The organism is Streptomyces sp. NPDC001056 (genome assembly GCF_053598955.1).
Map to the genome: position 1 here is coordinate 229,296 of NZ_JBSFLI010000005.1, position 54,796 is coordinate 284,091.

General features: G+C 73.7%; 55 protein-coding genes and 1 pseudogene (2 of these 56 only partly in view). 22 read left to right on the forward strand and 34 right to left on the reverse strand.

The genetic code is table 11. The annotated features are described in order from the left end of the window. Window positions 1-475, forward strand: the 3' portion of a protein-coding gene (locus ACWDD7_RS08790; protein ID WP_450456860.1) for a hypothetical protein. 446 nt of this gene lie to the left of the window's left edge; 475 of the gene's 921 nt are visible here — the last part of the coding sequence; its start codon lies off the left edge, out of view; it ends in the stop codon at window positions 473-475. Window positions 476-612: 137 nt separating this feature from the next. On the opposite strand, the gene ACWDD7_RS08795 is transcribed toward ACWDD7_RS08790, so the two are convergent. Both ACWDD7_RS08795 and ACWDD7_RS08800 read right to left on the reverse strand, forming a co-directional pair. Beyond that, complete coding sequence (locus ACWDD7_RS08795; protein ID WP_450456861.1) at window positions 613-1,377, reverse strand: bestrophin-like domain; 765 nt, start codon at window positions 1,375-1,377, stop codon at window positions 613-615. A gap of 31 nt (window positions 1,378-1,408) precedes the next feature. Further along, complete coding sequence (locus tag ACWDD7_RS08800) at window positions 1,409-2,152, reverse strand: hypothetical protein (protein ID WP_450456862.1); 744 nt, start codon at window positions 2,150-2,152, stop codon at window positions 1,409-1,411. Window positions 2,153-2,564: 412 nt separating this feature from the next. On the opposite strand from ACWDD7_RS08800, the gene ACWDD7_RS08805 reads away from it, so the two are divergent. Together ACWDD7_RS08805 and ACWDD7_RS08810 are read left to right on the forward strand one after the other, a co-directional pair. Beyond that, window positions 2,565-3,377 (forward strand): SAM-dependent methyltransferase, encoded by an 813-nt coding sequence (locus ACWDD7_RS08805; protein WP_450456863.1) that lies wholly within the window; start codon window positions 2,565-2,567, stop codon window positions 3,375-3,377. Continuing rightward, window positions 3,374-5,515: a putative bifunctional diguanylate cyclase/phosphodiesterase gene (locus ACWDD7_RS08810; RefSeq protein WP_351866344.1), complete on the forward strand. Its 2,142-nt coding sequence runs from the start codon at window positions 3,374-3,376 to the stop codon at window positions 5,513-5,515. Before ACWDD7_RS08805 ends, ACWDD7_RS08810 begins: the two co-directional genes overlap by 4 nt. Window positions 5,516-5,929: 414 nt before the next feature. Here the strand turns inward: ACWDD7_RS08810 and ACWDD7_RS08815 are convergent, their stop codons facing one another. Continuing rightward, on the reverse strand, window positions 5,930-6,814 hold the full coding sequence (locus tag ACWDD7_RS08815) for a LysR family transcriptional regulator (protein ID WP_351866341.1): 885 nt from the start codon (window positions 6,812-6,814) through the stop codon (window positions 5,930-5,932). Between the two features lie 120 nt (window positions 6,815-6,934). On the opposite strand from ACWDD7_RS08815, the gene ACWDD7_RS08820 reads away from it, so the two are divergent. The 6 genes from ACWDD7_RS08820 to ACWDD7_RS08845 all read left to right on the forward strand — a co-directional run bounded on the left by ACWDD7_RS08820 (window position 6,935) and on the right by ACWDD7_RS08845 (window position 13,280). Further along, the gene (locus ACWDD7_RS08820; protein ID WP_450456864.1) at window positions 6,935-7,606 is read left to right on the forward strand and encodes a succinate dehydrogenase; all 672 of its coding nucleotides are present in this window, start codon (window positions 6,935-6,937) and stop codon (window positions 7,604-7,606) included. Window position 7,607: 1 nt separating this feature from the next. Beyond that, on the forward strand, window positions 7,608-9,557 hold the full coding sequence (locus tag ACWDD7_RS08825; RefSeq protein WP_351866339.1) for a fumarate reductase/succinate dehydrogenase flavoprotein subunit: 1,950 nt from the start codon (window positions 7,608-7,610) through the stop codon (window positions 9,555-9,557). Beyond that, on the forward strand, window positions 9,554-10,303 hold the full coding sequence (locus ACWDD7_RS08830; RefSeq protein WP_351866337.1) for a succinate dehydrogenase/fumarate reductase iron-sulfur subunit: 750 nt from the start codon (window positions 9,554-9,556) through the stop codon (window positions 10,301-10,303). Before ACWDD7_RS08825 ends, ACWDD7_RS08830 begins: the two co-directional genes overlap by 4 nt. 108 nt (window positions 10,304-10,411) lie before the next feature. Continuing rightward, entirely contained in the window at window positions 10,412-11,446 is a 1,035-nt protein-coding gene (locus ACWDD7_RS08835) for a hypothetical protein (RefSeq protein ID WP_450456865.1), read from the forward strand. Window positions 11,447-11,598: 152 nt separating this feature from the next. Further along, entirely contained in the window at window positions 11,599-12,369 is a 771-nt protein-coding gene (locus ACWDD7_RS08840; RefSeq protein WP_351866331.1) for a GNAT family N-acetyltransferase, read from the forward strand. Beyond that, window positions 12,369-13,280, forward strand: a complete 912-nt coding sequence (locus tag ACWDD7_RS08845) for a lysophospholipid acyltransferase family protein (protein WP_450456866.1) — start codon at window positions 12,369-12,371, stop codon at window positions 13,278-13,280. Before ACWDD7_RS08840 ends, ACWDD7_RS08845 begins: the two co-directional genes overlap by 1 nt. A 42-nt stretch (window positions 13,281-13,322) precedes the next feature. Here the strand turns inward: ACWDD7_RS08845 and ACWDD7_RS08850 are convergent, their stop codons facing one another. The 3 genes from ACWDD7_RS08850 to ACWDD7_RS08860 form a co-directional block, all read right to left on the reverse strand. Then, window positions 13,323-15,656, reverse strand: coding sequence for an ATP-binding cassette domain-containing protein (locus tag ACWDD7_RS08850; RefSeq protein WP_450456867.1), 2,334 nt, complete (start codon window positions 15,654-15,656; stop codon window positions 13,323-13,325). A 29-nt stretch (window positions 15,657-15,685) separates the two neighbouring features. Further along, on the reverse strand, window positions 15,686-15,880 hold the full coding sequence (locus tag ACWDD7_RS08855) for an antitoxin (protein ID WP_351866324.1): 195 nt from the start codon (window positions 15,878-15,880) through the stop codon (window positions 15,686-15,688). Window positions 15,881-15,965: 85 nt separating this feature from the next. Beyond that, complete coding sequence (locus ACWDD7_RS08860; protein ID WP_450456868.1) at window positions 15,966-16,973, reverse strand: LLM class flavin-dependent oxidoreductase; 1,008 nt, start codon at window positions 16,971-16,973, stop codon at window positions 15,966-15,968. A gap of 56 nt (window positions 16,974-17,029) precedes the next feature. On the opposite strand from ACWDD7_RS08860, the gene ACWDD7_RS08865 reads away from it, so the two are divergent. Beyond that, entirely contained in the window at window positions 17,030-17,521 is a 492-nt protein-coding gene (locus ACWDD7_RS08865) for a phosphatase domain-containing protein (protein ID WP_450456869.1), read from the forward strand. A 75-nt stretch (window positions 17,522-17,596) separates the two neighbouring features. On the opposite strand, the gene ACWDD7_RS08870 is transcribed toward ACWDD7_RS08865, so the two are convergent. Next, a complete protein-coding gene (locus tag ACWDD7_RS08870) occupies window positions 17,597-17,812 on the reverse strand; it encodes a dodecin (RefSeq protein ID WP_351866318.1) in 216 nt (71 codons plus the stop codon). Window positions 17,813-18,028: 216 nt separating this feature from the next. On the opposite strand from ACWDD7_RS08870, the gene ACWDD7_RS08875 reads away from it, so the two are divergent. Then, a complete protein-coding gene (locus ACWDD7_RS08875; protein ID WP_450456870.1) occupies window positions 18,029-19,285 on the forward strand; it encodes an extracellular solute-binding protein in 1,257 nt (418 codons plus the stop codon). A 28-nt stretch (window positions 19,286-19,313) separates the two neighbouring features. On the opposite strand, the gene egtD is transcribed toward ACWDD7_RS08875, so the two are convergent. Genes egtD through egtA form a run of 4 tightly spaced genes read right to left on the reverse strand, consistent with a single transcriptional unit; the run spans window position 19,314 to window position 23,720 of the window. Next, window positions 19,314-20,276: an L-histidine N(alpha)-methyltransferase gene (gene egtD, locus ACWDD7_RS08880; protein WP_450456871.1), complete on the reverse strand. Its 963-nt coding sequence runs from the start codon at window positions 20,274-20,276 to the stop codon at window positions 19,314-19,316. Then, window positions 20,273-21,052, reverse strand: a complete 780-nt coding sequence (gene egtC / locus ACWDD7_RS08885; RefSeq protein ID WP_450456872.1) for an ergothioneine biosynthesis protein EgtC — start codon at window positions 21,050-21,052, stop codon at window positions 20,273-20,275. The genes egtD and egtC overlap by 4 nt, the downstream gene beginning before the upstream one ends. After that, window positions 21,052-22,389 carry an ergothioneine biosynthesis protein EgtB gene (gene egtB, locus ACWDD7_RS08890; protein ID WP_450456873.1) on the reverse strand — a complete coding sequence of 446 codons (1,338 nt, stop codon included), beginning with the start codon at window positions 22,387-22,389 and terminating at the stop codon, window positions 21,052-21,054. Before egtB ends, egtC begins: the two co-directional genes overlap by 1 nt. Then, the gene (egtA, locus tag ACWDD7_RS08895; protein ID WP_450456874.1) at window positions 22,386-23,720 is read right to left on the reverse strand and encodes an ergothioneine biosynthesis glutamate--cysteine ligase EgtA; all 1,335 of its coding nucleotides are present in this window, start codon (window positions 23,718-23,720) and stop codon (window positions 22,386-22,388) included. Before egtA ends, egtB begins: the two co-directional genes overlap by 4 nt. 275 nt (window positions 23,721-23,995) lie before the next feature. Between egtA and ACWDD7_RS08900 the strand changes: the two genes are divergently transcribed. After that, window positions 23,996-24,817, forward strand: coding sequence for a TIGR02452 family protein (locus ACWDD7_RS08900; protein WP_450456875.1), 822 nt, complete (start codon window positions 23,996-23,998; stop codon window positions 24,815-24,817). A 187-nt stretch (window positions 24,818-25,004) separates the two neighbouring features. On the opposite strand, the gene ACWDD7_RS08905 is transcribed toward ACWDD7_RS08900, so the two are convergent. The 3 genes from ACWDD7_RS08905 to ACWDD7_RS08915 form a co-directional block, all read right to left on the reverse strand. After that, complete coding sequence (locus ACWDD7_RS08905; protein ID WP_450456876.1) at window positions 25,005-26,255, reverse strand: SpoIIE family protein phosphatase; 1,251 nt, start codon at window positions 26,253-26,255, stop codon at window positions 25,005-25,007. 182 nt (window positions 26,256-26,437) lie between these two features. Continuing rightward, the gene (locus ACWDD7_RS08910) at window positions 26,438-26,890 is read right to left on the reverse strand and encodes a type II toxin-antitoxin system PemK/MazF family toxin (RefSeq protein ID WP_285557352.1); all 453 of its coding nucleotides are present in this window, start codon (window positions 26,888-26,890) and stop codon (window positions 26,438-26,440) included. A gap of 157 nt (window positions 26,891-27,047) precedes the next feature. Beyond that, window positions 27,048-27,476: a cupin domain-containing protein gene (locus tag ACWDD7_RS08915; protein ID WP_351866296.1), complete on the reverse strand. Its 429-nt coding sequence runs from the start codon at window positions 27,474-27,476 to the stop codon at window positions 27,048-27,050. A 94-nt stretch (window positions 27,477-27,570) separates the two neighbouring features. On the opposite strand from ACWDD7_RS08915, the gene ACWDD7_RS08920 reads away from it, so the two are divergent. Both ACWDD7_RS08920 and ACWDD7_RS08925 read left to right on the forward strand, forming a co-directional pair. After that, window positions 27,571-28,308 carry a helix-turn-helix transcriptional regulator gene (locus ACWDD7_RS08920; RefSeq protein WP_450456877.1) on the forward strand — a complete coding sequence of 246 codons (738 nt, stop codon included), beginning with the start codon at window positions 27,571-27,573 and terminating at the stop codon, window positions 28,306-28,308. Then, window positions 28,305-28,733 (forward strand): hypothetical protein, encoded by a 429-nt coding sequence (locus ACWDD7_RS08925; RefSeq protein ID WP_450456878.1) that lies wholly within the window; start codon window positions 28,305-28,307, stop codon window positions 28,731-28,733. The genes ACWDD7_RS08920 and ACWDD7_RS08925 overlap by 4 nt, the downstream gene beginning before the upstream one ends. Here ACWDD7_RS08925 and ACWDD7_RS08930 read toward each other — a convergent pair. The 3 genes from ACWDD7_RS08930 to ACWDD7_RS08940 form a co-directional block, all read right to left on the reverse strand. Next, the gene (locus ACWDD7_RS08930) at window positions 28,723-30,144 is read right to left on the reverse strand and encodes an amidase (protein WP_450456879.1); all 1,422 of its coding nucleotides are present in this window, start codon (window positions 30,142-30,144) and stop codon (window positions 28,723-28,725) included. The genes ACWDD7_RS08925 and ACWDD7_RS08930 overlap by 11 nt on opposite strands. A 94-nt stretch (window positions 30,145-30,238) precedes the next feature. Further along, on the reverse strand, window positions 30,239-31,198 hold the full coding sequence (locus ACWDD7_RS08935; RefSeq protein ID WP_450456880.1) for an alpha/beta hydrolase: 960 nt from the start codon (window positions 31,196-31,198) through the stop codon (window positions 30,239-30,241). Between the two features lie 163 nt (window positions 31,199-31,361). Beyond that, window positions 31,362-31,925, reverse strand: coding sequence for an NAD(P)H-dependent oxidoreductase (locus ACWDD7_RS08940; protein WP_351866282.1), 564 nt, complete (start codon window positions 31,923-31,925; stop codon window positions 31,362-31,364). A gap of 100 nt (window positions 31,926-32,025) precedes the next feature. Here ACWDD7_RS08940 and ACWDD7_RS08945 point away from each other — a divergent pair, with 100 nt between their 5' ends. Beyond that, window positions 32,026-32,706 (forward strand): TetR/AcrR family transcriptional regulator, encoded by a 681-nt coding sequence (locus ACWDD7_RS08945; RefSeq protein WP_351866280.1) that lies wholly within the window; start codon window positions 32,026-32,028, stop codon window positions 32,704-32,706. Between the two features lie 113 nt (window positions 32,707-32,819). After that, a complete protein-coding gene (locus tag ACWDD7_RS08950) occupies window positions 32,820-33,827 on the forward strand; it encodes a LacI family DNA-binding transcriptional regulator (RefSeq protein WP_450456881.1) in 1,008 nt (335 codons plus the stop codon). A gap of 25 nt (window positions 33,828-33,852) precedes the next feature. On the opposite strand, the gene trxA is transcribed toward ACWDD7_RS08950, so the two are convergent. After that, window positions 33,853-34,227 carry a thioredoxin gene (gene trxA, locus ACWDD7_RS08955; RefSeq protein ID WP_351866275.1) on the reverse strand — a complete coding sequence of 125 codons (375 nt, stop codon included), beginning with the start codon at window positions 34,225-34,227 and terminating at the stop codon, window positions 33,853-33,855. Between the two features lie 172 nt (window positions 34,228-34,399). On the opposite strand from trxA, the gene ACWDD7_RS08960 reads away from it, so the two are divergent. Beyond that, on the forward strand, window positions 34,400-35,839 hold the full coding sequence (locus ACWDD7_RS08960) for a dihydrolipoyl dehydrogenase family protein (RefSeq protein WP_450456882.1): 1,440 nt from the start codon (window positions 34,400-34,402) through the stop codon (window positions 35,837-35,839). Window positions 35,840-35,974: 135 nt separating this feature from the next. Further along, window positions 35,975-36,337, forward strand: coding sequence for a hypothetical protein (locus ACWDD7_RS08965; RefSeq protein WP_351866271.1), 363 nt, complete (start codon window positions 35,975-35,977; stop codon window positions 36,335-36,337). A 33-nt stretch (window positions 36,338-36,370) separates the two neighbouring features. On the opposite strand, the gene ACWDD7_RS08970 is transcribed toward ACWDD7_RS08965, so the two are convergent. Both ACWDD7_RS08970 and ACWDD7_RS08975 read right to left on the reverse strand, forming a co-directional pair. Continuing rightward, window positions 36,371-37,015 (reverse strand): peptide deformylase, encoded by a 645-nt coding sequence (locus ACWDD7_RS08970; RefSeq protein WP_351866269.1) that lies wholly within the window; start codon window positions 37,013-37,015, stop codon window positions 36,371-36,373. A 45-nt stretch (window positions 37,016-37,060) separates the two neighbouring features. Then, on the reverse strand, window positions 37,061-37,408 hold the full coding sequence (locus ACWDD7_RS08975; protein ID WP_351866267.1) for a tetratricopeptide repeat protein: 348 nt from the start codon (window positions 37,406-37,408) through the stop codon (window positions 37,061-37,063). A 171-nt stretch (window positions 37,409-37,579) separates the two neighbouring features. Here ACWDD7_RS08975 and dxs point away from each other — a divergent pair, with 171 nt between their 5' ends. Further along, entirely contained in the window at window positions 37,580-39,487 is a 1,908-nt protein-coding gene (gene dxs / locus ACWDD7_RS08980) for a 1-deoxy-D-xylulose-5-phosphate synthase (RefSeq protein WP_351866265.1), read from the forward strand. A gap of 77 nt (window positions 39,488-39,564) precedes the next feature. Here the strand turns inward: dxs and ACWDD7_RS08985 are convergent, their stop codons facing one another. After that, window positions 39,565-40,689 (reverse strand): XdhC family protein, encoded by a 1,125-nt coding sequence (locus tag ACWDD7_RS08985; protein ID WP_450456883.1) that lies wholly within the window; start codon window positions 40,687-40,689, stop codon window positions 39,565-39,567. 378 nt (window positions 40,690-41,067) lie between these two features. Here ACWDD7_RS08985 and ACWDD7_RS08990 point away from each other — a divergent pair, with 378 nt between their 5' ends. Then, window positions 41,068-41,826, forward strand: coding sequence for an FAD binding domain-containing protein (locus ACWDD7_RS08990; protein ID WP_450456884.1), 759 nt, complete (start codon window positions 41,068-41,070; stop codon window positions 41,824-41,826). A gap of 36 nt (window positions 41,827-41,862) precedes the next feature. Next, window positions 41,863-42,405, forward strand: coding sequence for a hypothetical protein (locus ACWDD7_RS08995; protein ID WP_450456885.1), 543 nt, complete (start codon window positions 41,863-41,865; stop codon window positions 42,403-42,405). Here the strand turns inward: ACWDD7_RS08995 and ACWDD7_RS09000 are convergent. The 13 genes and pseudogenes from ACWDD7_RS09000 to ACWDD7_RS09060 all read right to left on the reverse strand — a co-directional run. Then, window positions 42,374-43,852, reverse strand: coding sequence for a hydrogenase large subunit (locus ACWDD7_RS09000; RefSeq protein WP_450456886.1), 1,479 nt, complete (start codon window positions 43,850-43,852; stop codon window positions 42,374-42,376). The genes ACWDD7_RS08995 and ACWDD7_RS09000 overlap by 32 nt on opposite strands. 4 nt (window positions 43,853-43,856) lie before the next feature. Further along, window positions 43,857-45,506, reverse strand: a complete 1,650-nt coding sequence (locus ACWDD7_RS09005; protein ID WP_450456887.1) for a proton-conducting transporter transmembrane domain-containing protein — start codon at window positions 45,504-45,506, stop codon at window positions 43,857-43,859. Beyond that, window positions 45,506-46,183 (reverse strand): hypothetical protein, encoded by a 678-nt coding sequence (locus tag ACWDD7_RS09010; protein WP_450456888.1) that lies wholly within the window; start codon window positions 46,181-46,183, stop codon window positions 45,506-45,508. The genes ACWDD7_RS09005 and ACWDD7_RS09010 overlap by 1 nt, the downstream gene beginning before the upstream one ends. Then, entirely contained in the window at window positions 46,180-47,139 is a 960-nt protein-coding gene (locus ACWDD7_RS09015) for a respiratory chain complex I subunit 1 family protein (RefSeq protein WP_450456889.1), read from the reverse strand. The genes ACWDD7_RS09010 and ACWDD7_RS09015 overlap by 4 nt, the downstream gene beginning before the upstream one ends. After that, the gene (locus ACWDD7_RS09020) at window positions 47,136-49,166 is read right to left on the reverse strand and encodes a proton-conducting transporter transmembrane domain-containing protein (protein ID WP_450456890.1); all 2,031 of its coding nucleotides are present in this window, start codon (window positions 49,164-49,166) and stop codon (window positions 47,136-47,138) included. Before ACWDD7_RS09020 ends, ACWDD7_RS09015 begins: the two co-directional genes overlap by 4 nt. Beyond that, a complete protein-coding gene (locus tag ACWDD7_RS09025) occupies window positions 49,163-49,645 on the reverse strand; it encodes an NADH-quinone oxidoreductase subunit B family protein (RefSeq protein WP_351866244.1) in 483 nt (160 codons plus the stop codon). Before ACWDD7_RS09025 ends, ACWDD7_RS09020 begins: the two co-directional genes overlap by 4 nt. A gap of 155 nt (window positions 49,646-49,800) precedes the next feature. Then, window positions 49,801-50,151, reverse strand: a complete 351-nt coding sequence (locus tag ACWDD7_RS09030; protein ID WP_351866241.1) for an ArsR/SmtB family transcription factor — start codon at window positions 50,149-50,151, stop codon at window positions 49,801-49,803. Window positions 50,152-50,217: 66 nt separating this feature from the next. Then, on the reverse strand, window positions 50,218-50,565 hold the full coding sequence (locus tag ACWDD7_RS09035) for a zinc ribbon domain-containing protein YjdM (protein ID WP_351866239.1): 348 nt from the start codon (window positions 50,563-50,565) through the stop codon (window positions 50,218-50,220). Window positions 50,566-50,632: 67 nt separating this feature from the next. Beyond that, window positions 50,633-51,037, reverse strand: coding sequence for an STAS domain-containing protein (locus tag ACWDD7_RS09040; protein ID WP_392216498.1), 405 nt, complete (start codon window positions 51,035-51,037; stop codon window positions 50,633-50,635). Between the two features lie 64 nt (window positions 51,038-51,101). Next, window positions 51,102-51,521, reverse strand: a complete 420-nt coding sequence (locus ACWDD7_RS09045) for an ATP-binding protein (protein ID WP_285557333.1) — start codon at window positions 51,519-51,521, stop codon at window positions 51,102-51,104. A gap of 46 nt (window positions 51,522-51,567) precedes the next feature. Next, complete coding sequence (locus ACWDD7_RS09050) at window positions 51,568-53,310, reverse strand: SulP family inorganic anion transporter (protein ID WP_351866234.1); 1,743 nt, start codon at window positions 53,308-53,310, stop codon at window positions 51,568-51,570. After that, window positions 53,307-53,648 (reverse strand): ArsR/SmtB family transcription factor, encoded by a 342-nt coding sequence (locus ACWDD7_RS09055; protein WP_285557331.1) that lies wholly within the window; start codon window positions 53,646-53,648, stop codon window positions 53,307-53,309. The genes ACWDD7_RS09050 and ACWDD7_RS09055 overlap by 4 nt, the downstream gene beginning before the upstream one ends. Window positions 53,649-53,782: 134 nt before the next feature. Continuing rightward, window positions 53,783-54,133 (reverse strand): annotated as a pseudogene (locus ACWDD7_RS09060) (LLM class flavin-dependent oxidoreductase); the annotation flags it as partial. 279 nt (window positions 54,134-54,412) lie between these two features. On the opposite strand from ACWDD7_RS09060, the gene ACWDD7_RS09065 reads away from it, so the two are divergent. Further along, window positions 54,413-54,796, forward strand: the 5' portion of a protein-coding gene (locus ACWDD7_RS09065; protein ID WP_450456911.1) for a FluC/FEX family fluoride channel. 66 nt of this gene lie beyond the right edge of the window; 384 of the gene's 450 nt are visible here — the first part of the coding sequence; its start codon is at window positions 54,413-54,415; its stop codon lies beyond the right edge, outside the window.

The following is a 54,796-nucleotide window of genomic DNA, read 5'->3' on the forward strand; positions in this document are numbered from 1 at the left end:
CAACCGGCGCGGCGACGACTTCGGCCCCGATGACAACGGCCTCGGCGGTGACCTCGGCGGGCCCGGCGACCACTTCGACGGGCTGCACGACATCGTCGTCACACCGAGGGTGGTCGCGGCCGGCGGTCGGCTGACCGTCACCGTGCAGGGCTGCCGGCGCGGTGGCGAGATGGCCTCCCACGCCTTCCGCACCGCCCCGCTGACGCCGCTCCACGACGACACCTCACGGGGCGCCGTCTACGTCAACCGCAACGCGCGCGCGGGCCGGTACGACATCTTCGTGCGCTGCGGCGGCCCCATCGTCACCCGGTCCCGGGCTTTCACGGTGATCGGCAGCGTCGACGGCGGGCTCGGCGGAAGCAGGACCATCGGCGCGACGACGGCCGACATGGCCATCGGCGGCGGCCTGGTCGGCCTGGCCCTGATCGGCGGCGGGGCCTACTGGCTGCGCCGCAGGGGCGAGCGGCGGGCCTGATCCCGTAGGGAAGACCACTGAGGGAGACGACTGAGGGAGACGACTGAGGGAGACCACTGAGGGGAGACCTCTCCGGGAGAACCCCGAGGACGCCAGGACCGGCGGCCACCGCGCGCGGGCCGCCGGTCCGGGACCGTTCAGCTCGTGATGCCCGGGAACAGATTGAGGAACGGTTCGGCGGTCACCGCGATGCCCCGGCTGTACGGGGAGTCGAGGTCCCAGATCAGGAACAGCATGAAGGCGATGGTCGCGGAGAACAGCCCGGCCAGCACCAGCTCCCTCGTGGTGCGCCGGATCTGGAGCGCGAACACCATGCCGACGGTGACCACCGCCCCGATGAGCAGCCCCCACCACACCACCGACGGCATGGTGGCGCCCGTGGAGTCGGCCCGCGCGTTGCGCGCCTGGTCCGCGGCGGCCATCTGGTCCAGCAGCGGCTGGTAGGCCTGCGCCTCGAAGTCGTTCCTCGGCTGGTAGTCGGTGACGTCCTGGCGGACCTTCTGCAACAGCGCGGTCCCGCGGTCGGTGACGCGCTCCTCGCGGGCCATCGCGGACCACTCGGTGTGCACGACATAGCTGACATAGGAGTTGACATCGGCCCGGACGAGGTCCCGGGTCCCCGGCGGATAGACCCGCACCCGCTCCGAGATCTCGTGCAGCGCCTGCGCCTCGGACTGCACGTGGTCATGGGCGGAGTTGCGCGCCTCCCACACGCCCGCGATGGCCAGACCCAGGACGATCGCGTACACGACGCCGATCCACATCGTCATGTACTCGATGACGTCGGGGGTCTCGTTGGGGTCCTCGTCCTCGGGCGCCCGCCGGTGCCGTACGAAGGTCACGAGGACCACCACGGCACAGGCCCCCAGCATCCCGAGGACGAGAACAAGCCAATCCGACAACGGATACCTCCAGAGGTGAGCGGCTCGGTGGTCAGCGCGGGCGCAGGGCCACGACGGCGACGATCGCGGGTACGGCGATGAGCAGGACGTAGGTGACGGGCGCGGTGTGGCCCGGCGCGGGCCGGGCGACCGGACGCGGGTGGTACGCCGGGTAGCTCACCGGCGTCGCCGTGGGCCGCGGCGCGGGCGCGGGCCTCGGCTTCGGGGCCTGGACGGGCTTCGGCGCGGGCGGGGGAGTGGGGCTGGGCGCCGGCCGGGGCACCCGGGCGGGCGGCGCGGGCTTCGGCGTGGGCCGCGGTGCGGGCACCGGCGCCGGAGGTGGCGTCGGAGTCGGAGTCGGGGTGGGCGTGGGTGCCGGCGGGGGAGTGGGCGGCGGCCCGGGCGGGCACGGCGGCGGGGGCGGCGGTGGGCAGCGCCGGGGCGGCGGGAACGGACGGCGGTGCGGGGGCTCCGGCCGGTGGTCGCCGGAGAGGGCCACCGAGGCGCCGCCCGCCGCGACGGAGGTACTGCCCGCCGCGACCGAGGCACCGCCCGCGGTGGTCCAGGCGTCACCCGCGAGGGCCGGGGAGCCCGCGCCCGTGGCGACCGTCACCGAGACGTCGCCCGCCGAGGCCACCGCCACGGTGCCGTCCGGGCCCGTGGAGGCGTACGCGCAGGCGTCGGCCGACGCCGGGCCGACCGGGCAGCCCACCAGCGCGCAGCCCAGCGCCAGCAGGGCCAACGCCCTGGGGAACGCCCTGGGGAACGCCCTGGGGGCGGACGCGCGTCGGGTCACGTGGAGTCCATGCACGCGGAGATCATGGGGCGCGCGGCAGGGCCGTAACCGGGAGTGCGCCGGTATTGGTCCGAAGGAGGGATAAAGCCGATCGGCGGTTTGACGATCAGATGAGTCCGACATGGCCGAAAAGGCATCCCGGGACGTCCCTCGGTCCGTGCGAAAGCGCCGCCGGGCCGTCAAATGGAGGGCCCCGCGGGGCGTCACCCGTCCCGATGGCGTGGGGTGGACGGCGGTCGACGGGATTCCCGGCGCAGGGCGTCACCGAGCGGGGTCGGCCGGGCACTTGCCGCAGGCAGTGACCGGGAACGGATGGTCAATTTCCGGATCGGGTCGCTCCTTTGGCGGGCGATCAGTAGCCTCTGCTCGAACACCGGATCGCCTACATCCACGTCCCCGCCTTGGAGCGATAATGGAGCGTCCCGCCTGGGCCCCACGCAGCATCGACATCTCGGTGCCGAGCGTCTCGCGCATCTACGACTACTACCTGGGCGGTTCGCACAACTTCGAGGTCGACCGGGAGGCCGCCCGCAAGGCCATGGACTTCATACCGGGGTTGCCCAAGACCATGCAGGCCAACCGGGCTTTCCTGCGCCGGGCCGTGCGCTTCGCCGCCCAGGAGGGCATCACCCAGTTCCTCGACATCGGCTCGGGCATCCCGACCTACGGCAATGTCCACGAGGTCGCGCAGTCCGCCGCCCCCGGCGCCCATGTGGTCTACGTCGACCACGACCCCGTCGCCGTCGCGCACAGCCAGGCCGTACTCGCGGGCAACGACGCCGCGGCCGTGGCCGCCGCGGACCTGCGCAACCCGCGGGACATCCTGGAGAGCCCCGAAGTGCGGCGGCTGATCGACCTGAACCGGCCAGTCGCCCTCCTCCTCGTTGCCATACTGCACTTCGTGGAAGACGCGGACGACCCCTGTGGAGCGGTGGCGGAGCTGCGCGACGCGCTCGCGCCCGGCAGCCTGCTGATCCTCAGCCATGCCTCGTACGAGGGAATCCCCGTGTCCGCGGAGCGGGCCGAGGGTGCGGTGGACGTATACAGGGACATTCGCAACCCGCTGATCATGCGCTCGCGCGACGAGATCGCGCGGTTCTTCGAGGGGTACGACATGGTGGAACCCGGACTGGTGCCGTTGCCGCTCTGGCGCCCGGAATCGGCGCCGGAGGACGAGGACCCGTTCGCCTTCGCCGGATATGCCGGCGTGGGGCGTACGGCGTGAGCGCGGAGCCGGACGGGCCGGAGGACAGACTGCGCCGGCTGACGACGATCTGGAGCCGGGCGCTGTACCCGGTGACCTCGACGTCGCGCACCCGCGCCGAGTTCGAGGAACAACTCCTTCCGCTCGCACGCCGGTTGAGTGAGCTGCTGTCGGCCCGCAGCTTCGACGCGGACGCGGCGAAGGCGGTCGGGGCCGCCCTGGTCGAGGCGCACTGCACCGACCCCGAGGCGCTCTCGCGCACCCTGGACTGCGTGGACGCCTACCTCGTGCTCTACTGCGGCGGGGACGGCCGGCAGGACGAACTGCGCATGCGTTCCTCGCGGTTGCAGCACGCCATGGCCGCGGGCTACGCGCACGCGCTGCGCCGGCGCACCCTCGCCGAACAGGAGGCCATCGCCCAGGCGGCGTTGCGCGCCCAGGGAGTGGTGGCACAGGCGCTGCACGCGAGCGAGGCCCGGTTCCGCGCGGTCTTCGAGGGCGCCGCCATAGGGATCGGCATCGCCGATCTCGACGGCCACATCCTCCAGGTCAACGAGGCGCTGCTGCGCATGTTCGGGTTCACCCAGCAGTCGCTGCGCGGCCGCCGGGTGCAGGACTGGAGGCACCCCGAGGACGCCCCGCAGACCTGGCGGCTCTACGACGAACTGGTCCGCGGCGAACGCGAGCACTACCACCTGGAGAAGGCCTTCAACAGGCCCGACGGCACGGTGCTGTGGACCAACCTCACGGTCTCCCTGCTGCGCGACGCCGACGGCAGACCGCAGTACCAGCTGGCGCTGATGGAGGACACCACCGAACGCCGGCTGCTCAACCTCCGGTTGCGTTACGAGGCGACGCACGACGCGCTCACCGGCCTGCCCAACCGCACGCTGTTCTTCGAGCGGCTGGAGAAGGTCCTCGCGGCCGGGGACGGCCAGCGCTTCGGGCTGTGCTACCTCGACCTGGACGGCTTCAAGACCATCAACGACAGCCTGGGCCACGCGGCCGGCGACCGGCTCCTGGTGGAGGTCGCCGACCGCCTCCAGTCCTGCGCCACCGCGCCCGGCGAGATGGTCGCCCGGCTCGGCGGCGACGAGTTCGTGGCGCTGACCACCGGGCCGGGCACGGAGCGCGCCGTGGACGAGCTGGCCGAGCGCATCATGAACGCCCTGGTCACCCCGATCAGCATCGACGGCCGGGACCTGCTGGTGCGCGGCAGCCTCGGCATCGTGGAGGGCCCGGCGGGCGAACGCACCGCCGCCGAGGTGCTGCGCAGCGCCGACATCACCATGTACCGGGCCAAGTCGGCGGGCGGCAACCGCTTCGAGCTGGCCGACCCGGAGGCGGACGCCCGCGCCATCACCCGGCACGGCCTGACCACGGCCCTGCCGACGGCCCTGGAACGCGGCGAGTTCTTCATCGAGTACCAGCCGCTGGTGCACCTCGGCGACGGCAGCGTGCGCGGCGCCGAGGCGCTGGTGCGCTGGCTGCACCCGCAGCACGGTGTGCTCGGCCCCGACCGCTTCATCCCGCTCGCCGAGCACACCGGACTCATCGTCCCGCTCGGCCGCTGGGTCCTGGAGGAGTCGATCCGGCAGGCCCGCGCCTGGCGGGAGCGGCACGGCGGCCAGGACGCCGGGCCGCTGCGGATCAACGTCAACCTGTCGCCGTGCCAGCTCAGCCACCCCGGCCTGGTCCAGGACACGGTGGAGATCCTCGAAAGAGCGGGCGTCACCCCCGACGCCCTGTGCCTGGAGGTCACCGAGTCCGCGCTCATCGGTGCCGACGACTCTCTGCTCAAACCGCTGCGCAGACTCGCCGAGATGGGCGTGGACATCGCCCTGGACGACTTCGGCACCGGCTACTCGAACCTGGCCAACCTGCGCCGCCTCCCGGTGAGCGTCCTCAAACTGGACCGCTCCTTCACCCAGGGCATGCAGCAGTTCCCCGCGGACCCCGTCGACCTGAAGATCGTCGAAGGCATCGTCACCCTCGCGCACAGCCTCGACCTCGCCGTCACCGTCGAGGGCGTCGAGACCGGTGCCCAGGCCGAACAACTCCGCGTCCTGGGCTGCGACACGGCCCAGGGCTGGTACTACGCCCGCCCGGGCCCACCGGAGCGGCTGCACGATCTGGCGCTGGCGGACGCGACGGGATGACGTGGCCGCCGCGGCATCGGGCGACGGGCACGTGAGGCGCGGCCGCAGCCCCGGGGCCGGCGCGTTTCATACGGTCGTACGGGGGCGCCCGGCCCGCACTCGACGATCGAGACGGGGTGCGACGGCGCGTCCGTCTGCCAGCGCGTCCCGCGGCGGCGCGGTCGCTGATCGCGGCCGTCGGGTGCGGCGGCCCCCTCCTGGTCGCGTTCGTCACCGTGGTGGCCCCCCTACCTGATCGACGGGGACGGCCCGCCCCCCGCCGACCCGGCCAAGGCGGTCAACGGCATCGGCGCCACGTCGCTCCAGGGCCTGGCCGGTGCCGCGTCGCCCCTCGGCGCGGTCTTCGCCCCGGAGCGCGCGGTCCGTCCGTGCACGACCTGCCGCGGTGCGTTGCCCGGCGCCGGCAGCGGCCCCTCACCGCTCCAGCAACATCCGCTGAAGCTCCCGCGCGGCCCGCGGCGGCGCCACATCGCTGCGGTGCGCCAGCGCGATGGTCCGGTGCAGGCCGGGCCGGGCCAGCGGGGTGACCCGCAGGCCCCGTCCCGCCCGGGTCGCGACCATCCGCGGTACGACCGCCACCCCCAGCCCCGCCCGCACGAACCCCAGCACGGCGTCCATCTCACCGCCCTCGACCGCGAACTCCGGCTCGAACCCGGCGGAGCGGCACGCCGCGACGGTCAGTTCCCGCAGGTCGTACCCGTGCCGGAACATCACCAGGCGCTCGCGCTCCAGATCCGTGATGTGGACCGCCCGCCCGCCCCGGCCGGGTGCCGGTGCCTCCGGGGAGGAGACGACGACGAGGTCCTCGCGCAGCACCTCCTCGGTGGTCAGCGCGGGCGACGGCGTCGGCAGCGGGAGCACCACCAGGGCGAGGTCCAGGGCCCCGCGGGCCAGTTCCCGTACCAGGTCGTGGGAGCCGCCCTCCTCGATCATGAGCCGGATGCCCGGGTAGCGGTCGTGGAAGGCGCGCAGCACGTCCGGGAGCAGGCCCGTGCACAGGCTGGGTGTCGCGCCGAGGCGTACCCGGCCCCGCCGTAGCTGCACCAGTTCCTGCACCTCGTGCCGGGCGGTGTCGGTGTCCGCGAGGATCCGCCGCGCCAGCGGCAGCAGTGCCTCGCCCGCGTCGGTGAGCGTGATGTTGCCCCGGGCGCGCTGGAACAGATCCGCGCCCAGCTCCCGCTCCAGCGCCTTGATCTGCTGGGACAACGACGGCTGGGCCACATGCACCAGTTCGGCGGCCCGGGTGAAGTGCCGGGTCTCGGCGACGGCCACGAAGTACTGGAGCTGCTGGAACTGCATACTGCAACGATAGTCCCTTCCTATGGAAACGAGGTGCACCATGTCTTGGACCGATCGGGACCTTCGGCCCTAGCGTGCTGTTCCATGGCTCTGGCAACGCGGACGGACCGACGGCCGTCCTTGGCACGCACGATGTGGGACTCCTCCGTCGGCAAGAAGACGGTGATGGCCGTCAGCGGTCTGATCATGCTGCTCTACCTGGTGGTGCACATGATCGGAAACCTGAAGATCTACTTCGGGGCGGGCGAGTTCAACCACTACGCCCACTGGCTGCGCACCATCGGCGAACCCTTCATGCACTACGAGTGGACGCTCTGGATCATCCGGGTCGTCCTCGTCGTCGCCGTGGTCGCCCACGCCACGTCCGCTTACCAGCTCAGCCGCCGCGACATCAAGGCGCGGCCCAGCAAGTACGTCCACGCGCGGCCCCGGGCGAGCTACGCCACGCGCACCATGCGCTGGGGCGGGATCATCCTCGGTCTCTTCATCGTCTGGCACATCCTGGACCTGACCACCGGCACCGTGCACTCCGGCGGCTTCCAGCCCGGCCACCCGTACCAGAACGTCGTGGACACCTTCTCCACCTGGTACGGCAACGTGATCTACATCGTCGCGATGCTCGCGCTCGGCCTGCACATCCGGCACGGCTTCTGGAGCGCCGCGCAGACCCTCGGCGTCGGCAGCCGCGCCCGCGACCGCGCCCTGAAGACCGTTGCCGACGTCCTCGCGCTGCTGCTCACGGCCGGCTTCATCGCCGTACCCGTGGGCGTCATGACCGGAGTGGTGAGCTGACATGACCGACTACGTGAACTACACGACCGGCGAACCCGTCGCCGACGCCAAGGCCCCCTCCGGCCCGATCCACGAGCGCTGGGACACCCGCCGCTTCGAGGCCAAGCTGGTCAACCCCGCCAACCGGCGCAAGCACACGGTCATCGTGGTGGGCACCGGGCTCGCCGGCGGCTCCGCGGGCGCCACCCTCGCCGAACAGGGCTACCACGTCGTCCAGTTCTGCTACCAGGACTCCCCGCGCCGCGCCCACTCCATCGCCGCGCAGGGCGGCATCAACGCGGCCAAGAACTACCGCAACGACGGCGACTCGATCCACCGGCTGTTCTACGACACCGTCAAGGGCGGCGACTTCCGCGCCCGCGAGTCCAACGTCGCCCGCCTGGCGCAGATCTCCGTCGAGATCATCGACCAGTGCGTGGCGCAGGGCGTGCCCTTCGCCCGCGAGTACGGCGGCCTGCTCGACACCCGCTCCTTCGGCGGCGTCCAGGTCTCCCGCACCTTCTACGCCCGCGGCCAGACGGGCCAGCAGCTGCTGCTCGGCGCCTACCAGGCACTGTCCCGGCAGATCGCCGCAGGGAACGTGGAGATGCACCCGCGCACCGAGATGCTCGACCTGATCGTCGTGGACGGGCGGGCGCGCGGCATCGTGGCCCGGGACCTGATCACGGGCCGTATCGACACGTACTTCGCGGACGCGGTCGTGCTCGCCTCCGGCGGCTACGGCAACGTCTTCTACCTGTCGACCAACGCCATGAACTCCAACGCGACCGCGATCTGGCGGGCGCACCGGCGCGGCGCCTACTTCGCCAACCCCTGCTTCACCCAGATCCACCCGACGTGCATCCCGCGCACCGGCGACCACCAGTCCAAGCTCACCCTGATGAGCGAGTCGCTGCGCAACGACGGCCGGATCTGGGTGCCCAGGGCCAAGGGCGACGACCGCCCGCCGAACCAGATCCCCGAGGACGAGCGCGACTACTACCTGGAGCGGATCTACCCCTCCTTCGGCAACCTGGTCCCGCGCGACATCGCCTCCCGCGCCGCGAAGAACGTCTGCGACGAGGGCAGGGGAGTCGGCCCCGGCGGCCAGGGCGTCTACCTGGACTTCGCCGACGCGATCCGGCGCATGGGCCGGGCGGCCGTGGAGGCCAAGTACGGCAACCTCTTCGACATGTACCAGCGGATCACCGACGAGGACCCGTACGAGGTGCCGATGCGCATCTACCCGGCGGTGCACTACACGATGGGCGGGCTGTGGGTCGACTACGACCTCCAGACCACCATCCCCGGCCTGTTCGCGATCGGCGAGGCCAACTTCTCCGACCACGGCGCGAACCGCCTCGGCGCCTCCGCCCTGATGCAGGGCCTCGCCGACGGCTACTTCGTGCTGCCGGCCACCATCAACGACTACCTGGCCCGCAACCCCCACCAGGACCCTGTCACCCCCGAACACCCGGCCGTACAGCAGGTGTTGGCGGAGACCGAGGACCGGCTGAACCTGCTGCTTTCGGTCGACGGAGACCGCACCCCGGACTCCTTCCACCGCGAACTCGGCGAGATCATGTGGGAGTTCTGCGGCATGGCCCGCACCGACGAGGGACTGCGCAAGGCCCTGGAGCGCATCCCGCAGATCCGCGAGGAGTTCTGGCGGCGCATCAAGGTCCCTGGTACCGGCGAGGAGTTCAACCAGTCGCTGGAGAAGGCCAACCGCATCGTCGACTACCTCGAACTCGCCGAACTCATGTGCCTCGACGCGCTGCACCGCGCCGAGTCCTGCGGCGGCCACTTCCGCGAGGAGTCCCAGACCCCGGACGGCGAAGCCGCCCGCAGGGACGAGGAGTTCGCCTACGCGGCCGCCTGGGAGTTCGCCGGCACGGGCTCCGCTCCCGTCCTGCACAAGGAAGACCTGGTCTTCGAGTACGTCCATCCCACTCAGCGGAGCTACGCATGAAGCTCACCCTGCGCGTCTGGCGGCAGAAGAACGCCGACGCCGACGGCACCATGTCCACCTACGAGGTGGACGGCATCTCGTCCGACATGTCCTTCCTGGAGATGCTGGACGTCCTCAACGAACAGCTCATCCTCGCCGGCGAGGACCCGGTCGCCTTCGACCACGACTGCCGCGAGGGCATCTGCGGCGCGTGCTCCCTCGTGATCAACGGTGACGCGCACGGGCCCGAGCGGACCACCACCTGCCAGCTGCACATGCGGTCCTTCAAGGACGGCGACACGATCGACATCGAGCCGTGGCGGGCCGCCGCGTTCCCGGTGATCAAGGACCTCGTGGTCGACCGGTCCGCGTTCGACCGGATCATCCAGGCCGGCGGGTACGTCACCGCGCCGACCGGCTCCGCGCCGGAGGCGCACTCCACGCCGGTGCCCAAGGCCGACGCCGACTTCGCCTTCGAGCACGCCGAGTGCATCGGGTGCGGGGCGTGTGTGGCGGCATGCCCCAACGGAGCGGCGATGCTGTTCACGTCGGCCAAGATCAACCATCTGAACGTGCTGCCGCAGGGCGCTCCCGAGCGGGAGACCCGCGTGCTCGACATGGTGGCCCAGATGGACGAGGAGGGCTTCGGCGGCTGCACGCTGACCGGCGAGTGCGCGACGGCCTGCCCCAAGGGGATCCCGCTGATGTCCATCACCGGCATGAACCGGGAGTGGCTGCGGGCCACCCGTAAGGCGGGGAAGCGGTAACCCCGCTGAGGAACAAGGTCGTTCGTCGACAACGGCGGGCGGGCGGGGCCGGGGGCGTGGTGCTCACCCGGCCCCGTCTGGTTACCGCAGCCGCTGTACCCTCCGTCCATGATCTTCGGAAGCAAGGGGAGGAAGCGATTCCTCGAAGCCGTCGCCGGGTTCGAGTCCGCCGTGCGGGAGCGTGACGCGGAGCGCTCCGAGCACGAGTTCCAAGAGCTGTACCAGCGCTTTCAGGGGGCGGGAGCGCAGGAGACCGCGCAGGCCGCGCGGCGTCTCGCCGCACTGCTCCACGAGGTGCCGCCCGGACCGCGCGGCACCGTCGCCGTGATCATCGGCGCCTGTGTGGAGCGCGGCGCCGATCCGGCCGACTGCGCCCCGCACGTCCTGGACGGACTGGCCGACACGCTCGCCGGGGTCCGGGAGTTCTGCGAGCGCTGGGCGGCCACCGACGGCGGCGAACTGCCGGACCCGGAGGGCGAGCAGGACCCGGCCCTGTTCGACCGGGTCGGCCCCGGGCCCGCGCTGGCCTGGCTGACGCTGCCCCAGTGGGAGATGGCCTGCGTCGCCATGCTCGACCACGCCACCGTCCGCACCGCGCTCGGCACCGAGCGGCGCACCGGGCTGCTCACGGCCCTGCGCGCCGTGCAGGATGCCTCCGGGCACGACTTCAAGTGCCTCCACCACGCCCTGCTCGTCCTGGACGACGAACCGCTGATCGTCCTGCACCGCCCCACCGGCACCGGCTACGCGCTGCGGATGAGCGGCCTCGGCGACAACTTCCAGCTGCACACCCTGCTCGCCGACGTGCTCATCGGCGGCGGCCACCTCCCGGGCCGGGCCCCCTCCGCGGCGGAGGCAGCCGTCTGCCGCGACCAGCCGGGCCAGGTGCACACCACCGGCTCCTTCAACCTCGTCAGCCCCACCGGGGAGTGGGTGTGGAACGAGGGCACCCCCTGCGACATCCCGGTCGTGGACGGTGCCCGACTGCTCGTCCTGGACCCGCCGCCGTACCAGCGGAGCTGGCCCGCGGGCCGGTTCTTCCCGCACATGACCGGCGACCTCGTCCTGGAGCGCATCCTCGCGCCCGAGGAGGCGGCGCGGCTGCTCGCCGGGTGCGTGACGAAGGAGACCGCCGGCGGCTAGGCGAACGGCGTACCCGGCCGTTCAGCATCCCCACATCCGCTCTCCCGGCACACGTCACGCGCCGGCCAACCGGCGTCGGAAGAACAGGAACGGCGGGCCGTACCACCGGTCCGCCGCTGCCGCCGAACCGGCCCCGTGACCAGGAGAGAGCCATGACCGGCGTTTCCACCCTCGACCGTCCCCCGCAGCCCGCGGCGCCCGCCCGCTACACCGTCACGCTCGCCCGCGACGAGGACGACGTGCGCGCCGCGCAGCGGCTGCGGCACGACGTCTTCGCCGGGGAGATGGGCGCCGTCCTCGCCACCCCGCGGCCGGGCCTCGACATCGACGCCTTCGACGCCCACTGCGATCACCTGCTGGTCCGCGACACCGTGACCGGGCAGGTCGTCGGCACCTACCGGCTGCTGCCGCCCGAGCGGGCCGCGGCCGCCGGACGGCTGTACTCCGAGGGCGAGTTCGCGCTGGACGCGCTGGACGCCATCCGGCCCGGCCTGGTCGAGGTCGGCCGCTCCTGTGTGCACCCGGACCACCGCGACGGCGCGGTCATCGGCCTGATCTGGGCCGGCATAGCCCGCTACATGACCGACCGCGGCCACGAGTGGCTGGCCGGCTGCTGCTCGATACCGCTCGCCGACGGCGGCGCCCTCGCCACCGGCACCTGGGACCGGGTGCGCGACAAGCACCTGGCACCCGAGGAGTTCCGGGTACGGCCGCTCGCGCCCTGGACCCCGAACACCGAGGTCCCCGCCGGGCGCACCGAACTGCCCGCCCTGCTGCGCGGCTACCTCCGCCTCGGCGCCTGGGTGTGCGGGGAACCCGCGCACGATCCGGACTTCGGGGTCGCCGACCTGTACGTGCTGCTGTCGATGCGCCGGGTCAACCCGCGCTATCTGCGGCACTTCCTCTCCCTCGTGCCGGCCTGATGAGCGTCTGGCTGCCCACCGCGCCCTGCACCCCGGACGCCTGCGTGGAGCCGGCGCCCGCCGCCGCGGCCGTGCCCCGCGCCGTACTGCGGCTGACCGCCGTCGCCGCCCTGGTGCTGGCCGGGATCGTCGTGTCCCTGCTCGGCTGGGGGTGCCCCCGCTTGCGGGGGAGGATCCCCGCCGAGTGGATCGCGCGCTGGTGCCGGGCCGTCGTGCGGGCCATCGGGGTACGGGTGCGCGTCACCGGCGCGGCCGCGCCGGGCGGCGGGCTGCTGCTGGTGGCCAACCATGTCTCCTGGCTGGACATCCCGCTGCTCACCGCCGTACGACCGGCCAGGATGCTCGGCAAGACCGAGATACGGCGGTGGCCGGTGGCGGGCGCGCTGGCCGCGCGGGGCGGCACCCTGTTCATCGACCGGGACCGGCTGCGCGCCCTGCCCGGCACGGTCGCGACGATCGCCGACGCCCTGCGCACGGGCTCCGCGGTGGCCGCGTTCCCGGAGGGCAGCACATGGTGCGGGCGCGCCCACGGCCGCTTCCACCGGGCCGTCTTCCAGGCCGCCCTGGACGCGGGCGTTCCCGTGCAGCCGGTCTGTCTGCGGTACTGGCTGGAGGACGGCGGCACCGGCACCGCCGCCGCCTTCGTCGGCGAGGACACGCTGCTCGCCTCCCTGTGGCGGGTGGCCCGGACCCGGGGTCTGGTCGCCGAGGTGGAGGTGCGTCCGGTGATCGCGCCGGGCACCCACCCCGATCGCCGCGCCCTCGCCGCGGCGGCCCAGCCGGTCCTCCCCGGCCCGGCCTGGACCCACGCGGCCCTGGTCAGCGGCCACCCCGCCGTCGTACGACCGCTCGCGCAGGCCCCGAGGACCGGCCCGCGGGGGGCGACCCGGGCGGGGCAGCGGGCCCGGTAGGGTCCCCCGGGTCGCCGTAGGGGAGCACCCCGGACAGAACACCTAGGGCATCACCCGCGCCAGATACGGCGCCGTCACGCTGCCCTCCGCCTGTGCCACCCGCCGCGGTGGCCCCGCGGCGACGACACGGCCGCCCTGGTCGCCGCCGCCCGGTCCGAGGTCGATGACCCAGTCGGCGCCCGCGACCACCGTCATGTCGTGCTCGACCACGACGACCGTGTGCCCGGCGTCGACCAGTCCGTGCAGCCGGTCCATCAGCACCTCGACGTCGGCCGGGTGCAGTCCGGTGGTCGGCTCGTCCAGCAGGTACAGGGTGTGGCCGCGGCGGCCGCGCTGGAGTTCGCTCGCCAGCTTGATCCGCTGGGCCTCCCCGCCGGACAGCTCGGTCGCGGGCTGGCCGAGGCGCAGATAGCCGAGGCCGACGTCGAGGAGCGTGCCGAGGCTGCGGGCGGCGGCCGGGACATCGGCGAAGAACTCCGCCGCCGCCTCCACCGTCAGGTTCAGCACCTCCGCGATGTTCCGCCCCCGGTACGCCACCTGGAGCGTCTCGGGGTGGTAGCGGGCGCCGGCGCAGTCCGGGCAGGGCGCGTACGTGCTCGGCAGGAACAGCAGCTCGACGCTGACGAACCCCTCGCCCTGACACGTCTCGCAGCGGCCCCCGGCGACATTGAAGGAGAACCGCCCGACGCCGTACCCGCGCCCGCGCGCCTCGTCCGTCGCCGCGAACACCTTCCGTACGACGTCGAACAGACCGGTGTACGTCGCCAGGTTGGAGCGCGGGGTGCGGCCGATCGGCCTCTGGTCCACCCGCACCAGGCGCTCCACCCCCTTGAGATCCTCCGTCAACTCGCCGATGAGCGTGGACTTTCCGGAACCGGAGACCCCGGTGACGGCGGTGAACGCGCCCAGCGGGAACTCGGCCGTCACCTCGCGCAGGTTGTGCCGGGTCACCGGACCGACCTTCAACCAGCCACGCGGCTCGCGGACTTCACGCGCGGGGCCCGGTGCCTCGTCGAAGAGGAACGCGGCCGTCGCCGACTCCTCGACCGACGCCAGCTCGGCCGGCGGCCCGCTGTACAGCACGCGTCCGCCGTGCTCGCCCGCGCCGGGGCCCACGTCCACCAGCCAGTCGGCGCCGCGCACCACCTCCAGATGGTGCTCCACCACGAACACCGAGTTGCCCGCCGCCTTCAGCCGGGCCAGCACGGTGATCAGCGCCTCGGTGTCCGCCGGGTGCAGCCCCGCGGACGGTTCGTCCAGCACGTACACCACACCGAACAGCCCGGACCTCAACTGCGTGGCGAGCCGCAGCCGTTGCAGCTCGCCCGCCGAGAGGCTCGGGGTGGCGCGGTCCAGGCTCAGGTAGCCCAGCCCGAGTTCGACCACCGGCGCGATCCGGGACTTCAGGTCCTCGGTGAGGACGCGGGCCGCCTCCGTGCGGCCGTCGAGCAGGTCCGCGAGACCGGTCAGCGGCAGCGCGGCCAGTTCGGCGATGGTACGGCCGCCGAAAGTCACCGCCATGGCCTCGGGCCGCAGCCGGGCGCCCCCGCACCCCGCGCAGGGCGCACTGGTCAGAAAACGCTCCGCCTTGGTGCGCAGGGCCGGCGACTTGGTGTCGGAGAACGTCTTGAGCACATAGCGGCGGGCGCTCATGTACGTGCCCTGGTACGGGCGTTGGATACGGTCCGCGTCCCGCACCGGGTGCACGGTGACGACCGGCTGCTCGTCCGTGAACAGGATCCATCGCCGCTGCCCGGCGGGCAGTTCACGCCACGGCCGGTCCACGTCGTAGCCGAGTGCGTCCAGGATGTCCCGCAGGTTCTTGCCCTGCCAGGCGCCCGGCCACGCGGCGATCGCCCCCTCGCGCACGGACAGCGAGGGATCGGGCACCAGCAGCTCCTCGCTGGTGTCGTGGACCTGCCCGAGGCCATGGCACCGCGGACAGGCGCCCGCCGCCGTGTTCGGCGAGAACGCGTCGGAGTCCAGGCGCTCCGCCCCCGGCGGGTAGTCACCGGCGCGCGAGAAGAGCATGCGCAGCGAGTTGGAGAGGTTGGTGACCGTGCCCACCGACGAGCGTGAGGTGGGGGCCGCGCGGCGCTGCTGGAGCGAGACCGCGGGCGGCAGCCCGGTGATCTCACCGACCCTGGGCGCGCCGACCTGGTGGATCAGGCGGCGCGCGTACGGCGCGACCGACTCGAAGTAGCGGCGCTGCGCCTCCGCGTAGATCGTGCCGAACGCCAGGGACGACTTCCCCGAGCCGGACACACCGGTGAAGACGGCGAGTACGTCGCGGGGGACGTCCACGTCGACGCCCTTGAGGTTGTGCTCACGGGCGCCGCGGACGCGGACATAGGGGTCATGGGGGCTGTGGTGCATGGACGACACACCTTATCGGCCCCCGCTCACTAGGGCCGCGGAGGGCCGCCCTGGTCCCGCCGGGTGCCGAACTCGTCCCGCGCTTTGTCCTGGGCGGTGTCGACCTGCTTCTGGTACTTGTTCCCGGTGCGCTGGTCGACGTAGTCGCCGCCCTTGTCGATGCCCTTGTCGGCCATGTCCTCATGGCCCTTGAGCATGCTCTTGATCTTGTCCATGAAGGACATGGCGGTCCTCCTCGTCGCTGGCGGCTCTGCCCTCCCAGGGTCACCGGCACGGGGCCGCCGCGCATCTCGGGGCGCCGCCCCGGCGTCAGGGGACCGGGGCGAAGAGCGCGGCCAGCAGGCGGTAGGAGTCCAGCAGCGCCGTACGGTCGTAGCTGCTCGTCGTGACCAGGACCTCGTCCGCACCGGTCTCCTTCAGGACCGTCTCCAGCTCGTGGGCGACCTGGACTGGGGTGCCCGCGAGCTGCCCGGCGAGCTGGGCGCCGTACGCCTCCCGCTCGCGCGCGGTCATCACACGGGCCTCGGTCTCCTCGGCCGCGGCGAGCGGCGGGAAGGTGCCGTGCGTGCGGGCGTACGCCATCGACCAGGCCTCCGGGACCAGCAGCCGTCGCGCCGCCTCCTCGGTGCCGGCGACCGCGACCGCGCCGGAGACCACCACGTACGGCTCGGCGGCCCAGGGGGAGGGGCGGAACCCCGCACGGTAGCGTTCGACGCCGCGCAGCAGCCGCTCCCGGTCGCGCAGATCCCCGATGACCAGCGGCAGCCCGGCCCGCGCCGCGATCGCCGTGCCCTCGTGCAAGGCCAGCACGAACGGCGGCACCCGCAGACCGTCCGCGGGCCGGGCACGCACCCCCGCCGGCGAGGCCCCGGTGAACCAGCCGAGCAGCTCGCCGAGCTGGGCCCCGAAGTCCTCGGCGTCCTCCTTGTCCCGGCCGAGCGCCCGGCGCACCCCGTCGGTGAAGCCCACCGAACGCCCGAGACCCATGTCGATCCTTCCCGGGAACAGCGACTCCAGCACCCCGAACTGCTCGGCGACGACGAACGGCCGGTGGTTGGGCAGCATCACCCCGCCCGTGCCCACCCGGATCGTCCGGGTGGCCGAGGCCACCGCGGCGGCCAGCACGGTCGGCGCGGAACCGGCGACGCCCGGCACGCCGTGGTGCTCGGAGACCCAGAACCGGTGGTAGCCGAGCTCCTCCGCCGCCCGCGCCAGCGCCACGGTGTCCCGCAGCGCCTCGGCGGGCGGGTGCCCCTGGCGGACGCGGGAGCGGTCGAGGACGGAGAACCGGGTCCGGGCGATCACTGAGCTGCTCACCTTCGGTTCAACGCCCTGAGAACCCGCGGATTCCCGCGGGTGGCTAGGGTTTTGGTGTGAGCGACAGCAACCCACGGCCGATCGCCGTGTTCGACCTCGACAACACGCTGGCGGACACCGCCCACCGGCAGCACTTCCTGCGGACGCGGCCCAAGGACTGGGACGGGTTCTTCGGCGCCGCGCCCGCGGACCCGCCGCTCGCCGAGGGCGTCGCGCTGGCCCGGAAGAGCGCCCGGGACTGCGAGATCGTCTACCTGACCGGCCGCCCGGAGCGGTACCGCCGCGACACCCGGGACTGGCTCGCCGCACACCGACTGCCCGCGGGGGACCTGCACATGCGGGGCGACGCGGACCGCAGGCCGGCCCGGTTCGCCAAGCTCGCGACCCTGCGCCGGCTCGCCCGGAGCCGCGAGGTGCGCTTCCTCGTGGACGACGACGCACTGGTCTGCGACGACGCCGAGCGCGCCGGATTCACCGTGGTGCGGGCCCGCTGGGCCGAGGAGTCCGACGCGCTGAGGGAGGCGCAGGAGAAGGAGGGGCGTACATGAGGCCGTACGGCCCCCCCGGGGACCTGGGGGGCCGGGACCCGGGGAGTTTCGGGGGCCCGGGGGAGGCGGGGGTGCTCAGTCGCTGTCCTCGATGCGGAAGCCCACCTTCAGGCCCACCTGGTAGTGCTCGATCCGCCCGTTCTCGATCTGGCCGCGGATCTGCGTCACCTCGAACCAGTCCAGGTTGCGCAGGGTCTGGCCGGCGCGTGCGATGCCGTTGCGGATGGCCTGGTCGACGCCCTCGTGCGAGGTGCCGACGATCTCGGTGACCCGGTAGGTGTGGTTCGTCATCGGGGGCTCCTTGGGCCGGGGGACACGCCGTACTCCACCGTGCCGCATCCCGGCCCGCTCCGCACGGCGAGCAGTCGTGACCCCCGGTAACCCTTGACCTTCGCATTGGTCCATACCAAAATCCAGCCACACCCGCGCGAGCACGCGTGCTCGTCCCCCCACGTCGGGCCCCCACCCCTGTGCGCATCCGCCATGCCAGACAGAACAGGACCCCTCGTGAGACGTCGCCTGCTCGCCCTCGGTTGTGCCACCGGCTGCCTCGTCGGCGGCTGTGGCATGCTCCCCGGCACCCATCAGCGCGAGACCGTCACCGTGTGGCTGATGAAGGACAGCGCCTCGGCGGACTTCCTCGACCGCTTCACCGCGGACTTCGAGCGCACGCACCCGCACCTGCGCCTGGACATCCGCGTCCAGGACTGGACCGGCATCGTGACGAAGGTCCGCAAGGCGCTCGCGGACACCTCGGGCGACGCACCCGACGTGATCGAGGTCGGCAACACCCAGGTGCCGCTGTACGCCGACGGCGGCCGGCTCGCCGACCTGACGCTGGAGTCGATGCGCGACTGGGGCAAGGACAAGTGGCTGCCGGGCCTCGCCGAACCCGGCAAGGACGGCAACCAGCAGTACGGCATCCCGTGGTACGCCGCCAACCGCGTCGTCATCTACCGCAAGGACCTGTTCGCCCGGGCCGGCATCACCCGCCCGCCGCGCACCCGCGCCGAATGGCTCGCCGACACGCAGAAGCTCGACTCCGGCGGCGACCGGGGGATCTACCTGGCGGGACAGGACTGGTACACGCTCTCCGGCTTCATCTGGGACGAGGGCGGCGACCTCGCCCGGAAGTTCGACGACTTCCAGTGGAAGGGCGCCCTGGACACCCCGGCCGCGCTGCGCGGCATGGACTTCTACCGGCGGCTCCAGTCGCTGGGCGCCGGGCCCAAGGACGCGGACGAGGAACACCCGCCCCAGGCCCGGGTGTTCGCCGGCGGCAAGGTCGCGCAGATCGTCGCCGTACCGGGTCTCGCCCAGGCGATCGTGCGGCAGAACCCAGGGCTCAAGGGAAGGATCGGCTACTTCCCGGTGCCGGGGCCGACCGCCGCGCGACCCGGCGCCGTGTTCACCGGCGGCTCCGACCTCGTGGTGCCGCGGAACACGAAGGACCAGTTCGCCGCGACGGCCGTGGTCGGGGCGCTCACCGGCGCCAAGTGGGACACCGAACTCGCCCGCACCATGAACTACGTGCCCAACAAGACCACGTTGGCCACCGCCGTCTTCGGTGAGGAAGGGGTCGCCGCCATGGCCGTGGGCGCGGCGCACGGACGGGCGACCCCCAACACCCCTCAGTGGGCGGACGTCGAGGCCGACAACCCGATCAAGCAGTACATGACCAGGGTGCTGAACGGGGCCGACCCGGCGACGGAGGCCCGCCGGGCCTCGCGCAGGATCACCGGGGAACTCACGCCGGACCTCTGACGCCCCGGCTCGCGCGTCGGGCCCCGGCTCACCGCGCCACGCTCAGCGACAGCGCGAACCGGTCCTGCGTGTCCGTCCACCAGTGGGTCAACTTCATCCCGGCGGCGGCCAGTTCCCGGCTCACCCCCTCCTCGCGGAACTTGGCCGACACCTCGGTGCGCAGTTCCTCGCCCGCCGCGAACTCCACCGCGAGATCCAGCGCGGGCACCTTCACGGTCTGCGCGGTGCGCGCGCGCAGCCGCATCTCGATCCACTCGTGCCGGGCGTCCCACAGCGCCACATGCTCGAAGGCGTCCGGGTCGAAGTCGGCGCCCAGTTCGCGGTTGACGACGTTCAGCACGTTCTTGTCGAACGCGGCCGTCACCCCGGCCGCGTCGTCGTACGCCCGCACCAGCACCCGCTCGTCCTTGACCAGGTCGGTGCCGAGCAGGAGCCCGTCGCCGGGGTCGAGCAGGGCGCGCACGGAGGCGAGGAACGCGGCGCGTTCGGCGGGCAGCAGATTGCCGATGGTGCCGCCGAGGAAGGCCAGCAGCCGGGGGCCCGGCGTCGCGGGCAGGTCGAGCGGCGCCGTGAAGTCGGCGATCAGCGCGTGCACTTCGAGGCCCGGTCGCTCCGCGATGAGCGCCCGGCCCGCCTGGGTGAGGGCGCTCTCGCTGACGTCGACCGGGACGTACGCGGTGAGCGAGGTGAGCGCGTCGAGCAGATAACGGGTCTTCTCCGAGGAGCCGGAGCCCAGCTCGACCAGTGTCCGGGCGCCGCTCGCGGCGGCGATCTCACCGGAGCGGGCGGCCAGGATCTCCCGCTCGGCTCGGGTGGGGTAGTACTCGGGCAACTCGGTGATCCGGTCGAAGAGTTCGCTGCCCCGGGCGTCGTAGAACCACTTCGGTGGCAGCCACTTGGGCTCATCGGTCAGACCACGGCGGACATCGGCGCGCAGCGCGGCCTCCGTCGCGTCCTCGGGGAGGGTGCGGGTGACGTGCAGAGGGCTCACGTGCAGGGCTCCTTAGGTGGTACGGCGGCCGGTTCCGCCGCCGGGGCGAGCAGCACACCGGTGCTGTCCGCGGTGAGCACGGTGCGGTCGGGGACCTCCCGCCAGAGCGGGTCGTCGTCGTACGGCTCGGAGGCGACGACCGTGCCCCGGCCGGGCTCCGCGCGGTACCAGAGGCTGTCGCCCCAGGCGGTGGCGGCGATGGTGGCGCCGTCCGTCAGCAGCAGGTTCAGCCGCGAGGCGGGGGCGGCCCGCGCGACCTCGCGCACCGTCTCGGCCAGGGCCCGGTCCGGGTCCAGGCCCGCGCGCAGCCGGTGCAGGACCAGGGCCCAGACGAACGCCGAGTCGGTGCGCGCGGGCAGCGACAGCAGGTCGACCGGGGGCAGCGTGGCCGCCAGGGGCGCCGCCGCGTCCGGCCAGCCCGCGATCACCCCGTTGTGGCTGAACAGCCAGCTTCCCGAGGCGAACGGCGCCGCCGCCGCCTCCCCGTCCGCGCCCGCGAGGGTCGCGTCCCGGACGGCGGCGAGCACCGCGCCGGAGCGCACCACCCGGGCCAGGTCGGCGAAGGACAGGTCCGCCCAGATCGGCCCGGCCCGCCGGTAGCGGGCGGGCACGGGGTCCCCGGGGGCGTACCAGCCCACTCCGAACCCGTCGGCGTTGACCGTGCCGTACCGCTGCCGTCGCGGCGCCCACGACTGCCGGAGCAGGCTGTGCGGGGGCTGCGTCAGCAGCCGTTCCAGCGGGGACCGCGGTCCCACATAGGCGAGGTGACGGCACATCAGGCGGATTCCGAGCGTGCGGTGCGGAACCCGGAGAAGATCTGCCGCCGGATCGGATAGTCCCAGTTGCGGAAGGAGCCCCGGCAGGCCACCGGGTCCACGGCGAACGAACCGCCGCGCAGCACCTTGTACTCGGAGCCGAAGAACACCTCCGAGTACTCCTTGTACGGGAACGCCCGGAACCCGGGATAGGGCAGGAAGTCGCTTGCCGTCCACTCCCACACGTCGCCGATCAACTGCCGTATGCCGAGCGGGGATTCTCCCTCCGGATAGCTGCCGGCCGGGGCGGGGCCCAGGTGGCGCTGGCCGAGGTTGGCGTGTTCCGGCCCCGGGTCGGCGTCACCCCAGGGGTAGCGTCGGGAGCGGCCGGTGGCCGGGTCGTGGCGGGCGGCCTTCTCCCACTCCGCCTCGGTGGGTAGCCGGCGCCCGGCCCACCGGGCGTAGGCATCGGCCTCGTACCAGCACACATGCAGCACCGGTTCGTCGGGCGCGACCACCTCGGTGGCGCCGAAGCGGCGGCGCAGCCAGCGCCCCCCGTCCCGGTGCCAGAACAGCGGCGCGGTGATGCCGTGCCGCCGGATGTGCGCCCAGCCCTCCGGCGTCCACCAGCGCTCGGTGTCGTAGCCGCCGTCCTCGATGAACGCCTGGTACGCCGCGTTCGTCACCGGGGTGGTGTCGATCCGGAACGGCGCCACCTCCCGCGGGTGCGCGGGGCGTTCGTTGTCCAGCGCCCACGGCTCATCGGAGGTGCCCATGGTGAACGGGCCGCCGGGCACGAGGACCTCGGCCGGGCCCGTGAACGGCGGGCCCGGCTCCGGGTCCGGCGCGGTCAGGGCCGGCGGGCCCGTGCGGAGCTGATGGGTGATCAGCATCGTCTCGTCGTGCTGCTGTTCGTGCTGCGCGATCATGCCGAAGGCGAAACCGGCCTCGGTCAGCCGGGTGCCCCGGAAGTCGGCGGCCTCCAGCAGGTCCATGACCCGCCCGCGCACCTCGGCCGCGTAGTGCCGGGCCTCCGCGGGCGGCAGCAGCGGCAGCGAGGGCCGCTCCGACCGAGGATGCTCGAAGGCGTCGTACAGGCCGTCGATCTCGGGGCGCATCGCCTCCCGGCCGCCGACCGCCCGCAGCAGCCACAGCTCCTCCTGGTTGCCGATGTGCGCGAGGTCCCACACCAGCGGGGACATCAACGGCGAGTGCTGCGCGACGAGTTCGGGCTCCTCGACGCATGTGGTCAGCAAGGTGGTGCGTTCCCGGGCGGTGGTGAGCGAGGCCAGCGCGCGCTCGCGCAGGGCCTCGCTGTCCGGCTCCGCGGTCGTGGTGTCGGCCTTCGGGGCGGTCATGAGGGGGTGTCCTTCCTGCCGGCAGCGGCGGGGCCGCTCCCGGCCGGGGCGAGGCGGGCGGCGGGCGAGGCGTCCAGCAGGTCGTCGGCCGGGCAGCGGCCCCGGGCGACATAGCGCTCCAGGTACCCCGCGACGGCGTCCGTCACCTCGGCGGTGGCGCCGAGCCGGGGCAGGGCGTCCAGTGCCGCCGCGAAACAGACGGCGGCCGCCTCGCGCAGCTCCGGGTCGGCGAGCCCCCGCCGGGCCGCGTCGGTCCACAGCGGGTTGTGCGGGGCGGGCAGGTTGAAAGCCCGCTCGGCGAGGGGTTTCACGCACCGGTAGGCGGTCTCGGCGGCCTGTGGATCGTCGAAGAGCGCCGCCGTCACCGCGAGCGGCACGATCCAGCCGTCCTCGCCGGGCTGCGCGTCGATCATCCGCAGTTCCAGATGACCGCGCGGCCTCACCGGCGGGAAGAGGGTGGTCAGGTGGTAGTCGAGGTCCGCCCGGGTGGGCGGCCGGGGACGGTGTGCGCGCGTCCACTCGCGGAAGGTCAGCCGCTCGGGCACCTCCCACGGCCCGCCGTCCGCGCGCACGCACATCACCGGGGAGTCCAGTACGTGCCGGGCCCACGCGGAACGCGGCTCCTCGTGCAGCGCGGGCGCGCCCGCCCGGTCCGCGCCGATCTCCGTCCACATCAGTTGCCGGGTGGACAGCCAGCCCGTGGGCAGCCGCCCCATCAGCGGGGAGTTGGCGAACGCGGCCACCAGGACCGCGCCCAGCTGGTGCGCCAGCCACCAGCGCCGCCCGAGCCCCAGCGGGCCCGGTTCCTCGTGGCCCGCGTCCACGCAGACCTGCACGGAGGCGGAGGCGCGCATCATGTGCCGGCCGGCCGGACCCGCGCGGTCCAGGCAGACCTCCATCGCGTCGTACCGGGGCTCGTGCAGGAACCGCTCGGGGAGGCGGAAGGGATCGTGGCCGAGACCGACGAGGACGAGCCCGTCCTCGGCGAGGACGGCGCGTACGGCCGCGAGGTCGGCGGAGACGGTGTCGACGCACTCCATCAGGGAGGCGGCGGGCGGCGAGCTCAGCTCCAGCTGGCCGCCGGGTTCGACGGTGAGCGCCGAACCGAGGGGGACGGCCCGCACGGCCGCGTACGCCGCGCGAAGTCGTCCGGGTGTCACGGGGTGCTGCGGCCGGTCCCGTTCGTGGACGAGCCACTCCAGCTCCACACCGAGGGTGCGGGGCGGGCCGGTCTTGAAGCAGATGCCCTGGACCAGGGCGTCCACCTCGGCCTCGGTGACGGCCGTACGGTTCCCCGTACCTTCGCCACCCTCCGTCATCGCATCGGACATGTCGGGATCCTCCTGAGATTCCACCATGTCTCCGGCCCGGCGGTCGGTCGGCCGGGCCGGCACTCGTCCCACCCAAGACCCTCGTACCGGATCGCACAAGACCGCCCTTCCGAGCGTTCCGGACCGGTCGCGTTCGCGATCGTCCGTGTGTCCGGCGGGCTCCCGGGCCGGGAAACTCCGTTGCACCGCCTCACCAGCATCACCCAGGATGCCTGTGTGAGCACAACGGGGGAGACCGCGCAGGCCGTGGTCACGGCGTCCACGGGGGTGGCGCCGTGAGCGCACGCCTGCGCGGGATCGCCACGGAGACGGAACAGATCGTGGCCGCGGGGTTCTACCGGGGGCCCGACGGCCGGGAGGTGCCCCTCGCGGACGCGACGGCGGCCGCCCGGAACGGCACCCGGATGTACGGCCCCGGGCCGGTCGAGGTGCCACCGCCGCCGGGCCTGGACACGACCGTCGAGGTGACCGGCGAGAGCAGCCTGGAGGCGGCCCGCCGACTGGCCGACGCCCCGGTCGCCGTCCTGAACTTCTCCTCGGCCAGAAACCCGGGCGGCGGCTATCTGAACGGCGCCCAGGCCCAGGAAGAGGCCCTGTGCCGCGCCTCCGCGCTGTACACATGCCTGCTGGGGGTCCGGGAGTTCTACGATCACCACCGTGCTCACCGGGACCCGCTCTACTCCGATCGGGTGATCCACAGTCCGGGTGTCCCCGTCTTCCGCGACGACCGCGGGCGGCTGCTGGCCGAGCCCTACCGCGTGGGTTTCCTGACCGCCGCCGCGCCCAACGCGGGCGTCCTGCGGCGCACGGCGCCCGAGCGCGCCGCCGAGATCCCGGCCGCCCTCGCCGCACGGGCCGAGCGGGTGCTGGAGACCGCCGCGGCCCAGGGCTACCGGCGACTGGTGCTGGGCGCCTGGGGCTGCGGTGTCTTCCAGAACGATCCGGCGCAGGTCGCGGAGGCGTTCCGGGGACTGCTCGGCGCCGGGGGCCGGTTCGAGCGGACTTTCGAGCACGTGGTGTTCGGGGTGCTGGACCGGACGCCTCGCGCGACGGTACGGGAGGCGTTCGTACGGGTGTTCGCGGGGCCCGGGGTCTGAGGCCGGTCGCGGCGACGACCGGACGGCGACCGGAGCACCGGACGGGTGGGCCGGTCGGCACGGCGGGGCCGCCGGTCGCCCACGAGCGGCGGTCGCCGGGGCCGGTGCTCCTCACGGCCGCCGGAACGCCCGGTCACGTCGTGACACCACCTCGCCTCCGCCGGGGCCCGGTTCGGCCCGTCGGTGCTCAGAGCCGGACGACGATGAGCGCGACGTCGTCCCGGCCGCCGCTGGCCACCCCGAGGCGGGCCAGTACCGTGTCGGCGAGCTGCTCGGCCCCCAGATGGCCGTGCTCGGCGAGAACGCCGGTCAGGCGGTTCAGGCCGGTGTCGATGTCCTCGTCGCGGCGCTCGATCAGGCCGTCCGTGTACAACACCAAGGTGTCGCCCGGCTTGTACTGCGCGCTGGCCTGGGGGCGGGGCACATGCTGCGGCCGCGTGCCCAGCGGCGGGTCGGTCGCCTGGTCCAGCAGCTCGATCCGCCCCCCTGCGTGCACCAGGACCGGAGGCGGGTGACCGGCATTGCTGTACGTGATCAGGAGGCTGCGCTGGTCGACGATCACCTTGGCCGCCGTCGTGCCCAGGGCGCCGTCGATCGAGCGGGCGTACAGACCCAGCACCTCCAGGGCCTGCGCGGGACGTTCCAGGGCGCGGATGGCGGCCGACAGGGCGCTGCGGAGCATGCCCATGACCGCGGCGGCCTTGAGGCCGTGGCCGATGACGTCCCCCACCGCCAGCGCCAGTCGGTCCGGGGGGATGTCGACGACGTCGTACCAGTCGCCGCACACGTTCAGCGAACCGATCGCCGGCAGATAACGCACCGCGATGTCCCGGTGGTGAGCCAGGTCGGGGGCGTGGAGCATGGCCTCCTGCAAGGTGACGGCGACTTCGCGTTCACGGGTGTGGGCCTGGCGCAGTTCCTCGTTCAGGAGCTGAAGCTCGCGCGCCCGCGCGTACAGCTCGGCCTCCAGCGACTCGGTGACGTCCGCGTCCGTGTCCGTACGGACCTCTGCGGGGCGGACGGCCTGGCGGGCCTTGACGTACCCGGTCAGGTCCTCCACCCGGTGGATGATCCACGCCACCTGCCCGTCCGGCCCGAGGACGGGGGTGTTCACCGGCGACCACCAGCGCTCCTCGAACACGCCGGGCCGGTGCGCGACGGGGATGTCGTACTTCTGCAACGCCATGGTGTCCGGCCTGCGCGTGGCCAGGACCCGGTGCAGCGAGACGCAGAGATTCCGCACCCCGTCGGCGTTCGGGTCACCGGGGTTGTCGGGGAACGCCTGGAAGATGTGCTGCCCCACCAGGTCTTCCCGGGTCCGTCCGGTCGCCTTCAGATAGGCGCGGTTGACATCCACGATCACCAGGTCGGGGCCCAGCACCAGATAGGGACTCGGCGTGGCGGCGAACAGGGCCGCGTGATCAACCTGCGCCGCCATGTCGCCCCTCCTCCCGCCGCTGCTGCCGGTCATATGCCCCCAACCTAGGCTCCACCCGCCGCACGCGCCTGGCCTGCGTCACCCGCTCGGCCGCTCGCGAAGCGGGCCGGGCGGGCGCCGCGCCGCTCCCCGGCCCGCCGCGGCCGGGCGTTGCCCTCGGCGCGGCCCGGCGGTGCCGACCGTCAGGTCCAGCCGTACCGCTCGTGCAGCCGCTGCCGGACCAGGTTGAAGCGCATCCGGTCCAGCGCGCACGCCTCGCGGCGCATGCCGTCCTCGTACAGGCGCAGTACCCGGTCCACGTCCACCCAGGAGTCCCGGCCCGAGCGGTCCCAGGGGCCGCTGCCGATGGCCACCCACTCCCGGTCGCCGTCGTGCCGCTTGCTGGACAACTGCACGGCCAGGAAGGAGCCCGCCGCCTCGCGGGCGACGACCAGCACCGGACGGTCCTTGCCCCGGCCGTCGTTCTCCTCGAACGGCACCCAGGTCCACACGATCTCCCCGGGGTCCGGGTCGCCGTCGTGGGCGGGGGAGTACTCGGTGCGCACCCGGCCGACCTCGCGCGGGTCGGCCTCGGTGGTGGCGTGCGGGCCGTGGCGGCCGGGGACGTTCTCAGCGGTGTCGGTAAACGTGCTCACGGGGGCACCCTAGTGGTCCCTCGCGGGGGCACAACGGGCGCCTGCCGTGGCCCGGTTGGCCCATGTCCGGATCGGTCCGGACATGGGCAGGACCGGCGCGTCGGCGGACGGGTCGCCCCGGCCTGTCGGTGCCTGCGCCGGTCCCTCGGTACAGGGGTCAGGCCGGTCCGTCGGTGGGCCGGGCGGTGATGGCCATGCCGGGGCGGCGGGTGTGCACCGTGAGATAGGTCAGGCCCTTCTCCCCGGCGGTGATGCTGCGGGTGGAGCCGCGCGGCAGCCACACCAGGGCGCCCTCGCCGACCGGCCGTGGCTCCTGCGAGCGGCCCGCGCCGAGCACGCCGTCCCCGGCGACGACGAGCAGCAGCACGTCCAGGCGCGCCTCCGCGTGCGCCGCGATCCGCCCGCCCGGCGCGATCCGCACCACGTTGGCATCCAACTGGCGGCCGCTCTCGGCGAGTTTCCACAGCACCCCGGACGGCACCGGTGGCTCCTCGGCCAGCGCCCGCGCGTCGCACAGCAGCCGCGGAACCGGCTCCGCCTGTCCGACCTCTCCCGACCCGCCGCCCGCCGCGGACTCCGACGTCATGTGCACCCCTTGCTGCTCTCGGTCTCCGAGGGCAAGCGTACAATTTCCACACGTTGGATTCGTGAAAAATACGCGCAGGTGAGAGAGGTGGGACGTGGCGGAGAGTCCGCGTCGGCGTGCCGTGCTGGAGGCGCTGCGGGCCGCGCCCGCGCCGCTCGGGGTGACCGAGACGGCCGGGCGCCTCGGCGTCCATCCCAACACCGTCCGCTTCCACCTGGACGCCCTGGTGGCCGACGGCCTGGTCGAGCGCCGGGCCGAGGCGCCCGCCGGCCCCGGCCGGCCGCGCACCGTGTACGCCGTGCGTCCCGGCATGGACCGCGGCGGCGCGCGCGGTTACCTGCTGCTGGCACGGATGCTGCTCAGCCGCTGGGCCCTCGCCGATCCGGACCGGGCACGCGAGGAGGCCATGGAGACGGGCCGGGAGTGGGGCCGTTTCCTGGTGGACCCGCTGCCGCCGTTCGAACAGCCGACGGCCGGGGGATCGGCGGCCCGGCTCCTCGCGCTGCTGGCCGACCTGGGCTTCGAGCCGGAGCCCGCCCCACGGACACCGGAGCCCGCCCCGGAAGCGGGCGAGCAGAACGCCCCCGAGCGGATTCGCCTGCGTCACTGCCCCTTCCTCGAACTCGCCGAGGAACACGGCCAGTTGGTCTGCCCTCTGCATCTCGGTCTGATCCAGGGCGCCCTGGATCGGCTCGACGCGCCGCTGACGGCGACCCGTCTGGAGCCGTTCGCCGAACCCGACTCCTGCTACGCCCACCTGAGCGTGGCGGGCTCCGCACCACGGGACGCGCGACGCGCCCCACGGGACACTGGAAAGGCAGCGCACCGATGAACGCCACGTCCGCCGCGGTCGCCACCGCGATCACCTTCGTCTGGCTCGGGATGGTGCTGGCCATCTCCTTCCTGGAGGCGCCGCTGAAGTTCCGCGCACCCGGCGTGACCGTCCCCGTCGGGCTCGGCATCGGACGGCTGGTGTTCCGCGCGCTGAACACCGTCGAGGCGGTGTTCGCGGTCGTGGTGGTCGTCGCGGTCGCGCTGCACGGCGCGCCCGCCGTGATCACCGGCCTCACGGCGGCCGCTGCCGTGCTGCTCGTGGCTCAACTGGCCGCCGTACGGCCCTATCTGAACCGCCGGTCCGACCGGGTGCTCGCCGGCGAGGACCTGCCCCGCTCCCACAGCCACCTCTGGTACGTGGCCCTGGAACTCCTCAAGGTCGCCGCCCTGCTCGCCCTGGGCGTCGGCCTGCTCATGGTCTGACCCCGGCCGCGGCCGGCCCCGGCGGCCACCGCTCGTGCCACCGCAGTTCCGCCTCCAGCTGGGCGGCGAGAGACACCAGGAGCGGCTCGCTGCCCGCCGGTCCGAGCAACTGCGCCCCCACCGGCAGGCCGTCCCCGACGAACCCCGCGGGCACGTTCACCCCCGGCCAGCCCAGCACGTTCCACGGCCACGCGTAGGGACACGCGGCGATCATCGCCCGGTCCGTGGCCGTCCCGCCGAGTCCCTGCAGCGCGCCGATCCGCGGCGGAGGTGCGGCCGTGGTCGGCGCGAGGACCACGTCGTACGACCGGAAGAAGGCGCCGATCCGGCGCTGCAACCCCGCCTCCGCGCGCCGCGCCGCCCGCAGCGGAACCCCGCCGAGCAGCCGCCCGAGCCGGGCCGCGCTCCGGGTGCGCGGGTCGAGCAGCGCGAGGTCGGGGGCCTCGGCGACCAGTTCGGCGATCCCGGCGGTGGCGCGGGGCACGAAGGTCAGCCCGATCTGCCCGTAGGGCGGGTCGGCCTCCGTCACGTCGTGCCCCGACGCGGCCAGCCGGTCGGCGAGTTCGGTGACCCGGGCGCGGATCTGCGGATGCAGCCGGGCCGGGGCGCCGGTGAACGGCGGCTTCAGGGACAGTGCGACGCGCAGCCGCCCGGGGTCGCGGCCGACCGCGTCCGCCACCGTCAGCGCGGGTGGCCGGTGCACGTCCCCGGCGTGGCTGCCGCTCGCCGCGTCGAGCAGCAGGGCGGCGTCGGTGACCGTACGGGCCAGCGTGCCGTTGACCGTGATGCCCTGGAAGGGGTCGGGGCGCGGCCAGGTGGAGATGCGGCCGCGCTGCGGCTTGATGCCGATCAGCCGGGTCCATGAGGCCGGTATGCGCACCGAGCCGGCGCCGTCGGAGCCGAGCGCCGCCGGGACCAGACCGGCCGCCACCGCCGCCGCCGAGCCGCCCGACGAGCCGCCCGGAGTGTGCCCGGTGTGCCACGGGTTGCGGGTGTCGCCGAAGGCCCGCCCCTCGGTGAACGGCCACTGCCCCAGTTCACAGGTGTTCGTCTTGCCCACGATCACCGCGCCGGCCGCGCGCAGCCGTCGTACCGCCTCCCCGTCGGCGGCCGCCGGCGGGAAGTCGCCCGCGCAGCCGAACGCGGTCGGCTCGCCCGCCACATCGGTGTCGTCCTTCACCGCCACCGGCACCCCGAGCAGTGGCCGCCGCCCGCCCGCCACCAGCTCCCGGTCGGCGGCGTCCGCTTCGGCGAGCGCGGCCTCGGCGCGCACGACGCGGAAGGCGTTGAGCACCGGCCGGCTCGCCTCGATCCGGGCCAGGCACCGCTCGACCAGCTCCCGGGAGGTCACCTCTCCCGCGGTGAGCGCACGGGCGGACTCGGCGAGGCCGGGGGCGCGGTCGGGCGTCATGGGCGAGTACCTCCGGGAGGCTCCGGACACGGGGTCTACCGAACGGTAACGTCAACAAGGGTGCGCGGGGAGGGGTTTCGGCGCGGGTCGCGCCTCACCGTGCCCACAGTCGCCGCAGCCAGCCGAGGCGGGCGGCCCGCGCCGCCCGGGACAGCGCCGCCTCGGGGGCGAGGGTGTCGAAGCCGTGGAACGCGCCCGGCCAGACGTGGAGTTCGGCCGCGCCGCCGGCCTGCCAGAGGCGGGACGCGTAGGCGACCGTCTCGTCCCGGAAGGTCTCGGCCGAGCCGACGTCGAGGTAGGCCGGCGGCAGCCCGGACAGTTCGGCGGCGCGGGCCGGGGCGGCGTACGGGGAGACCTCCGGACCGCCCCGGGCCGCCCCCAGCAGGGCCGTCCAGGCGGTCTCGTTGGCGGTGCGGTCCCACAGGCCGGTGCCGGTCATCTGATGGCTGGAGAGCGTGTCGTTGCGGTCGTCCAGCATCGGACTCATCAGCAACTGGCCCAGCAGGCGCGGCCCTTGGCGGTCCCGGGTGAGCAGGGTGGCGGCCGCCGCGAGGCCGCCGCCCGCACTGGCACCCGCGACGACGATCCGCGCCGGGTCCCCGCCGATCCCCGCCGCGTGCCCGGCGGTCCAGAGCAGGCCCGCGTACACGTCCTCCACCGGCGCCGGGTGCGGGTGTTCGGGCGCGAGCCGGTAGTCCACCGACACCACCACCGCGCCCAGTTCCCGTGCCCAGTCGAGCGGTACGTCCACCCCGGCCCGGTCGGTGCCGGCCATCATGCCGCCGCCGTGCACGTGGTAGAGCACCGGCAGCGGGGCCGTCGTGTCCACCGGGCGGCAGACCAGCAGCGGGACCCCGGGGGCGCCCGGCGGTCCCGGCACCGCGTGCTCCGCCACCGTGAAGGCGCCGCCCAGGGCGAGGTCCGGCGACCCGGCGCACGTGCCCCGCCGGGCCGCGTCGAGGTCCTCCAGGCGGAACCCGGGCGCGGCCGCCTCCCCGAGCGACGTGAGGCACGCGGCCAGCTCGGGGTCGAACGGGGGCGGGACCAGGGGCACGGCTTCCTCCTCGGGCGGCTGACGCGACACGGCCGTACGGCCATCGTCCGCATACCCCTGACCGGCCCCGGAAGTCGAGCGCGACGCGGAGGCGTACCCCCGGCCGCCGTACACGCGAAAGGGCCGGAGCCCCGGTGGCTCCGGCCCTTCGGCGCGCCCTGGCTCAGGCGGCCGCGGCCTCCGTCGCGGTGCCGTGCAGACGCGCCACGACCTCGGTCAGCTGGGCGGCGACCTCGGCGTCGTCGACCGGGTGGGTCTCGGCGAAGCGGGTCATGGAGCCGGGGATCGACAGCTTGATGTCCTCGATCACCTTGCCGCCGGCGATGCCGACCGACTTGCGGGTGTCGTCCTGCGCCCACACGCCGCCGAACTGGCCGAACGCGGTGCCGATCACGGCGACGGGCTTGCCGCCGAAGGCGCCGGCGCCGTACGGGCGGGACAGCCAGTCGATGGCGTTCTTCAGGACGGCCGGCATGGTGCCGTTGTACTCGGGCGAGAACAGCAGGAAGGCGTCGGCGGCCTGGGCGGCCTCACGCAGGGCCGCGGCCGGGGCCGGGACGCTGCCCTCGACGTCGATGTCCTCGTTGTAGAAGGGCACGTCGGCCAGGCCCTCGAAGAGCACGACCTCGGCGCCCTCGGGGGCGAGCTTGGCGGCCGCCTCGGCCAGCTGACGGTTGTGCGAACCGGCGCGGAGGCTGCCGACGAGCGCGAGGATACGAACAGACATGGGAAAACTCCAGAGGCTGAAACATCGACGTTACGATCCGGACCAAGGTCCGTTTAAATTTCTACCACCCTAACCGGACCGGGGTCCAGTTCTGTTCCCGGTGCTTTACCCTGTCTTCATGTCCAGCGCGCCGCCGCCCTTCCCGAAGCCGCAGGAGCCCTCCGACGCGCCCGCCCTGCTGGAGCTCGGGACGGCCCCCGAGGAGCCCTGCCTGCGTGCCGACGCGGCCCGCAACCGGGCCCGGTTGCTGGAGGCCGCCGCCCGGCTGATCGCGGAGCACGGTGTGGCCGGCGTCACCATGGAGGCCGTCGCGACGGCGGCCCGAGTGGGCAAGGGTACGGTCTTCCGCCGCTTCGGCGACCGCACCGGGCTGCTCATGGCCCTGCTCGACCACTCCGGCCGGCAGCTCCAGGCCGACTTCCTCGGCGGCCCCCCGCCGCTCGGCCCGGGGGCGCCGCCCCTGGAGCGGCTGCGGGCGTTCGGTATCGCGGTGCTCTACCGCTCGGCCGAACAGCTGGAGCTCCAGCTGGCCGCCCAGCCCGAGGCCTGCCGCCGCTTCTCCCACCCCGCGTTGCAGGCGCTGCGTACCCACGTCACCATGCTGCTGCGCCAGATCGTGCCGGACGCCGACTGCGACCTGCTGGCCCAGACCCTGCTGGCCTCGCTCGACCCGGCGCTCATCCACCACCTGACCCGGCAGCGCGGGATGCCCATGTCCCGCATCGAGGCGGGCTGGGTGGACCTGGTGGCGCGGGTGACGCGCACGGACCCGCCCGCCTGAGAAGGGGCCGAACGGCCGTCGATGGTCTCCGAACGGCCTTATGGTGTACGGGAGTTCGTCCAAAAACGAACCAAGGTCCCCCGCCCGTTCCGACCGCGGGCCGCTCTGCCAGGATGCGCTCTGTCATGGTGCAGATACCGAACACTCCCACGAGTGCCGATGTGGCCCGTCTGGCCGGCGTCTCGCGCGCGACCGTCTCCTACGTCCTGAACAACACCAGCGCCGTGCGGATCAGCGAAACCACACGGCGGCGCGTCCACGAGGCCGCGCGGGAACTGGGGTACGTCCCCCACGCGGCCGCCCGCAGCCTGCGCGCCGGACACAGCCGTACGGTTCTCATGCCCGCCCCGGCGATCCCCCTCGGAGCCCTCTACGGCACGTTCCTGAACGAGGTCCAGGGCGCCCTGGGCCGGCTCGACTACACCGTCGTCCAATACGGCTCCATCGGCCTGGAGGGCGACGAAGCCGCGCGCGCCTGGGCCGAGTTGCGGCCCGTGGCCGTGCTGGTGCCCGGCGCCGGGATCGGGCCGCGGGGCGTGGCGATCCTCAAGCGCTCCGGCGCCCGCGCGGTCGTCACGCTCGGCCCCGAACGCGTCGAGGGCGCGCACGCCGTGCTGATGGACCATGGCGCCGTGGGCCGGTGCGCGGCCGCCCACCTGTACGAACGCGGCCGGCGTCGCATCGGGGTCCTCGTACCCGAAGAGCCGGGCCTGGAGGCCTATTCGGGGCCCCGGCTCGCCGGCGCCCGGCAGGCGCTGCGCGACACCGGCGCGACCGTCACCGCGGTGCCGCTCGCCTACACCGAACGGGCCGCCGCCCGACTCGCCGCCCGGTGGCCCGAGTTGGACGCGGTGTTCGCCTACAACGACGAGTACGCCATGCTGCTGATGCGCGCCCTCCAGGACGAGGGGCTGCGCATCCCCGAGGACGTCGCCGTGATCGGCACCGACGACCTGATGCTCGGACGGCTGCTGCGGCCCCGGTTGAGCACCGTCCGCATCGAACTGCCCTCGGGCCGCGACCTTGCCGCCCTGGTCGACCGCGCGGTGCGCGCCCCGGGCGGCGAGCCGGAGGTGCACCGGGTCCTGGGCGCCGAGGTCGTACGACGCGAGTCCACGTGAACCCGGCCCGCCACACCCGGACGGGCTACCGCGCCTGGCCCTCCTGGGCGGCGATGCTCTTGCGGACCTCGTCCATGTCCAGCCGACGGGCCTGGCCGATGACGTCCGCGAGGGCCGCCTCGGGCAGGGCACCCGGCTGGGCGAACACGGCCACCCGGTCCCGCACGATCATCAGTGTCGGGATCGACTGGATGCCGAAGGCCTGCGCCAGCTCCGGCTGCGCCTCGGTGTCCACCTTGCCGAACACCAGGTCCGGGTTGTCCTCGGCGGCCTTCTCGTACACCGGTGCGAACTGCCGGCACGGCCCGCACCAGGACGCCCAGAAGTCGATGAGCACGAACTCGTTGTCCGTGACCGTCTGGTCGAAGTTGTCCTTGGTCAGCTCCACGGTGCTGCTCATGGCCTGGGTCCCTCTTCCTGTGCGGGGTCGTGGCGACGGCAAGAACACGGCCGGTGGGCCGCCTATTCCGGGCACCGCGCACGCGCACCGGATACCCCTCGCGCACCCGGGCGCCCGTGCGGGCGCTCGTACCCATGTGGCCACGGCGCACACCACCCACCAGACTGATCCCATGACGGAAACGACGGAATCGGAAACCATCGCGTACGACGTCGTGGTGCTCGGGGCCGGGCCCGTGGGGGAGAACGTCGCCGACCGCACCCGCGCGGCCGGCCTCACCACCGCGATCGTGGAGAGCGAACTGGTCGGCGGCGAGTGCTCCTACTGGGCGTGCATGCCCAGCAAGGCGCTGCTCAGGCCGGTCATCGCCCGGGCCGACGCCCGCCGGCTGCCCGGCCTCGCCGCGGCGGTCCAGGGCCCCCTCGACACCCCGGCCGTGCTGGAGCGCCGCGACACCTTCACCTCCCACTGGCAGGACGACGGCCAGGCCGACTGGGTGGAGGGCATCGGCGCCGACCTCTACCGCGGCCACGGCCGCCTCGCGGGCCCCCGCACGGTCACCGTCACCGTGTCCGACGGCGGCGTCACCACCCTGACCGCCCGACACGCCGTCGCCGTCTGCACCGGCACCCGCGCCCAGCTGCCCGACCTGCCCGGCCTCGCCGAGGTGCGGCCGTGGACCAGCCGCGAGGCCACCAGCGCGGAGACGGCCCCCGGTCGGCTGGTCATCGTCGGCGGCGGTGTCGTCGCCACCGAGATGGCCACCGCCTGGGCTGCGCTGGGTTCCCGGGTCACCGTGCTGGTACGCGGCAAGGGCCTGCTCGGCCGCATGGAGCCGTTCGCCGGGGAACTGGTCGCCGAGGCCCTCGCCGAGGCCGGCGTGGACGTGCGCACGGGCGCCTCCGTCGCGTCCGTCACCCGGGAGAACGGCGCCGTGGTGGTCCTCACTCGAACGGGTGAGCGGTTCGAGGCGGACGAGATCCTCTTCGCCACCGGACGCGTGCCGCAGACCGACGACATCGGCCTGGACACCGTCGGCCTGGAACCGGGCGGCTGGCTGGAGGTCGACGACACGCTGCTGGTCAACGGCACCGACTGGCTGTACGCCGCCGGCGACGTCAACCACCGCGCGCTCCTCACCCACCAGGGCAAGTACCAGGCCCGCATCGCCGGTGCCGCCATCGGCGCCCGCGCGACCGGCGCGCCGCTGCTCGGCGGGCCGTGGGGCGCGCACGCGGCCACCGCCGACCACGAGGCCGTACCCCAGGTCGTGTTCACCGATCCCGAGGCCGCCGCGGTCGGCCTCTCCCTCGCCGAGGCGGAACAGGCCGGCCACCGCGTCCGCGCGGTCGACGTCGAGTTCTCCTCCGTCGCCGGGGCGGCCCTGTACGGCGACGGCTACAAGGGCCGCGCCCGCATGGTCGTGGACCTGGAGGACGAGATCCTGCGCGGCGTCACCTTCGTCGGCCCCGGCGTCGGCGAACTCATCCACTCGGCCACGCTCGCCGTCGCGGGCCATGTCCCGATCAGCCGGCTGTGGCACGTGGTCCCGTCGTATCCGACGCTCAGCGAGGTGTGGCTGCGGCTGCTGGAGGCGTACCGGGACAACTGACGGGGATCCAGCGGCCTTCTGGGCCGCTGACGGGGCTGGGCGGACGCGGGCGCGGCCCGGGGGCGGTGGCGGTCGGGCCGGTCCGCCGTGTGGTGTGATGGGGGCTTTCCGGAGCGCGCGGACAACGGGGGGCGTATGCAGGACCGACGGCTGCACGGGGGGCTGGGCGCGGTGGCGGGCCTGGCCTCGGCGGTGCTCGCGGCCATGGTGCTGGGCAGGGCGTGGGACGCCTGCGACGCGGGGGTGAACAACGCGGCCGACAGCGGGTTCCTGCTGTACCTGTTCATACCGGGGCTCTGGGTGGTGCTGCTGCTGTGCTGGGCGGCCGTGGGCGCGCTCCCGGGAAACCGGCCCCTTCCCCGTTTTCTTGCCCGCGCGGTGGTGTTCCTCGCCGTTCTCTGGTGCGCGCTGTCGCTGTTCTGGGGCGGCAGGACGTACGACTGCCCCGGCGGCGTACCGCCCTGGTGGCCGGGACTCCTGCCGGCCCCGGGCTTCTGACGCACGGGGGGTGACGTCCGACATGCGGCGGGATCAGGGCAGTTCGAAGCCGAGGGCGTCGGCCGCCGCGGCCGGGGTCGGCTGGGACCACAGGGCCGCGACCGCCTCGTTGGTGGACAGGGAGCGCGGGTCGGCGCGGTCGAGGTAGAGCACGCCGTCGAGGTGGTCCGTCTCGTGCTGCACGATGCGGGCGGGCCAGCCGGTGAACACCTCGTCCACCGGGTTCCCGTGCTCGTCCTGGGCGCGCAGCCGCACCTCGGCGTGCCGGGCCACCACCGCCTGCCAGCCGGGCACGCTGAGGCAGCCCTCGAAGAACGCGGCGCGCGCGGTGCCGACCGGTTCGTACGAGGGGTTGACCAGCACCCGGAAGGGCTGCGGGCGGCGGCCCCGGACCGCGGCGATCTCCTCCGGCACGGGTGCGGGGTCCTCCAGGACCGCGATCCGCAGCTCCACGCCGACCTGTGGCGCGGCGAGGCCCACGCCGGGGGCCGCGTGCATGGTCAGGCGCAGGGCCTCGACGAAGCGGGCCAGCAGCGCGGGGCCGAGCCGGCCGTCGTACGGCTCGGTGGGGCGGCGCAGCACCGGCCGCCCCGCGGCGACGATGGGCAGGGGGCCGCCGGCGGCGAGGAGTTCCTCGACCCGTTCGGCGAGGGGCGCGTGATCACGGTCAAGTGCCATCGCGCCAGGATGCCACGGGGGCACACCCGGCACGAGGCGCGCGGCTCAGGGACGCGGGAAGTCGCCCGCGAGCGCGGAGGCGATCCGCAGGTGCTGCTCCGCCTCCTCGTGCCGCGACTGCCGCTCCAGCGTGCGGCCCAGCAGCAGACGCGCGTAGTGCTCCACCGGGTCGCGCTCCACGATCACCCGCAGCTGGTCCTCGGCACGCCGCAACTGCGCGGAGTGGTAGTACGCCCGTGCCAGCAGCAGCCGGGGCCCGGTCTGCTCCGGTACCTCCTCCACCAGCCCGGTGAGCACTCGCGCCGCCCCCGCGTAGTCCTTGGCCGCGAAGAACGCCCTGGCCCGCTCCCAGCGCTCGGCGGGGGTGCCGTGGTCGTAGTACGTGGTCTCCACTTGTGACCTCCTTCGCCGCGCACAACCGACCGGGTTGGTTCAATATTCCACTACCTGTGTCCGGGTGTCCTGACACCGGTCGCTCTTGCGCCCCCGGCCCCCTGAAACCGGTGGAATTGATAATCTTTCACCTTCGCATTCCCTGTCCGCAGTGCCGAAGGAGAATGACGCATGGGCGTTCTGGAGACGATCCACGGCCCGCAGGACCTGAAGAAGCTCGATGCCGCGGAGTTGGCAACGCTGGCCGGCGAGATCCGCGAGTTCCTCGTCGACGCCGTCTCCCGCACGGGCGGCCACCTGGGCCCGAACCTGGGCGTCGTCGAGCTGACCATCGCGCTGCACCGGGTCTTCGAGTCCCCGAAGGACCGCATCGTCTTCGACGTCGGCCACCAGACCTATGTGCACAAGCTGCTGACCGGCCGCCAGGACTTCTCCCGGCTCCGCAAGGAAGGCGGCCTCTCCGGATACCCCAGCCGTGCCGAGTCGCCCCACGACATCGTGGAGAACCAGCACGCCTCCGCCGCCCTGAGCTGGGCCGACGGCATCGCCAAGGCCGACCGCCTCATCGGCCGGCGCGACCGCTCGGTCGTCGCGGTCGTCGGCGACGGCGCGCTCACCGGCGGCATGACCTGGGAGGCGCTGAACAACATCGCCGCCGACAAGACCCTCCCCCTGGTCATCGTGGTCAACGACAACGGCCACTCGTACAACCCCACCATCGGCGGCCTCGCCTCCCATCTGGCCGCCCTGCGCACGACCGACGGCTACGAGCAGTTCCTGGAGCGCACCAAGGCCGTCCTCGACCGCACGCCGATCGTCGGCCGCTCGGTCTACGACGCGCTGCACGGCGCCAAGAAGGGCCTGAAGGACTTCATCGCCCCCCAGGGCATGTTCGAGGACCTCGGACTGAAGTACGTCGGCCCGATCGACGGCCACGACACCGAGGCCCTGGAGTCCGCGCTGTCCCGCGCCAAGCGCTTCGGCGGCCCGGTCATCGTGCACTGCATCACCGAGAAGGGCCGCGGCTACAGCTTCGCCGAGGAGTCCGACGAGCGCTTCCACCAGGTCAAGGTCATCGACCCCGACACCGGCAGGCCGGTCTCCGTCGCGGGCAAGGACTGGACCACCGTCTTCGGCGAGGAACTGGTCCGTCTCGGCAGCGAGCGCGACGACATCGTGGCGATCACCGCGGCGATGCAGAGCTCCACCGGCCTCGCCCCCTTCGCCGAGCGCTTCCCCGACCGCTTCTTCGACGTCGGCATCGCCGAGCAGCACGCCGCCGCCTCCGCGGCCGGCCTCGCCACCGCCGGACTCCACCCGGTCGTCGCCGTCTACGCCACCTTCCTGAACCGCTGCTTCGACCAGCTCCTGATGGACGTGGCCCTGCACCGCTGCCCGGTGACCTTCATGCTCGACCGCGCGGGCATCACCGGCGACGACGGCGCCTCCCACAACGGCATGTGGGACATGGCCGTGCTCCAGGTCGTCCCCGGCCTGCGCATCGCGGCGCCCCGCGACGCCGGCCAGCTGCGCGCCCAGATGCGCGAGGCCGTCGAGGTGGCGGACGGACCCACGGTGGTGCGCTACTCCAAGGGCACCGTCGGCCCCGAGGTCGCCGCCGTCGGCAGCGTCGCTGGCATGGACGTGCTCCGCGGCTCCGCCGAGGACGGCACCGACGTCCTCGTCGTCTCCGTCGGCGCGCTCGCCCCCATGTGCCTGGAGGTCGCCGACCGCCTCGCCGAGCAGGGCATCGGCGCCACCGTCCTCGACCCGCGCTGGATCAAGCCGGTGAACGCGGCCCTGCCCGGCATCGCCGCCCGCCACCGGCTCGTCGTCACCGTCGAGGACGGGGTGCGGGCCGGCGGTGTCGGCGCCGCCGTCGCACAGGCCCTGCGCGATGCCGAAGTGGACGTCCCCGTGCGGGACTTCGGCGTCCCCGCCGAGTTCCTCGACCATGCCGAACGCGGCCGCGTGCTCGCCCGCGTCGGCCTCACGGCCGCGGACGTCGCCCGCCGCGTCTCGGGCGTCTTCGCCGGCCTGGGCCGCGACGAACGCGACGAGATGGTCTTCCCCGGCTGAGCCGACGGACCCGCCCCAGCGGCCCGCAGCGGTGCCGGGGTCCCTACGGACGCCGGCACCGTACGCGCGGCCGCGCCTCACCGGTGGATCGGCAGCGGCGTCGTCTCCACCAGCCGCCGCCCCGTCCCGCCCCACCGCAGCGCGATGATCTCCGCCATGACGGCCACCGCCGTCTCCTCCGGCGTGCGCGCCCCGAGATCGAGCCCGATGGGCGAGGACAGCCGGGCGAGTTCCGCCTCGCTCATCCCCTCCTCGCGCAGCCGCCGCAACCGGTCCTCATGGGTACGACGGCTGCCCATCGCGCCGATGTAGCGGGCGGGTGTGCGCAGCGCCCGCTGGAGCAGCGGCACGTCGAACTTCGGGTCATGGGTGAGGACGCAGATCACCGTGTTCTCGTCCACGTCGGTCGACTCCAGGTACCGGTGCGGCCAGTCGACCACAAGCTCGTCCGCGTCCGGGAAGCGGCGGCGCGTGGCGAAGACCGGGCGGGCGTCGCAGACCGTGACGTGGTAGCCGAGGAACTTGCCGATCCGGGCCACCGCGGACGCGAAGTCGATGGCGCCGAACACCAGCATCCGCGGCGGCGGCGCGAAGGACTCCACGAACACGGCGACGTCGTCGCGCCGCTCCTCGCCCGCCCGTCCCATGCGCACCACAGCGGTGCTGCCCCGCGCCAGCAGCCCCCGCGCCCGCTCGGCGACGGCGGAGTCGAGGCGGGCGTCACCGAGCGTGCCCTCCGCGCCGGCCGGCGTGACGATCATCTGACCGGTGGGCGCTGCTGTGGGATCCGGCTCCGCGCCACCGTCCTCGTCGGGCAGCGGCGACACCACCGCCACCGGCCGCCCCGTCCCGATCGCCTCCAGCACCCCCGGCAGCCCGGGAAAGCGTCCCGCGCCCGCCGGCCGCACCAGGATCTCGATGATCCCGCCGCAGGTCAGGCCGACCGCGAGCGCGTCGTCGTCGCTCACCCCATACGTCACGAGCACGGCCTCGCCGGTCTCCAGGACCTCGCTCGCCAGCTCGTACACCGCGCCCTCGACACAGCCGCCCGAGACACTCCCGATCACCTCGCCGTCCTCGGCGACCGCGAGCGAGGAGCCCGCCTGGCGGGGCGCCGACTTCCAGGTCCGCACGACCGTCGCCACCGCGAACCGCCTGCCCGACGCACTCCAGGAGGAGAGGCCCTCCGCGATGTCCCGCATCCGTGTGCCTCCTTCGGCAGCGTCCACCACCGCACACCCCGACGGGTACCCGCTCGGGCGTCCGCGCAGGCGTACGGGCGCCCGGACCCCGGCGGCCGGCCCCGGTCCGAACCCCGCCGCAGCCCCGTTCACCCGCCCGGCGTCCGGACCGTGCGAACACCCTCCGCCGCATGTCAGCCCGTCCGGGCGGAGGCCCACTGATCTTTGGACAACGCGCCCGACGCGCCCGACCGCCCGCCGGGTGAGAGGGGAGTGCGGCACGCAGGTTCCCGCTCCGTTCGAGTACCAGCGGGTGGGCACGGTGGGCGAGGCGGTCGCGCTCCTGGACCGGCTCGGTGACACCGCCCGGCTGGTGGCCGGGGGCACAGCCTCATCCCGATGATGAAACTCGGGCTGGCCAATTTCGAGTACCTGATCGACATCGACGAGCTGCACGACGAACTGGGCCACATCCGCGTCGAGCCCGGTCTGATCCGCATCGGCGCGATGACCCGGCACCGCGAACTGCTGGAGTCCGGCGAACTCGCCACCGCCTTCCCGATCTTCCGGGACGCCGAACGGGTGATCGCCGACCCGGTCGTGCGCAACCGCGGCATCCTCGGCGGTTCCCTGTGCCAGGCGGACCCCTCCGAGGACCTCTCGGCGGTGTGCACCACGCTGGACGCGCCCTGTGTGATCCGCGGGACGGACGGCGAGCGGGTCGTCTCCATGGAGGACTTCCACCAGGGGCCGTACGAGACCGCCGTCGGCGACGCGGAGATCCTCACCGAGGTCCGCTTCCCGGTCCGCCCGCGCGGGTCCAGCGCCTATGAGAAGGTCGAGCTGCGCGCCGGGGACTGGGCGGTCGCCTCGGCGGGCGCGGCCGTCCGGCTGGACGAGGCCGGGCTGATCGCCGACGCACGGGTCGGCCTCGCCGCCGTCGGACCGAACACCGCCGGCATTCCCGGGATCGCGGACGCCCTGTGCGGACGGCCGCCCGCCGAGCAGCTGTGGGAGCGGGTCGGTGCCATCGCCGCCGAGGCATGCTCCGGCCGGGTCCCGCACGCCCGGGACGCATACCGCGGGCGCCCCTGTCCAGGGGCCTTGCGGCCCTCAAGTTTTTCCCGACAGGCCCCTGTGCCCGCCGCCCGCGGATGACGATGATCAGCGCATGGGGAGAAGGGAAATCCAGGAGTGATCGCCGTCGTCGGACATCCGGATCTCACCGTGCCGACGCTGGCGCTCCTGGAGGAGGAGCTGCGCACCCGGCTGGCCGACCGTGCCCGCACCGGGCGCGCCGGGCTGGTACGGGCCGGCAAGGGCCTGCCCGTGGCGTTCGGACGCGCCGCGCGCAAGGCGGGGCTGGCCCTGGTGACGGTGCTTCCGTCCCTCAGCGGGGTGCCCGCGTACGTCGCCGAGCCCGACCGCAAGGCGGCCGGCGAGCTGCTGTTGCTGTCGCAGATGGTGCGCCTGGTCGAGTACGACCCCGGCGACCGCGCCTCCTGCATCACCGCCGACGAGGCCCTGGTCCGCTCCTGCGCCCGGCTGCTGGCCGTCTGGGACGGGTCACCGTCCAACGGCCGTGACGCGACCGCCCACTTGGTGGCCTACGCCCGCAGCCACGGCGTGGACGTCGAGGTGCTGTGGCCGCGCGGCGCCGAGCACCGGGACGCCCTATCCGCCGGGGTGCCGGGCACCTGCGGTCTCACAGGTCGTTCCCCGCGTACGACAGATTGAAGCTCTTGTTGGTCAGCGGGAAGTCCGGCACGATCGTGTCGGCCAACGCGACCGGCAGCGCGGGCCAGTTGAAGAAGGACGGGTCGACCGGCTTGACCCGGCTCAGCGTGCCGTCGGGGGCGAGTTCGACCCGGGTCGCGATGGTGCCGCGCCAGCCCTCCACCAGGCCCACCCCGCTGCCGGGCCCCGTCCCCGGAACCGGCGGCGTGCCCAGCGCGGTGACCGGCCCGGCGAGATCGTCCGCGCACCGTCCGATCGTCGCGAGGGAGTCGTCGGTCTCCGCCACCCGCACCAGGAAACGGGCCAGCACATCGCCGCCGCCGCGCACGGCGGTCTCCGCCGCGTCGTGGTCGAGGAACGGGTGGGCGATCCGGGCGTCGTACGCGAGGCCGCTGGCGCGCGCCACATAGCCGAGGCAGCCGATCTCCCGGGCGGCGTCGACGGGCAGTACGGCGGTGCCGGTGAAGCGGTCGCGGACGGTGGAGTGGCCGAGGGCGAGGGCGGCGATCTCGCGGACGTCCTCGCCGATCGCCCTCAGCCGCCGTACGTCCGGCACGGAGCGCAGGACCGCGCCGCCGGGCACGATGCCGCCGCGCAGCAGCCGGTGGCCGGTGACCTCCCGGTTCAGGCGCAGGAGCTGCTCGCGGACGCGCTGGGCGTGGGCGTTGAGGATGCCGTGGCCGACGTCGTTGCAGAGCATGCCGAGGTCGGCGACGTGGTTGTGGACCCGTTCCAGTTCGAGGAGCAGGGCGCGGGCGCGCCGGGCCTCGGCCGGCACCTCGGCGCCGGTGGCCTCCTCGACGGCCAGACAGTAGGCGAGGGCATGGCCGACGGCCGTGTCGCCGCTGATCCGCTCGGCCAGCGGCAGTCCGGCCGCGATGGTCCGGCCCTGGAACAGCTTCTCGACGCCCTTGTGCACGAACCACAGCCGGGCCTTGAGCCGCAGGATGGTCTCGCCGACCACGGAGAACCGGAAGTGGCCCGGCTCGATCAGCCCCGCGTGCACCGGCCCGACCGGGATCTCGTACACGCCGTCGCCCTCGACCTCGATGAAGGGGTACGGCCCCTCCTGCTCCCCGAAGGGCGGCGGGGGCCCGGCGTCGGGGTCCATCGGGTACCAGCCGCGCGGCCAGTGGAAGTGCCGTACCAGACGCCGGGGCAGCGGATGCCCGAGCGGCACGACGCCGAACAGATCGCGCATCTCCCGCTCGAACCGGCCCGCCGGGTACGAGAGATGGGCCAGCGTCGGCAGCTCGGGACGGCCGGGGTCGAGGCGGACGTGGAGTTCGGTGCGGGTGTCGGGCGGCCCACAGACGAACAGGTACACCACGCGGATGCCGAGCCTGTCCTGGTGTGCGGCGACGAGGGCGAGCCGGTGTCCCCCGGCCAGCAACTCCGCTGCTTTGAGGGGGAGTTGTGAGGGTGTGACGAGTTCCGTGGTGCGCATCGGGTCAGCGCCCTCCGATCGCGCCGGCGGCGGCGCCCAGCAGGCCGGTGAGGGGCCCGGTGGCGGTGCCCAGGACCGCGCAGGCCGCCAGGGCGAGGAGCAGGGGCCACATGCCTTTCTCGCGAGGCTCCTTCGGCCTGTCGGGCGCCCGGCCGAGGAGCATATGGGCGGTACGGGCCGCGAGCGCGGTGAACGCGGTGAGCACCAGCAGCAGGGCCGTGGCCGTCGCCCAGGCGAGCCCGGTCCCGGCGGCGAAACCGGCGCGGGCGATGCCGAGTTCGGAGGCGAAGAGGCCGAACGGCGGGAAGCCCAGCAGCGCGGCCATCGCGCAGCCGAACACCCCGCCCGGCAGCGGCGCCCGGCCGAGCAGCCCCCGGATCCGGCCGATGCGCGAGGTACCGGTCAGCTGCAGGATCCGGCCCGAGGCGCAGAACGCGGCCGACTTGGCCAGCCCGTGCCCGGCGATGTGCAGCAGCGCGGCCGACAGGGCGAGGGGACTCCCGACCGCCGCGGCCAGGGCGATCAGGCTCATGTGCTCCATGCTGGAGTAGGCCAGCATCCGCTTGTGGTCGCGCTGGGCCAGCAGCAGCCCGGTGGCGAGGGCCAGGGTGAACAGGGCGATCCCGGCCAGCAGCACCCGGGTGAAACCGGCGCCGAGGGCGGCGTCGGCGATCACCCGGTAGCGCAGGATCGCCGAGAACGCCACGGACAGCAGCACCCCCGACATCAGCGCGGAGACCGGCGCGGGTGCCTGGCTGTGCGCGTCCGGCAGCCAGGCGTGCAGGGGGACCAGCCCCGCCTTGGCGCCGAAACCGAGGACGATCAGCGTGATGCCGAGCCGGGTGACCGCCGGGTCCAGGCGGTCGGCGTGGGCGACCAGCGTGGGCCAGTCCAGCGCCCAGGACTCGGCGACGCCCGCCTGCCGGGCCGCGTAGTAGACCAGCACCGTGCCGAGGAAGGCGAGCGCGATGCCCGCCGAGCAGATCACCACGTACTTCCACGCGGCCTCCACCGAGGCGCGGGTGCGGCGGTGGCCCACCAGGAAGGCCGTCACGATGGTCGTGGCCTCGACCGCCACCCACAGCACTCCCAGGTTGGCGGTCACCACGGCCAGAGACATCGCGGCCAGGAACGCCTGCACCAGTAGCTGATACCGCCACGCCGTACGACGGCTCGCGCGCCCGGCGGCGCGCTCACCCGCGAGGTACGCGGGCGCCGACGCGCACGCGATCAGCGCGACGGCGCCCACGACCAGCAGCATCCAGGCACTGAGGGCGTCGGCCCGCAGCAGCCCGGAGCAGGCGGTCAGCGGGCCCGTACGCAGGACCCGGTCGGCGAGGAGGGCTCCGCAGAGGAGGATCACGAGGGGGGAGAGGAGACCGGCCCGGACGGCGGGCCGGCGTCGCGGGAAGTACGGGGAGTGCGGGGGCTCTTGCCGCACGAGGGGTCGTCCGGCCGGTGACCCGGTGGCCTGGCCGGGGAGCACTCCCGCCGGACCCCCGGACACCCCCACCCCCACCGGCTCCGGGGTCCGCACCCGCACCGGGACCGGTCGGAGCGACCGTACCGGGGTGAGCGCGTACGCGGCCGCCGCCAGCAGCGGTACGGCGGCGGGCGCGGTGAGCAGGACGGCGGCGGTCGGCGTCGCGTTCATCAGTCGTGCAGCTCCCGCAGGTCGTCGATGTCGGTCGTGCCGAAGGCCGCCCGCATCCGGGTGGTGAGGATCTGCAGCACCAGCACCGCCAGCAGCACATCGAAGGAGACGCCCAGTTCGACGATGAGCGGCACACCGGACGTGGCGAGGAAGGCGGTGGCGGTGATGCCGTTGTCCAGCAGCAGGAACCCGACCACCTGGGCGAGCGCCCGGCGACGGGTCACCAGCACGAAGAACCCGGTCAGCACGACCGTGAGGCCCACCGGCAGCGCACGGGTGGCCGGGGTCGCGTCGAGCAGGATCAGCGGCCGGGACACCGCGCAGGCGAGGAGGGTGAGCAGGGCCGCGGTCAGCAGCGAGGCCGCCGTGTTGACCAGCGGCCGGGTCTCGCGCCCCTCCTCACCGCCCCGGTCGGCGGACAGCGCGGCCGGCGTGCGCCGCATCAGGTACGGCAGGACGCCCGCCCGCAGCAGGCCGATGCCGAGACCCGCCCCGACCAGGTCCCACCGCCGCTCGTGCGCGCCGAGCAGGACGGCGACCGCGGCCAGGGCCACCCCCTGGAGGGCGAACACCCGGATGATCGCAGCGAGTTCGCGTCGCCACAGCACCAGAACGGCCGCCAGCAGAAAGACGCCGCAGGCCAGATCGAGGAGCCGCGTGTACGGGCCGCCGCTCATGACGCTCCGTTCAGGAAGTACGAGGCCGACACCGCGAGCAGCGCCAACAGGAAGGAACCCGCGAGGAGTTCCGGCACCCGGAACAGCCGCACCTTCGCCCAGCACACCTCGGCGGCCGTGAGCAGCGCGCCCAGCACGGCCACCTTCAGCGCGAACAACGCCAGGGCAACGGCCAGCGCGGCCCAGGACGCGCCGGTGGCGATGCCCCACGGCACGGACAGCGAGGACAGCAGCCCCAGCAGCAGCGTCAGCCGCATCTGGGCGCCCAGTTCGACCAGCGCGAGGTCGGGGCCCGCGTACTCCAGCACCATCGCCTCGTGGATCATGGTGAGTTCGAGGTGGGTGGCGGGGTTGTCGACCGGGATGCGGCCGGTCTCGGCGAGCACCGCGACCGCCAGCGCGGCGATGGCGAGGAGTCCGGCGGGGGAGGCCGGCCGCGCCGACTGACCGGCCGCGCCGGAGACGATGGCCGGGATGTTGGTGGTCCCGGCCGGCATCGACAACGCGAACACCGAGAGCAGGATGGTCGGTTCGACCAGCGCCGCGACGGTCATCTCCCGGGACGCGCCCATCCCGCCGAACGCCGTGCCGGTGTCCAGGCCCGCCAGCGCGAGGGCGAGCGTGCCGAGCGCGAGCAGCGCCACCACCAGGATCAGGTCCGCGTGCCCGCTCACCGGCGTCGCGGTGGACAGCAGCGGCACCAGCGCGGCGGCCACCACCGTGGTGGCGACCAGCAGCGCGGGCGCGGCCCGGAAGGCGGGCCCGGTCCCGGCCGGTGTGACGGGCTCCTTGCGCAGCAGTTTGCGCGTGTCCCGCCAGGGCTGGAGCACTCCGGCCCCGGCCCGGCCCTCCAGCCGGGCCCGCACCAGCCGCATCCACCCCGTCAGCAGCGGCGCCCCGGCCACCACGGCCACGACCTGGCCGGCGACGGCCGCGTACCCGGTCCCGTTCCTCACCAGCCCACCGCCAGCACCGACAGCAGGACCACCAGCCCCGCGAAGCCATAGCCGAGATACACATGCACGCTGCCGCCCGCGAGCCGCCTGGCCGCCCGTCCGATGCCGGCCAGCCCCGCCGACACCGGTTCGTACAGCCGGTGTTCGATCCGGTCGGGCACCCGGTGCCGGAACCGGACCCGTTCCACCAGGTACGTCGACTCGCGCACCGGGGTGACGTCCACGTCCTGCTCCGGCGCGAGCACATCGTCGAAGACCCGTTGCAGCGGCTCGGCGAACGAGGTCGCCGTGTACGCCATGCGCGGCGTCGGCGCCCCGCCCCCGCAGTCCCACAGCCGTGCGCCGACCCGGCGCCGGCGGCCGCGGAGCCGGGGCAGCCCGGTCGCGAGCACCAGCGCGGCGGTGAGGGCGGCCGCCACCCACAGCGGGGACAGCGAGGCGGAGACGCCGGTCAGACGCACCCCGAGCCCGCCGCCGGTCACGGCGCCCGTCCCGGGCAGTCGCACCGCCTCCACCGCCCGGTCGAGACCGTCGCCGAGCAGCCCCGGCGCCACCGCGAGCGCCACCGTGCCCACCGCGAGCAGGGCCATCCCGGCCAGCATCGGGGGCGGTGCCTCGCGTGCCGCGGCGGCCCGTTCGTCGCGCGGGCGGGCGAAGAACGCGACCCCGAGCGCCTTGACGAACACGGCGGCGGCGATCCCGGCCGACAGCGCGATCAGCGCCACCGACAGGGGCAGCACGACGGCGACCGCGACCCCGGGCACCTTTATTCCGTGCATCAGGGACTGGAGCAGCAGCCACTCGCCGGTGAAGCCGTTGCCGGGCGGGAGCGCCACGGCGCCGAGCGCGGCCACCGCGAAGAAGGCGGCCGTGACGGGCATCCGGGAGCGCAGACCGCCCAGCCGGTCCAGGTCGCGCAGCCCCGTGGCGCGCAGCACGGACCCGGCCGCGCAGAACAACAGGGATTTGAAGGCGGCGTGGTTGACGAGATGCAGCAGCGCCGCGGCGAGCGCCAGCGCGGCCAGCGGACGGTCGCCGTCGGCCGCGAACAGCCCGCACGCGCCGACGCCGACGAGGACGAGGCCCATGTTCTCGACGGTCGAGTACGCCAGCAGTCGCTTGAGGTCGGACGCCATCGCCGCCTGGAGGATGCCGTGGACGGCGCTGAGCCCGCCGAGCGCCAGCAGCCCCAGCCACCACCACGCCGGGCCGCCGCCCAGCAGGTCGAGACCGGTGCGGACGAGGCCGTAGACGCCGAGGCCGGCCATGGCGGCGCTCATCAACGCCGAGACGGGGCTGGGCGCTTCGGGATGGGCCCGGGGCAGCCAGGCGTGCAGCGGCACCGCGCCCGCCTTCGACACGAACGCCGTCGCCACAGGTGCGAAGACCAGTCCGCGCGCGGCGGGGGAGAGGAGGTGCGCGCCGGTCCGCAGCGCGGTGAAGGTCTCGCCGTGCGCCTTCGCGGCGAACAGCGCGAACCCGGCGAGCAGCAGGACCAGGCCGAGATGGGTCATCACCGCGTACCGGACACCGGCCTGCCGCACGGTCGGGCGCTCGGCGTGCTCGGCGAGGACCAGCGACAGCGAGCCCAACGCCATCAGCTCCCACAGCACCAGGAACGTGGACACCGACGCGGCCACCGGGACGAGGACGAGGGACAGCGCGAACAGCGGCAGCACCGCCTGCGCGGTCCGCGAGCCGAGGGCGCCCGGCCCGTGCCCGGCCGCGTACCCGATGCCGTACACCCCGACCGCCGCCACGACCGCGCCCGCGACGGCCATGAACAGCCCCGCCAGGGCGTCCACCGCCACCCGCGTCCCGGTCAGCGGCAGCAGCCCGGGGAACACGGCCGCCCAGCGCCCGCCGCCGAGCGCGGCCACGCCCGCCGCCGCGCCGCTCACCCCGGCACCGGCGGTCAGCGCGCCGACGGCCACGACCCGCGGCCGGTACGGCAGCACGACGCCCGCCAGCGCGCCCGCGCCGCCCAGCGCGGTGGCCGTCGTCAGGGCGGCCGGGATCACGTTCACCGCCCGGTCACCCGGCGCAGCGCGGCCACGATCGCCGCCGGCTCCGGCGGGCACCCGGGCACCGCGAGATCCACCGGTACGACCTCGCCGACCGCGCCCTCGACGCCGTACCCGCCGGCGAACTCCCCGCAGTCGATCGCGCAGTCGCCGACCGCGACCACCAGCCGTGGTTCGGCCATCGCGGCCAGCGTCCGGCGCAGCGGCCCGGCCATGTTCCGGGTCACCGGACCGGTCACCAGGGCCACGTCCGCGTGCCGGGGCGAGGCCACCAGGCGGGCGCCGTAGCGCTCGGCGTCGTACACCGGGTTGAAGGCCGCGGCGATCTCGATCTCACAGCCGTTGCAGGAGCCCGCGTCCACGCAGCGCACCTGTGCCGAGCCGCCCAACCTCCGTGCGTTCTCGGGCGGTTGCCCGTCAGGACGGGGTGGGGCGGGCTCGGCGATCCGCCCGGTGCTCCGGATCTTGCGCAACAGGCCCATGAACCTCTCCCGGCTGCTGATGAGGGCTTTCGCCGGACCCAACAGGGGAAGGAGTGGCCGGAGTTACGCGGTTTTCCGAGTGCTTTGCCTGGTTTCGGTAGCTTTTGCCGCCGGATGGGGGTTCCGTCGAGAGAAGCAGACCGGGAACAGGCCGTCTACGCCCGCGGACCGGCCCCCGGCCGGCCCGCGCGCAGATCGGCGAGCAGCTCCGCCTGGTCCGCGAGGACACCGGACAGGATCGTCCGTGCCACCCGCAGCAGTTCGGCCACGTGGGGGCTGGTCAGGGAGTAGTGGACGGTCGAGCCCTCCTTGCGGGTCCTGACCAGGTTGGCGCGGCGCAGCACGGCCAACTGCTGGGAGAGGTGGGCGGGTTCGATGCCCACCTCGGGCAGCATCTCCGCGACCGCGTGCTCCCGTTCGCCGAGCAGCTCCAGGACCCGGATGCGCGCCGGATGCCCGAGCGTCTTGAAGAACTCGGCCTTCAGCCGATACAGCGGCGTACTCACCGCATCCACCCCTTTGTACCGGTCAGGCACACGCGCCCCGTCCTCCCGCACGCGTGAGGCGGCCGTTCAGGCCTTCTTGACCACGCTGGACTTCAGCTGCATGGCCCCGAAGCCGTCGATCTTGCAGTCGATGTCATGGCCGTCCACGCCGTCCACGAGCCGGATGTTGCGGACCTTGGTGCCCGCCTTGATGCCGGAGGGGCTGCCCTTCACCTTGAGCGCCTTGACCACGGTCACGGTGTCGCCGTCGGCGAGCACGTTGCCGACCGCGTCCCGGACGACCCGGCCCTCCTCGGCGGCCGCGCCCGAGGACGCCGACCACTCGTGGCCGCACTCGGGGCAGACGAGCAGCGCGCCCATCTCGTAGGTGAACGTGCCCGAGCAGGCGGGGCAGGCGGGGAGGTTGTCGCTCATGGAACTCTTTCTGGAGGGTGGGTCGAAAGGGATCGTACGCAGGCCGGTTCCGGCGCGGGTACGCGGGTCAGGAGGCGGGGTCCGGCCAGCCGTCGGTGCGCCACTCCTGGCGTTCGTCGTCCGGCGTGGACGAGCCCCGGCCGTGGGCGGCGAGCGCGGCGGCCAGGTCGCAGTGGACCGGGATGTCCGGGCAGTCGCCGACCGGGACCAGGGAGCCGTCGGCGGGTATGGCGGCCAGCTCCAGGCCGCGCCCGGAGGCGGCGAGCATGCGGGCGGCCTCGGTGATGGCCACCTGGCCCTCCGCGGACCAGTTGCGCAGCTCGGTCAGGTCGAGGACGACCGGCCCGGTGCCGCGCGCGACGACCCAGCCGATGGCGCCGTTGAAGCGGCGTACGGCGTCCGGGCCGAGGTAGCCGGCGACGGAGAGGATGCCGAGATCCTGCTCGATGGTGTAGCGCCAGTCGATGGTCATGCGGCGGCAACTTCCTTGTGCGGGGGAGGAGGGGGAGGCGTGGTCCGGCGGTTCCGCGCGGTTCCTACAGGGGCAGGGTGATCCAGATGCTCTTGCCCTCGCCGTCGGCGTCCGCGCGGACCACCGCGGTGCCGCCGAGGCCGAGGACCAGCTCCATCACGGTGGCGAGGCCCCCCGGTCCGGTGGGCGCGGTGCGCAGGTGGGGCTGGTAGGGGTGGCGGTCGTGCACGGCGAAGGCGAAGCAGTCGTGGGCGGCCGCGTAGATCACGGTGACCTCGGGGGAGACCTCGGCCGCGTGCCGGACGCTGTTGGTGACCAGCTCGCTGAGGATCAGCAGCGCCGGGTCCACGACGTGGTGGCGCAGCCCGATGCCCCATTCCACGAAGGTCTGTTCGGCGGTCTCCCGGGCGACGCGCACCGCCTTCGGGACGGTGGGCAGGGTGAGCACATGGCGGTGGGGGAGGGTCTGCAGGGCCTGGGACATCATCGCTCCGTCGGGCCGGGGCGGTGCCCCGTCGTGGCCGTCTCGTTCATCGGACGACTTCCTCGGTGGGTGTCGAGGGCGTCGAGGCGGTCCGCTGGGCCGGGAACGCGGGCACGACGCCCTCAAGATGGCCACGGGCCGCCTGGATCGCCTCGGGGGTGGTGGCGTAGTCCTGGCCGTCGGGCCGCAGCAGCTCCAGCGCGCCGACCGAGTCGAGGACGCGCCGCTGTCCGGGCCGTATGCCGGAGGCAAGGACGACGATGCCGCGCCGGCGCAGCTTCTCCACCGCGTCCTTGAGCACCAGGGCGCCGGTGGCGTCGATGGTCGACACCCGCGACATGCGCAGGATCACCACGCGGACGTCGGCGACCTCGGTCAGCTCCAGCAGGAAGCGGTGGGCGCCGGCGAAGAACAGCGGACCGTCGAGCCGGTAGGCCACGATGTGCTCGGCGAGCAGCGCGTGCTCCTCCGCGCTGTGGTCGCCCCGGTCCAGCGGCACCCGGTCCAGGCGCGCCTGCCGGGCCACGGCACGCAGCGCGAGGGCGCCGGCCACGGCCAGGCCGATGATCACGGCGTAGACGAGGTCCAGGGCGAGGGTGCCGACCGCGGTGAGGACGAGTATCACGGCGTCCGACCGGGTGGCCCGGGCCATGGCCTTCAGCGAGCCGACCTCGACCATGCGGACCGCGGTGGCCAGCAGTACGCCCGCGAGCGCGGCCAGCGGGATCTTCGCGACCAGGGGAGCGGCGGCGAAGACGATCACCGCGAGGACCACGGCGTGGGTGAACGCGGCGGTCCGGGAACCGGCTCCGGTGCGCACGTTGACCGCCGTGCGCGCGATCGCGCCGGTGGCCGGGACGCCGCCGAAGAGCGGGGCGGCGATGTTGGCCAGGCCCTGCCCGAACAGCTCGCGGTCCGGGTCGTGCCGCTGCCCGACGGTCATGCCGTCGGCGACCGACGCCGACAGCAGGGACTCCAGGGCGGCCAGCGCGGCCACGGCCACGGCGGGCGCCACCAGGGAGCCGAGCGAGCCGACGTGGAGGAAGGAGAGGGAGGGCGCGGGCAGACCGGACGGCAGCTCACCGATCGGCTTGGCCGCGGTGAGATGGGCGAGCTGGGCGACGACGGTCGCGGCGATCACGGCGAGGATGGAGAAGGGGACCGTGGGCCGCAACCGGGCGCCGAGCAGCATCACGGCGGCCACGGCGAGCGCGAGCCCGACGGCGGTCCAGTTCGGCGCCTTCGCGAACTCCTCGAACGCCCGCCAGGTCACCACCAGCACCCTGTCGCCCTTGGGCGCGGGCACGCCGAGCGCGTTCGGCACCTGCTGGAGCCCGATCACACAGGCGATGCCGAGGGTGAAGCCCTCCACCACCGGCGCGGGCACGTACTGCATGTACTTTCCGGCGCGCAGCGCGGCCAGCACGATCAGCAGGACACCCGCCATCAGGCCGACGGTGAGCACACCGGTGGGCCCGTACCGGCCGACGATCGGCACGAGGACGACGGTCATCGCGCCGGTCGGCCCCGACACCTGGAGGTTCGAGCCGCCGAACACCGCCGCGACCGCACCGGCGATCACCGCGGTGGCCAGGCCCGCCTCGGCGCCGAGCCCGGAGGAGACGCCGAAGCCGAGGGCGAGGGGGAGCGCGACGATGGCGACGGTGAGGCCGGCGAGCAGGTCCCGGCGCGGGTCGCGCCGTACCGCGGCGAGGTCGGAGCGGCCGGGCAGCAAGGAGGTGATCCGGGTGCGTACGGTCCGTACGCCCCGGGAGAGAGCGGTGCTCATCGGGCGGAGACCTCGGCTTCCCGCAGTTCGGTGAGCAGTTCGTGCTGCCCGGTGAGCATCTCGGTGAGGATCCGGCGCGCGGCCCGCATCAGGTCGGCCACGTCACCGCCGGCCAGCTGGTAGACGACCGTCGAGCCCTCGCGGGTGGAGGTGACGATCCCCGAGCGGCGCAGTACAGCCAGCTGCTGGGAGAGGCTGGACGGCTCCACCTCGATGGCGGCGAGCAGGTCCCGGACCGGCGTCGGCCCGTCCTGCAACAGTTCGAGCACCCGTATCCGTACGGGGTGACCGAGCATCCGGAAGAACTCGGCCTTCGCCTGGTACAGCGGAACCGACACAATCCCTCTTCTTCTCTCGTTGCGAATACAACGAACAAAGCATCTAACCAATTGCAAACTTTTGCAATTCTGATATCTGATTTGTCACACTTTGCCCCTGTATGTCTGGCGTGTCGGTGAGGTGACGGACCCCGTCAGAGCGTCGGCGGTCCCGCCTCCACGCGCCGCAGCACCGGCTCCAGCCGGTCCAGACCGGGCCCGCCCTGGAGCTGCCGCTCGTCCCACCAGGTGGCACCGGCGTCGCGCAGCGGGCCGATCACGTCCCTGGCCCTCGCGGGGTCCGCCGGGGTGGCGCCGCCGAGGACGAAATCGAAGGGGCGTCCACGGTCGGTCGTACGGTGCGCGCGGACATGGTCGATCAGTTCGCGCACCTGGGCCACCTCCGGGACCTGCCCGTGACGGGCGGTCTCGAAGAGCGGCACGGCACCGTCCCAGCGCGCCGCGCGACGCATGGGCGCGCGGCGCGGCCAGAACCCGCCGATCCACGCCGTGACGGGGAGGACTGCCCGGTGGGAGGGCCGGGGCCCCCGCGCCGTCGGGCGGTCGTCCCGGAGTGCGGTCCCGTCATCAGGCCGTACCCGATTCCCGCTATCCTGGGCACGCGGCGTGACCCCGGTCCCCGCACGGCGGTGGGTCCCGCCGTACCCAACCGCGGCAATGTCGCCGCCAATGGTCCCTCCTTACGACGAAGCGCGCCCCGGCATGCCCTGGGCGCTCTGCACGAGGAGGCCCATGTGGCGGAGCGGACCGCGCTGAACGAACCCATCGAACTCGGCATCGGGCGGCGCCTGCCCGCCCGCGGGCGTGCGCGTCGGCGCGCGCAGTGGCCGGTCCTCGCGGCCGTGGCCGCGGGCGGCGCCCTCGGGTCCTGCGCCCGCTACGCGGCCGCGCTGCTGTGGCCGACCGCGTCCGGCGCCTTCCCCTGGACCACGTTCTGGGTGAACGTCACCGGCTGCGCCGTCATCGGCGTCCTCATGGTCGTCACCACCGACGTCCGGGCCGGTCACCGCCTGGTCGGACCCTTCCTCGGCACCGGGTTCCTCGGCGGGTTCACCACCTTCTCCGCCTACACCGTGGACATCGAGCGCCTGACCGGCACCGGCCGGGCCACCACCGGCCTGCTGGACCTCGCCGCGACCACGCTCGGC

What these genes read in the sequence shown, in the direction of transcription:
- ACWDD7_RS08805 (WP_450456863.1), top strand. Translation starts at nt 2,565, where the DNA reads ATGGAGCGTCCCGCCTGGGCCCCACGCAGCATCGACATCTCGGTGCCG.
- ACWDD7_RS08815 (WP_351866341.1), bottom strand. Translation starts at nt 6,814, where the DNA reads ATGCAGTTCCAGCAGCTCCAGTACTTCGTGGCCGTCGCCGAGACCCGG.
- ACWDD7_RS08825 (WP_351866339.1), top strand. Translation starts at nt 7,608, where the DNA reads ATGACCGACTACGTGAACTACACGACCGGCGAACCCGTCGCCGACGCC.
- ACWDD7_RS08830 (WP_351866337.1), top strand. Translation starts at nt 9,554, where the DNA reads ATGAAGCTCACCCTGCGCGTCTGGCGGCAGAAGAACGCCGACGCCGAC.
- ACWDD7_RS08835 (WP_450456865.1), top strand. Translation starts at nt 10,412, where the DNA reads ATGATCTTCGGAAGCAAGGGGAGGAAGCGATTCCTCGAAGCCGTCGCC.
- ACWDD7_RS08840 (WP_351866331.1), top strand. Translation starts at nt 11,599, where the DNA reads ATGACCGGCGTTTCCACCCTCGACCGTCCCCCGCAGCCCGCGGCGCCC.
- ACWDD7_RS08845 (WP_450456866.1), top strand. Translation starts at nt 12,369, where the DNA reads ATGAGCGTCTGGCTGCCCACCGCGCCCTGCACCCCGGACGCCTGCGTG.
- ACWDD7_RS08850 (WP_450456867.1), bottom strand. Translation starts at nt 15,656, where the DNA reads ATGCACCACAGCCCCCATGACCCCTATGTCCGCGTCCGCGGCGCCCGT.
- ACWDD7_RS08855 (WP_351866324.1), bottom strand. Translation starts at nt 15,880, where the DNA reads ATGTCCTTCATGGACAAGATCAAGAGCATGCTCAAGGGCCATGAGGAC.
- ACWDD7_RS08870 (WP_351866318.1), bottom strand. Translation starts at nt 17,812, where the DNA reads ATGACGAACCACACCTACCGGGTCACCGAGATCGTCGGCACCTCGCAC.
- egtC (WP_450456872.1), bottom strand. Translation starts at nt 21,052, where the DNA reads ATGTGCCGTCACCTCGCCTATGTGGGACCGCGGTCCCCGCTGGAACGG.
- egtB (WP_450456873.1), bottom strand. Translation starts at nt 22,389, where the DNA reads ATGACCGCCCCGAAGGCCGACACCACGACCGCGGAGCCGGACAGCGAG.
- egtA (WP_450456874.1), bottom strand. Translation starts at nt 23,720, where the DNA reads ATGTCCGATGCGATGACGGAGGGTGGCGAAGGTACGGGGAACCGTACG.
- ACWDD7_RS08905 (WP_450456876.1), bottom strand. Translation starts at nt 26,255, where the DNA reads ATGGCGGCGCAGGTTGATCACGCGGCCCTGTTCGCCGCCACGCCGAGT.
- ACWDD7_RS08915 (WP_351866296.1), bottom strand. Translation starts at nt 27,476, where the DNA reads ATGACGTCGGAGTCCGCGGCGGGCGGCGGGTCGGGAGAGGTCGGACAG.
- ACWDD7_RS08925 (WP_450456878.1), top strand. Translation starts at nt 28,305, where the DNA reads ATGAACGCCACGTCCGCCGCGGTCGCCACCGCGATCACCTTCGTCTGG.
- ACWDD7_RS08930 (WP_450456879.1), bottom strand. Translation starts at nt 30,144, where the DNA reads ATGACGCCCGACCGCGCCCCCGGCCTCGCCGAGTCCGCCCGTGCGCTC.
- ACWDD7_RS08940 (WP_351866282.1), bottom strand. Translation starts at nt 31,925, where the DNA reads ATGTCTGTTCGTATCCTCGCGCTCGTCGGCAGCCTCCGCGCCGGTTCG.
- ACWDD7_RS08950 (WP_450456881.1), top strand. Translation starts at nt 32,820, where the DNA reads ATGCGCTCTGTCATGGTGCAGATACCGAACACTCCCACGAGTGCCGAT.
- trxA (WP_351866275.1), bottom strand. Translation starts at nt 34,227, where the DNA reads ATGAGCAGCACCGTGGAGCTGACCAAGGACAACTTCGACCAGACGGTC.
- ACWDD7_RS08960 (WP_450456882.1), top strand. Translation starts at nt 34,400, where the DNA reads ATGACGGAAACGACGGAATCGGAAACCATCGCGTACGACGTCGTGGTG.
- ACWDD7_RS08965 (WP_351866271.1), top strand. Translation starts at nt 35,975, where the DNA reads ATGCAGGACCGACGGCTGCACGGGGGGCTGGGCGCGGTGGCGGGCCTG.
- ACWDD7_RS08970 (WP_351866269.1), bottom strand. Translation starts at nt 37,015, where the DNA reads ATGGCACTTGACCGTGATCACGCGCCCCTCGCCGAACGGGTCGAGGAA.
- dxs (WP_351866265.1), top strand. Translation starts at nt 37,580, where the DNA reads ATGGGCGTTCTGGAGACGATCCACGGCCCGCAGGACCTGAAGAAGCTC.
- ACWDD7_RS08985 (WP_450456883.1), bottom strand. Translation starts at nt 40,689, where the DNA reads ATGCGGGACATCGCGGAGGGCCTCTCCTCCTGGAGTGCGTCGGGCAGG.
- ACWDD7_RS08990 (WP_450456884.1), top strand. Translation starts at nt 41,068, where the DNA reads ATGATGAAACTCGGGCTGGCCAATTTCGAGTACCTGATCGACATCGAC.
- ACWDD7_RS09000 (WP_450456886.1), bottom strand. Translation starts at nt 43,852, where the DNA reads ATGCGCACCACGGAACTCGTCACACCCTCACAACTCCCCCTCAAAGCA.
- ACWDD7_RS09005 (WP_450456887.1), bottom strand. Translation starts at nt 45,506, where the DNA reads ATGAACGCGACGCCGACCGCCGCCGTCCTGCTCACCGCGCCCGCCGCC.
- ACWDD7_RS09010 (WP_450456888.1), bottom strand. Translation starts at nt 46,183, where the DNA reads ATGAGCGGCGGCCCGTACACGCGGCTCCTCGATCTGGCCTGCGGCGTC.
- ACWDD7_RS09025 (WP_351866244.1), bottom strand. Translation starts at nt 49,645, where the DNA reads ATGGGCCTGTTGCGCAAGATCCGGAGCACCGGGCGGATCGCCGAGCCC.
- ACWDD7_RS09035 (WP_351866239.1), bottom strand. Translation starts at nt 50,565, where the DNA reads ATGAGCGACAACCTCCCCGCCTGCCCCGCCTGCTCGGGCACGTTCACC.
- ACWDD7_RS09040 (WP_392216498.1), bottom strand. Translation starts at nt 51,037, where the DNA reads ATGACCATCGACTGGCGCTACACCATCGAGCAGGATCTCGGCATCCTC.
- ACWDD7_RS09045 (WP_285557333.1), bottom strand. Translation starts at nt 51,521, where the DNA reads ATGTCCCAGGCCCTGCAGACCCTCCCCCACCGCCATGTGCTCACCCTG.
- ACWDD7_RS09050 (WP_351866234.1), bottom strand. Translation starts at nt 53,310, where the DNA reads ATGAGCACCGCTCTCTCCCGGGGCGTACGGACCGTACGCACCCGGATC.